Source organism: Cupriavidus sp. CuC1 (assembly GCF_044627735.1).
In the GTDB taxonomy this organism is placed as follows: domain Bacteria; phylum Pseudomonadota; class Gammaproteobacteria; order Burkholderiales; family Burkholderiaceae; genus Cupriavidus; species Cupriavidus ulmosensis.
Genome location: NZ_JBIUHC010000031.1, coordinates 1 through 56,023, shown reverse-complemented (window position 1 = coordinate 56,023; position 56,023 = coordinate 1). Strand labels below are relative to the sequence as shown.

Here is a 56,023-nt window from a genome sequence, read left to right as displayed (position 1 = left end):
TCGCGTTCAAATTGGTGTCGGAAAGCCCCATTCCTCGCATCCGTTCGATGAGTAGCCGGGCTGGTGTAGAAACGATCACTTGGCGGGAAACGAGCGCCGTGCGCCGATGTCTATATAATACGTCCGTAAAGCGCACGTAGCGACTGCCCTCAACCGGCGGCAGCGATGCTACGGTGGTCGGATCGAACGCTAGCGACCACCGGTGCACCGGTGGAGAAACCTTATTCAGGAGGACAGATGGTGCGAAGTACGGATTCCAAGCAGAGCCAAGCCAGGAAGGGTCGGCGACCGCCCGAACTCCAACGCGCAGAACAGCAGCGAGCGCAGGAAACACGGACAGCAATCCTGAATGCAGCACTTTCCGAATTTGCATCGAAGGGATTCGGGGCTGCAAGCATTCGCAGCATCGCAGACCGAATCGGATTGCAGCATCCGCTGATCACTTACCACTACCGAACCAAGGACATCCTCTGGGAGGCGGTAGCCGAACATGTGTTCGATCGTATCAGCCACGAGTGGGAGGGATATCTGGAGGATGCTCCACCAGTCAGGGCCGCAGAGCGGGTGAGGCTGTTGTACCGTGCCCTATTCGAATTTACGGTGAATTTCCCTGAGTTTCATCGCTTTATGCTTCAGGAGTTCCTTGAGTATAGTCCGCGGCTTCAATGGCTCGCGGATACGATACTTCGGCCGCTGATTGATCGAGTGCTGCCGCAAATCCGAGAAGCGCAGGAGGAAGGCGTTCTGCCTAGAGTCGAGCCTATCATCCTCCATTATTTGATGATCAGCCTGACATCGACACTTTCCACTTTTGGCTCGGAAATGCTGGCGACCAACAAGCTTTCCGCATCCGACCCGGCCGTCGTCGACTCTTATTGGAGCACGGTTGAGGAACTGCTGTTTGGAATACGGGCCGGCGACAAGCCAAACCCGGGCGACACTGAAAGGAAACTTCCTCGTCAAACGCCCCAGCCAAACGACACGCGCCCCATGATCAAGGGGGTAGTCCGCAACTGAAACGAGCAGCACTTCACGCCGACCTTCAATTGCGATAAGCGCAAGCATAGTGCTGATATCGGCACTGCACCGGATCCAGCCGATGACGCTGGCGAAGGGCAGCACGAGAAGAGGCGACGACGTCGGGCGACCGTCCCCGTTGCGGCATCGGGCTCGGTCTCGCCTCACCGATGTCTCCAGCAAAGTTCGATGGTGCAAGGCCTGGCTTGCTACGACGGCCGATCAAGCCTCTACTCTAATGATCCAGGGCGTGCGAAGACGGGGGGCATCATGCGCTGCGCGACTTGTGGCTTCGATAATCTCGCGCTGGGAAACTTCTGCGAGGAGTGCGGCGGCAAGCTTGTACGAAGGTGCCCAAGCTGCGGCGAGGAAGTCAGCCTCATTGCAAAGTTCTGCCGCGCTTGTGGCGTTTCCCTGAACGACTTCGTTTCAGGGACGCTTGAGATACCTAGCGCCGAAGGCCTGGCTCCTGTTCACTACACGCCGCCCCATCTGGCAGAGCGGATCCTGGCTGAATTGGCGGCCATGGAAGCCAGGGGCGGGACGTTCGGTGAGCGCAAGACCATCACCGCGCTGTTCGCCGATATGGCTGGCTCCACAGCGTTGATCCAGGACCTGGACCCCGAGGAGGCGCGCCGCCTGATTGACCCCGTGGTGGCGCTGATGATGGAGGCCGTGCACCACTATGAGGGCTATGTCGCCAAGTTCCTGGGCGACGGTATCCTGGCTCTGTTCGGCGCCCCCATTGCCCACGAGGACCATGCGCTGCGAGCCCTTTACGCGGCGCTGCGCATGCAGGAGGCGATGCGCCGCCACAGTGACCGGGTTCGCCTGGACCGGGGCGTTCCGCTGGAGATCCGGGTCGGCATTCACTCCGGCGAGGTCGTTGTGCGCTCGATCCGCAAAGATGACCTGCACACCGACTACGATCCGGTAGGCCACACTATCCACATTGCGTCACGGATGGAAGGTATGGCCAGGCCAGCGTCCATCCTGATGAGTGCGGCCACCCACAAGCTGGCAGAGGGATACTTCGACTTCAAGGCCCTGGGGACCACACAGGTCAAGGGTGTCCGCGAACCTCTCGATGTGTATGAGGTACAGGGTCTCGGCGCCTTGCGCACACGGCTCCAAGTGGCAGCGCATCGCGGACTGGCAAAATTTGTGGGCCGCCAGGATGAGATGCAGCAACTGCAAAGCGCCGTGGCCCTAGCCAAGGAGGGACACGGACAAGTTGTCGGCGTGCAGGGAGAAGCTGGGGTAGGAAAATCCCGGCTATTCCACGAGTTCAAGGCGCGGTCACGTCAAGGCTGCCTCTTGCTAGAGACTTTCTCGGTTTCGCACGGCAAGGCCTTTGCCTATCTACCGTTGATTGAGCTCCTGAAAAACTATTTTCAGATTGCCTCGGAAGATAGTGACCGCAGTTGTCGCGAAAAAGTCGTGGGGAGACTGCTTACGTTGGAGCGTTCGCTGGAAGACCACCTGCCATACCTGCTCTACCTATTTGGCATCACTGAACCCGGTTCAGCGCTATCAAACATGGACACGACGATTCGGCGCAAGCGAACGTTTGATGCGATAGCAAACCTGCTGATCCGGGAAAGCCTCAATCAGCCGCTACTGCTTATTTTCGAAGACCTTCAATGGTTAGATAGCGAAACCACTGCGTTCCTCGACGTTTTCGTCGATTACGTGCCAGATGCGAGGATCGTCTTGCTGGTCAATTACCGACCGGAGCATACCCATGACTGGGCCGCCAAGCGCTACTACACGCAACTGCACCTGGAGCCATTGGGGCCAGCTGAGGCCCAAGGCTTGCTAACCGCCCTGCTTGGGGATGACCACAGCCTCGTTTCGCTTAAGCGGCTCATCCTTGAGAAGACCGAAGGCAACCCGTTCTTCATGGAAGAAGTCGTCCAGACCCTTTTTGAGGAAGGCGCCCTGCTCGGCCACCCTGGCTGTTACCGCGTCGAGGAAGCTCCCGCTCTTTTGCACATCCCAACGACTGTACAGGGGGTACTCGCAGCCCGCATCGACCGACTCCCCTTCGGGCACAAGGAACTGTTGCAAACACTAGCCGTGGTCGGGAAGGATTTCCCCTTGACGCTGGTTCAGCACATCACCGCACTCGCGCAAGACAAGCTGCGCCCGCTTCTGTCGGACCTGCAAGCAGCGGATTTCATCTACGAGCGCCCCGCCTACCCAGAGATCGAGTATGCATTCAAGCACGCCTTGACCCAGGAAGTCGCTGGCAATTCGCTGCTTTCCGAGCGTCGCTGCGCGCTGCACGAACGCACTGCACAAGCCATCGAAAAGCTATTCCAAAGTCGCTTGAAGGACTATTGCAGCGAGCTCGCCCACCACTACAGCCACAGCGGCAACATCCCAAAGGCTGTCGAATATCTACACTGCGCTGGCCAGCAAGCCCTGCAGCGTTCTGCCCTGACGGAGGCGATCCGCCAGCTATCCACAGCCATCGAGCTGCTAAAGCAATCGCCCGACAGCCCGGAGGGCGCGCGCCAGGAGCTTACGCTGCGACTGACTCTCGGCCCGGCCTTGGCGGCCGCGCGAGGCCAGGCCTCCCCAGAGGTGGAATCCAACTACAAGCGTGCGCTGGCAATGTGCGAACTGGAAGGGCAAACCCAATACATCTTCTCCGCTCTATTGGGCCTGTGGACGTTCTATCAGTTGCGCGCACAGTACGAGACAGCGAAATCGCTCGGGAAACGCCTGCTTGGCCTGGCCTTGAAGACCCGCAAGCCTGAGCATTTCGCAGAGGCGCATCGCGCTCTAGGCGCCACCGCTTTCCGTCTTGGCATGCTAGACGAGGCTCGCGCTCATATGGAGCAGGTGTTGATAATGCAGCGCCCAGACCAGACCCAGTACGACTTTCTCCTGGGTTACGGGCGTGACCCGGCTGTTCACGCCATGGCCGCGCTTGGATGGAACCTGTGGTACCTCGGCAAGCCGGACCTGGCCCTCTCGCATAGCCATAAGGCCGTTGCACTGGCCCGAACGCGCCCTGACGCCTACAACCTTGCCCTCTGCCTGATCTTCGCGGCCGAAGTCCATCAGTGTCGGGGCGAGTTCGAACTGACTCGCGAGTACGCCGAAGCCGCCATCGCGGTCTCGGATGAGCAAGGGCTTCCGTTCTATCAGGGATTGGGAGCAGTCCTGCAAGGCTGGGCGTTGGCCGAGGGGGGACGTCATGAAGATGGGATTGCCCGGATACACCATGGCCTGCGAGCATGTGAGACGACCGGTGCGGCGCTCGGAAGGCCAGGTCTGCTTGCCCTGCTGGCCGATGCTTATGCAAAAGCGGGTCAAGTCGTCGCCGGACTTGACCGGGTGGCCGAGGCACTCGTGCTGGCCGAAGAAACTGGGGAGCAAGTCGACGAAGCCAAGCTGCATAGGCTCAGGGGCGAATTGCTGCTCCGGCGAGCAAAAGATAGGCCCTCTACACTAGCGAGCCAAAACGAGGCTGAAGCGTGCTTTCACAAGGCGATTGCGGTGGCCCGTGCGCAGGGTGCCAGATCGTTGGAACTGCAAGCAACACTGAGCCTGGCAAGGCTATGGAGCCAACAAGGAAAGCTGGACGCAGCGCGCAATACGCTGGCTGATATCCATGGCAGCTTCATCGAGGGCTTCGACCTCGCCGACTGGAAGCAGGCCAAAGCCCTGCTCGATGATCTCGCCCGACAGTCGGACGCCAAGGCTACCTGAACGATCAGCCGTTCGCGTAGACGACCTTTGCCTTGCGTGCCTGGTTCTGCAGGCGGCTCAGTACATGCTGGACGGCGGAGATGGCGCTCTTTACGTCGGCCACCAGGCCGGGACTGCGAGGACCAAGTTCGCGCTCGATCAGATCGCGTTCCATTTGATCCGTCATCTTGATGTCGCTTTGCGTGTTCATGGCTTTCTTTCCTAGGGATTACCCTTATCGGGTTTTCCCTACTATAGCAAAGAAAATGACGCAACGCAGCATTAGGTGACAGTACGTATGCAGGAAGGCAACACTTCCGGGGGCAAGCGTCGAGCGACTTTGCTTGCGCGACGCGCCGAGACCCGCCGGCGCAAGACGTCCATGGCTGCAGTGCTAGCGCAGGCGTCGTCGATAGACGAGCGCCCCTTCAGCCTTTTGCCAAAACCTCCCGAATGGCACTCTCAAACGCTTCGACCGGCTGCCCGCCGCTTACCAGGTATTGGCCATTGAAGATAATCGAAGGCACGGAACGGATGCCCATGTCCTGGTAATGCTTCTCCATCTCGCGGACATCCGTCGCATACGAGTCGCCGGAAAGTACAGTGCGTGCCTTTTCGGGATCGAGGCCGGCCGCAGCCGCTGCCTCGATAAGGACCTCATGATTGCTGGCATCCTTGGACTCGGTGAAGTACGCGCGGAACAGCGCCATCTTCAACGGCAGCTGACGCCCCTCCAGGCTTGCCCAATGCAATAGCCGATGCGCGTCGAACGTGTTGTACACGCGGGTACGAGAGCCAAACTCAAAGCCGACGTCGGCGCCACGCTGCCGGATCATGGCCTGGCTCTGCACGATTTGCGCTTCGGTGCGGCCATACTTGCGCGCCATGTACTCCTGGATCGATTCGCCTCCCGGCCCCATGTCTGGATTGAGCTCAAATGGGCGCAGCGTGATATCTGCCGAAACCTCATCGCCAAGCTGCGCCAGCGCCTGTTGCAGTGAACTCAGCCCAACGGCGCACCACGGGCACGCGACGTCGGAGACAAAATCGATTTTCAGCGTTTTTTGCATGGTGTTTTCTCGGTATCAGTCCATCATTGCGCGACAGGGTAACTGCAATTCCCATGGGGTGCCGGACCTCACTCCCAGCAGGGTTTTCCCGAAAGGCAGCCTGGATCGGACACAATTAGACACCCGTCCGTGGCCCGCCGACCACAACGCACAGGTGCAGATCGGGAAACGTGCACCGCATCCACTCCTCAAGCGCCACGCCACGCGGTAATATCTACCCAACAGGTCATCGGCGCACGATGATCCATTCCCAGAGAAGGATTAAAGCGCATCATGGAAGAAGGCTCGGCAGCTCCACTTGAGATCGCCCCTTCCCTCCCCCTTGCCCCGAGTGACGTTCACGGCGCTCCGGAGGACTTCCTCGCCAGCGCCAGCGCCAACCTCGGCGCCAACGTGCAGCAGCTCTTCCTGAACCGTGAGGCCAGCCAGCTGGAGTTCCAGCGGCGCGTGCTCGCCCAGGCCGAGAATCAAGACATCCCGTTGCTGGAGCGATTGCGCTTCCTCTGTATTTTCAGCAGCAACCTGGACGAGTTCTTCGAAATCCGCGTTGCCGGCCTGAAGGAGAAGATCAAGCTGCAGGCGCCGGCGACCACCGGCCCGGACGGACTGGACGTGCGGCAGATCTACGCGCTTGTCAGCGCCCGCACCCACAAGCTGGTCGCGGAACAGTACCGCCTGTTCAACGAAGTGCTGGTCCCGGACCTGGACCGCCAGGGGATCCGCTTCCTGCGCCGGCCGCACTGGACGCAGGAACAGGGCGAGTGGATCCGCAGCTATTTCTTCCGTGAACTGATGCCGGTGCTCACCCCCATTGGCCTGGACCCGGCGCATCCGTTTCCGCGCGTGCTCAACAAGAGCCTGAACTTCGCCGTGGAGCTCGAAGGCAAGGATGCCTTTGGCCGGGAGGCGAACGCGGCCATCGTGCAGGCGCCCCGGGCCCTGCCCCGCGTGATCCTGCTGCCAAAGGAGATTTCCGGCTGCGAACACGGCTTCGTGTTCCTGTCTTCCATCCTGCATGCCCACGTCTGCGAGCTGTTTCCCGGCATGCGCGTGCGCGGCTGCTATCAGTTCCGCGTCACCCGCAACAGTGAACTGTTCGTCGACGAGGAAGAAATCAAGAACCTGCGCGATGCGTTGCAGGGCGAGCTGCCGCAGCGGCATTTTGGCGATGCGGTGCGGCTCGAGGTCGCGGACAACTGCTCCGAGGAGATGACCCGCTTCCTGCAGAACCAGTTCGGCCTGGAGGATGCCGAGGTGTTCTCGGTGAATGGCCCGGTCAACCTGGTGCGCTTGCTGCCGGTCCCGGACAGCGTGGACCGCGACGACCTGAAGTACCCGCCGTGCCGGCCCGGCCTGCCCAAGGCGCTGCAGGACCAGCCCGACATGTTCCGCGCCATCCGCGACGGCGATATCCTGCTGCACCATCCCTACCAGTCGTTTTCGCTCGTGGTGGATTTCATCCGCCAGGCCGCGGAAGACCCGGAGGTGATGGCCATCAAGCAGACGGTGTACCGCGCCGGCAACGACTCGGCACTGCTGGAAGCGCTGATCGGCGCCGCGCGCAGGGGCAAGGAGGTCAGCGTGGTGGTGGAGCTGCTGGCCCGCTTCGACGAGCAGGCCAATATCAACTGGGCAGCCCAGCTTGAAGAAGCCGGCGCGCATGTGGTGTACGGCGTGGTTGGCTACAAGGCCCACGCCAAGATGGCCATGGTGGTGCGGCGCGAAGGGAAGAAACTCAGGCGCTACGCGCATATCGGCACCGGCAACTATCACTCGCAGACGGCCAGGAGCTTCACGGACTTCGGCCTGTTTACCTGCAAGGAAGCCATCGTCGACGATGTAGCCAACGTGTTCTCCCAACTGACCGGGCTTGGCCACCCCGGCACTCTGGCGCACTTCTGGCAATCACCGTTCACCATGCACACGGCGCTGCTCGAAGCCATCCGCCGCGAAGGCAAGCACGCCAAGGCTGGCCGCAAGGGATTGATCATCGCCAAGATGAACGCCTTGCTGGAGCCAAAGATCATCCAGGCCCTGTACCAGGCATCCTGCGACGGCGCCCGGATCGAACTGATCGTGCGCGGGGCCTGCGCATTGCGTCCCGGCGTTCCGGGCCTGTCCGAGAATATCCGGGTGCGCTCCGTGCTTGGCCAGTTCCTGGAACATGCGCGGATCTTCTACTTCTACAACGACAAGGCCGAAGACGTGCGGCTATCGAGCGCCGACTGGATGGACCGCGACTTCTTCCGGCGCATCGAGGTGTGCTTCCCCGTGCTGGACAAAGCCCTCAAGGATCGCGTGATCGAGGAAGGCCTGAAGGTCTACCTCAAGGACAACCGCGACACCTGGGAAATGGACGCGGACGGCAACTACCGGCGCAAGCGGGGTCGCCAGCCGGTATCTGCACAGAGCAAGCTGATCGCCGCGCTGTCGTGAGGCCTCTGCCGGGACGGCCGGCCATGCCATAAACTCTGGCCTCAGCCTCCCCCAAGGCACCCGAGACCGGATCCCCGACGCCCATGCCAAGCTCCCCCGCTGCCCGCCTGGCGGCCAGTACCGCTGCCAGCCTGCGTTTCGACCTGACCACCATGCGCCTGTTCATCGCCACCGCGGAGCTGGGTGGCATCACGCGTGGCGCGGAGCAACTGTGCCTGGTGCCGGCCGCCGCGTCACGGCGCATTCGCGAGCTGGAGGCGCAGCTCGGCCTGCCGCTGTTCGAGCGCCGCCCGCATGGCATGGCGCTGACCGATGCGGGCCGCGCGATGCTGGCGCATGCGCGCAGCCTGATCCATGCCGTTGGCCGGATGCAGGACGACGCCGCCGCGTTCCTGCACGGCGACCGGGGAGTGATCCGGATCGCCGCCTGTACATCGGCCGTGGTGCAGTTCCTGCCCGCCGACCTTGGCCGCTGCCATGCGGCGTGGCCGGACATCAAGGTGGACCTGCAGGAGCTCAACAGCGTGGGTGTGATCCAGGCGGTCAAGCGCGGGCTGGCGGACGTCGGCGTCTTCGAGAGCACGGTCGGGCCAATCGCGTTGCCCACGCTGCCCTATCGCGAGGACCGGCTGGTGCTGGTGGCGCACCACGCGCATGCGCTCGCTGGCCTGCGCAAGGTGACCATCGATGACCTGCTGGCCCATGAAGTGATCGGCCTGACCGAAGGCGCCTCCATCTCCATCACGCTCGGCCGGCTGGCAGTGGCGGCCAGCCGGCCCTTGCGCATGCGCGTTCGCGTGGGCAGTTTCGACAGCATGATCGCAATGATCGCCGGACAGATCGGCATCGGCATCATGCCGGCGTCGGTGGCCGCGATGTTCGCGCGCGGCAAGGCATTCCGGCACCTCGCCATCGACGAGACATGGGCATGCCGGCGCTTCGTGCTGTGCCACCAGCCGCAGACGGAGCTATCCTCCGCCGCCCGGGCCCTGATACCGCTGCTGGCGGGGGTGGATTCACCAAATGTGAACGCAGGAACGCCGAAAGGTTGATGGCCGGCGGTGCCTGGTGCCGGCATAGTGCGGGGCAGGAATCACGATAAGCGCGCCCATGACGGCGCGCGACGGCCAGGAGACTCCCCATGCAAACACCTCGCGCGCGGTTGCGCGCCCTCTGCGCAGTGTCCCTGCTCGGGCTCTGCGCGCAAGCCTTCGCCGCCTACCCCGACAAGCCTGTCCGCGTGAATGTCGGCGCCCCGCCGGGCGGCGGCACCGATGTGGTGGCGCGCCTGTTCGCGGACAAGATGAGCGGCCCCATGGGGCAACCCATGCTGGTCGACAACCGCCCCGGCGCGGCCAACACCATCGCCGCGGACCTCACCGCCAAGGCGCCGGCCGATGGCTACACGCTGCTGGCCGCGACCAATTCGCCGCAGGTGATCGCGCCCCAGCTGATGCGGCTGAACTTCGACCCGCTCAAGGACCTGACGCCGATCGGCCTGGCCCTGGTGGTCCCGCACGTGCTGCTGGTAGCGCCGCAGGTCAATGTCGACAGCGTGGCGTCCCTGGTCGCGCAGATCAAGGCGCAGCCCGGCAAGTTCAGCTACGCCAGCTCGGGCATTGGCAGCGTGCAGCACATGGCTGCGGAACTGTTCATGAAGGCCACTGGCACGCAGATGGTCCACGTACCGTACAAAGGCAGTTCGCAGGCCCATGTGGACCTGATGGCGGGCCAGGTGCAGATCATGCTGGATACATCGTCCTCGGCCATGCCGCATATCCGCTCGGGCAGGCTGCGCGCGCTGGCTGTGACCACGCCCAAGCGGGCGTCCGCGCTGCCGGATGTGCCAACGCTGCAGGAGCTCGGCATCAAGGGCGCGGACATGAGCACGTGGTACGCGTTCTACGCGCCACGCCAGACCCCCGCGCCCGCGCTGGAACGCCTGACCCGGGAATTCAATGCCGCCCTGCAACTGCCCGAGGTACAGGGCAAGCTGCGCGGCCTTGGCGGCGATCCCGGCACGCTCTCGCGCGAGCAGTTCATCCAGCTGCAGAGAGCGGACTATGACCGCTTCGGCAAGCTGATCCGAGACCAGAACATCAAGATGGATTAAGTGAATCAAGCCATGGCCACGCTGCCCCGTATTGCACTGTTTATTGGCGACCCCGCCGGCATCGGCCCCGAGATCGTCGCGCGCCTGCTGGCCGACCCGCAACTGCCCGCGCGGGCCAGCGTGGCGCTGATCGCCAGCCGCGCCGCGCTGGCGGCCGGCGCACACGCGGCCGGCGTTGCACTGCCGCAAGCGTCCTACTGGCTGGAGATCATCGACTGGCCCGGCACGGGCGCCACGTTCACGCCCGGCCAGGCCACTCGCGAGAATGGCGCCTTCATGCTGGAGGGCCTGACCCTGGGCGCGCGCATGGTGAGCGAAGGCCGCGCGGATGCGCTGTGCTTTGGCCCGCTCAACAAGGGTGCGATGCGCCTGGGCGGCATGCACGAAGAAGACGAGATGCGCTGGTTTGCCAAGTTGCTGGACTACCAGGGCCGCTGCGGCGAATTCAACGTGCTCGACAAACTCTGGACGGCACGCGTGACCTCCCACGTGCCGCTCAAGGAAGTGTCGTCATTGCTGACGCCCGCCGGCATCGACGGCGCGATCCGCATGCTGACCGATGCCTTGAAGGCCGCTGGCAATTCCGCGCCGCGCATCGGCGTTTGCGGGTTGAACCCGCATAACGGCGACAACGGCAACTATGGCAGCGAGGAGGGCGACATCATCGCCCCCGGCATCGAGCAGGCGCGCACCGCCGGCTATCCCGCCGAAGGCCCCTATCCCGCCGACACCATCTTTGTGCGGGCCCGCAACGGCCACCTGGACGGCATCGTCACCATGTACCACGACCAGGGGCAGATCGCGACCAAGCTGTTGGGGTTCGAGGTAGGCGTCACCGTGGAGGGCGGCCTGCCCATCCCCGTGACCACGCCGGCTCATGGCACCGCCTACGACATCGTCGGCCTCGGCAATGCCAACGGCGCCGCCATGTCCAATGCCTTTGACCTGGCATGCCGGATGGGCGCGAGCCACCGGGCGGGCCGGGGGGCGTAGAAAAGTGGCGGCGCGGCGCAATGTGCTGCGCCGCATCGATACGCATGGCACCTGGCCTGGACAACTGCAAACAATTGTCTCGCCCCCCGGTGCCATCATTTGCCCGAGGTCGGCCACCCGCCTGGCTTTGCGGCAAGTGCGAGCCCAGCCCCCCTACTATTGAGTGATATCGCGCCGACTGTGATCTTGCGCATACTCGCACCTTCCTGAACCACTCGCCCCCAACAGGGCGCGCAGCGAGGTGCCTGTGTTAATCATCATTTACTGCAGCTACGCAATCGCGTTCATCTTCGCGCTATGGCGAGGGGCACGCTGGGTGGAAAAACACCACCCGGCGTTCCGCGACGACCGTGCTGCAAGACCAGGCACGGACGCACCCGACGAGGTCCTGGAGAAAGACCTGCCGGCGAACCAGCGCCGCCGTCACGGAACGCGGGCCGCCGGGCACGGCCGCGTGCCCCAGCGTCCGGGCGCAGGCGCCGCTGCCTGCATGGTGTTGTAGACGCACCGGCTCGATCTGAAACCGAATGTCCTGTCTCACGAGACCACACCACCCCGGCCGAAGGCCCCGGATAAGAACCTGCCGCCCTGCCTCGCTACAGTTCGCGCGAAGCTGCCAACGCCGGCGTTTCCGCCACCCTGCTTCCGATCACGCGACATGCTTCCAATAGCGGTTCGACGTATGCCTTTATGGGATCGGGATCTTGCCGAAAACGCAGGGTGCTAACGCTCACGGCCGCAATCGGCTGTCCTCGGTGGCCCAGTATGGGAGCGCCGAAACAATAGATGCCTGCCTCGTTCTCCTCATCATCCACCGACCAACCCTGGCTTCGAAACGTCTCCAGCTGCGCTTTCAATGCGTCCAGACTGGTCACCGTGTTGGCGGTGTAGCGATGCAGGGATAAATTTTGCAGCAAGCCCTGGCGACCAACGTTGTCCAGCATCGACATATATGCCTTTCCGACCGCCGTCGAATGCATCGAGACGGCCGTGCCAATGCGCGATGCCATGCGAACCGCGCTAGTGCTTTCGAGTTTCTCGATATAGATCATGGTGACACCGTCAGGTACCGCCAGGTGCACTGTTTCGCCGGTGATATCGCGCAAGGTCTTCAGGGCATCGACTGCCGCCAGGCGCAGGTCGGAGCGTGACCAGCTCCGGCTGGCCAGTTGCATCAGCCGCGGCCCAAGCGCGAGCGTGCCGTCGCGACCGCTCTCGCAGAGCATGCCTTCCGCTACCAGGGCAGCCACGATCCGGTGGACGGTCGGGCGGGGATAACCGCTCAATCTGGCCAGTGCGGCGATGGTCATGGGCTCGTCGGCATCAGCCACGTACTGCAATACCAGCATGAACTTCGAGAAAGCAGCCGTGCCGGCCACCTTGGTGGTCGAATCGCTCTCGCGAGGCAAGGAATTCGGCATGGGAAGAACAGGAAGCCAGAGGTCCGAAGGATAGCCATTATCACCGATTTGATACCGGGCAAAGCATGCGAGAGGCTGCCCGTGGCTACCAGGCAGCTGCCTTCGCGCTCACCGATGTGACGTCCCAGGTGGCTCTTGCAACAGATCGCGAGCGGGCTGGCACCACCCGCGGCGTATCAACGTGCCGTTGGCCCGGTATCTTTGAATCGAGTCCATGCGGCAGCAAACGCAGCAGCACGCTCGCCCACGGTGCGGGCATCGAATCCTGGCTTGTAGAGCGCGGACCCAAGGCCGAAACCCGTGGCTCCAGCCGCGATATATGGCTCCATCGCTTGCGGCGTAATGCCACCTACCGGGAGGAACCGGGTTCCTTCGGGGAACACAGTGGACCACGCCCTTAGCACTGCAGGCGTCATGGCCTCGGCCGGAAAAAGCTTCAATGCGTCGGCGCCATTCTTCAATGCCGCGAACCCCTCCGTCGGTGTCGCAACGCCTGGCGCACAAGCCATGCCCGCAGCCTTGGCCGCGCGCACGATCTCGGCGTCGCTGTGCGGCATGACCACCAGGCGTCCACCAGCCCTGCCGATCACCCCTACCTGGTCAGCTTGGGTCACGGTACCGGCACCAACCAGAATATCGGGACCCAACGCCTGCGCGAGGCGGCGAATGCTCTCAATCGGCTCGGGCGAGTTAAGCGGCACCTCGATGATCGTGAAGCCATTCGCGACGAGGACCTGACCGATCGGAACGACTTCATCGGGCGTGACACCCCGCAGGATCGCGACAAGGGGAAATCGATCGAGAAATGGTTGCATTATGGTGCGCTACCCGTTGTTGACGCTAGATGTGAGCTAGATGTGCACTGTGCCGATGAGTCCTGCCTCGCTTGCGATGCACCAGAGCCCGGCCGGCGCCGCCCCATCTATCTCGGGAACGTCGTGGATGCCAAAGCCCGCCAGTGCCCTACGATAGCGAGCACCCAATCGGGCCTCACCAATCATCGCGATGCGCGGCGTTGACATGGCCAGGGCGCAGCGTAACTCGTCGCCGATCAGCAAGCCGGACAGATAGTCAAGACTGGCAGATCCCGGCAACGCGCCGAGCAGCACACGTGCGCGCGCCGAGAACAAGAGAGGAGCGATGCCATCCTTGCTTTCCCGTGCTGAAGCCACACCGTCGTCGAATGCGGCTTCGTCTGACAATGTCCTGGCAGCGCCTTCCCGCGCAAATCGCCCGAGTATCGAATGATCGCGCAGTATCGCGAACAGCTCACCGGTCATGAAGGTCTGAAATCCGGCAATGCAACCGTCGGACAAATCGACCCACTTGCTATGTGTACCGGGGAGTAGCAACCGAACGCCGTCACGTAGTGCCGGGCGCAATGCCAATGCACCGAAAATCTGCGTCTCTTCCCCGCGCATGACCTCAGGTCGTGGTCCGTCAATCGAGATACCGGGCACGATATGCATCGAGCCGCCATCCTCTAAGGGGATCTCCAGCAAGCCGGCTGCCATTTGAGCCGGGCCAGCGGCCCCTTCACAGTAGGGCGCTTCTCGCCAGCCTTGCGTGCTGCCGACCATCCCGGATGCGATCGCGGGCAAGCCCGGTGCAGCCCGCCGCCAGTCTCCCGCGACCTGTTCGAAGGCATCGGGAAAGCCGCCTGGCGGGACGTGCATGACACCCAGCGGGGCCGCGCGTTGCTCGAGCACGATCCCTTGATCGCCGAGCAAGAAAGCGCGCAGGGATGACGTGCCCCAATCCAGCGCGATCACCCGTGCTGCATCGATCGCGTTCATGACCGCACCGCCAGGAAAAAAAACAGCGTGGCATCGCGATCCACCTCTTGGCGTTCATGGATTACGTCACTCATTATTCCTTCCCTTTGCAAAATGGATCGGACATCCGGCGTCCCGCACCGCGTTGCACGCTCAGGCAGCCAGGTAGCCGCCGTCGACCGGCAGGATGACCCCTGTAATGAAGGCGGACGCGGGAGCGCAAAGGAAGGCCACAGCGTCTGCGATGTCCTCGGGCTGGCCCCAGCGACCCAGCGGCGTGCGCTGCAATATGGAGCCGCTGCGCGCCTGGTCTTCCTGCAGCGCCTGAGTAAGCGGCGTGGCGATCCATCCTGGCGCGACGGCGTTCACACGAATGCCGTCAGAAGCATAGGCCAATGCAAGCGACTTTGTCAGCTGCGCAATGCCCCCCTTGCTGGCGGCATATCCCGGGACCAATGCGCCCCCGAAGAAGCTGAGCATCGAAGCCGTATTCACGATGACGCCGCGCCGCGCAGCCAACAAGGGACGGGCGCCGCTGCAAATACGCATCGTGCCGGTCAGATTCACCGCGACAACCTGCTCAAACACCGCCACGTCATGCTCCGCGCCGCGACGAATAATGCCGGCACAATTCACCAGGATGTCCAACGTGGCCAGTTTCCGGAATAGTGCAGCAACATCGGCGTCGTTGCTCACGTCCGCGAGGGTGACGTCAACGCGGGCGTCTAGCGAGCCGTCACCTTGATCGATACCAACTGCTGTAACGCTGGCACCGAGCGAAGCAAGGACATTGGCCACTGCGGCACCAATGCCCTGGGTCGCACCGGTGACAAGGGCATGCTTGCCCTTGAAGAGGTCAGGCTGAAAAGTCATGATGATCCGAACGAAAGCTGTGGCGGGCAGCAGTCAACCCAGCGCCCTGCCGCTGTTTGAAAAGTCACTGGTGCAGGCCGATCTTGCCGATCAGGGATTTGAAGTAAGCGTTGTCCTTCGCGATCGCGGCCCTGAACTCGTCCTGGTCCGCATAGGAAAAGCCCAGGTTCTGCTTATCCATCATGTCCCTGAGCGCGGGCTCCCGGACGGTCTTGGCGATCGATTCGCGAAGCACGCTCACCACTTCTGGCGGTGTGTTAAGCGGCACGGCAACGCCGCGCCAGGTGCCAATGGACAAGTCCACCTTGCTTTCCTTCAACGTCGGCACGGCCTCAAAGCCCTTCACTCGCTTGTCGGACATGACCGCCAGCGTCTTCAGCTTGCCAGCGGCTACATAGGGATAGACTTCAGCGGGACTCACTGTCACCGCGTCGATATGGCCACCCAGCAAGGCGAGGACCGCGGGATTCCCGCCCTGGAAAGGAATGTGATTGAACCTGGTGCCGGTCTTGTCTTCAAGCGCGGCTGCGGCGAGGTGCCAGATCGATCCATTGCCGGCATTCCCGACCCGGATCGCGCCCGGATCCTTTCGGGCAGCATCGAGGAACGCCTCCACGGTCGTGTAGGGTGAATCGCTGCGCACGGTGATTGCTGAAGGGTCGGCGTTCAGTCGCGCAACCGGCGTGAGGTTTTCGTATGTGAGCTTGGTCAGCCCAAGGTGCGGAACAATCGTGATGTCGGCCGTCAGAAGGGACAGCTTGTAGCCATCGGGCTTCGCGTTGGCCACCTCCGCCCAGCCGATCGCCCCGCTTGCGCCAGGCTTGTTCACCACAATCACGTTCTGCGGCAGGTGTTTTCGCGAAGATTCCACAAACGCTCGTGCCAACGCATCCGTTCCGCCACCCGCCTGGAAGGGCACCACCAACTCGATAGCGTGAGTGGGATAGGCAGTGCTCTGCGCGTGAGCCAGGGTGGCAGCGCTGCCCAGCAGCGCCACTCCCAAGTGAAGTCCACAATAGAAGCGAAAGGCGATTTTTTTCACAGGACTTGTCTCCATTGCTCTTTTAGGATGATCTTGGTTTGCTGCGATACCAGTCGGACCCGCATACCCCGATAGCGCGGCAGCCTCGGCGCCGATGCCGGCCGCGCCGCCAGTGATGACGATCACGCTTTCCTGAAAATCGTAGTGCGCACGAGATTGCTTCATCGCTACCGAATGAATTGCTCGACGTAGTCGGCCCCCAGGCCGATCGCCTCAAAGTGCTTTCGACACAATTCGATCTTGGTGAACACGTCTTCGTAGCCCATGCCTTTCCCCCATGGATCCGTGTAGTACATGACCCCGTTGACTTGGAAGTACGTGATCATCTCTTCCACGTCGGGTGGCACGTACAGCGTGTGCGTCTCGCCCGGCGGCTCAAAGACATAGCTGCCTTCCGTCGCTTCCCAGTCGTGCTCGAGATATTTCCAACGGCCCTTGAGAACGAACCCGTGGACAGCCTGCGGATGACGATGGCGGCTTAGGACCCCGGACTTGCGCACGCGCAGCAGGTTCATCCAATAGCCTTGGCTCGCATTCAGGCACAGCGGACGAAACCAGACGTTTTCCGCCTGCGGCACCCACAGGCGCTCGTCAGCGGGGATGGCGTGCGGCACGACGATTTCAGGCCGCGCATCCCTCGGGTTGGGAAATTGGTATGGAGTAAGCGGTTCAGTGTCAGGTGTATCGAGTGGCATGCCGTTGTCCATATTGTGGATATCATGACTACAATATGGACAGATTTTAGAAGACGGACTTCGATCCGGAAAAGGAGGGTTTTCCCTCGCCGGTTACGAATGCGTGCATTCGTTGCGAGTCCTGCCCCACAAGCCGCCGATAGCCTGAAATGGCGCACGCGAGCCAATCCGGCTCGCCAGGACACGCTGCGCCCGTATCTCGTCCTTGAAAAACCCGGATTACTGTATATATTTACAGTAACTGTATGGATGAACAGTATCTACGGGAGCCGATCATGGAACACCTGGTCCGGGTACAGAACGAATACGACAGGCAGGTCCTGGCCTGGCTGCGCGAACGCGTAGGCGACGCGGCGGTGCAAGCCGCGGCGCAGCGGCTGGCGGGAGACCGCAAGCCATACCTGTCAACGATCTGCCGCAGCCTGAATGTCACGCCACCGGCCCGCCGCACCCTGTGCGCCCAGTCGAGCCGGGCCAGCCGGGAGGTTGGAGACCGCTACCTTGCGTCGATCCGTGCGCTCCTGGCGCGGTCGGCACCGGCGGCGCAGCGGCATTCGCAGCAGCAACCCGTGCCGACCCAACCCTCGCAATACCAGAATCCGCATTAGTCCCGCGGCGTGTGCCCGCGCCGCGCCGGCCCGGGCAGCGCGCTGCTGCCCGCTCGGACCGCCGTGTGGCCGCCATCGGCCATGACCAGCGCGCCGGTGATAGCGCTCGCCTTGTCCGGGGCGAGATACAGGATGACTTCGGCAATCTCCCCCGGCTGCGCCGCGCGCCAGCAAGCTGGACTTGCCAAGTTCGATGAGGAACTCGCGGCCGTTGGGCATCTGCTCATCAAGGAGGATGCCGGTGACGATCTCGCCAGGCCCCACCGCGTTGACGCGAATCCCGTATTCGCCGGCTTCGGCGGCCAGCACGCGCGTGCGCTGCGCCACCGCGCCCTTGGACGCGGCGCAAGCGGCAATGGTGGGCAGCGCCACCCCGCAGGCATACAAGCCCACATTCACGATCGTGCCGTGCCTGGCCGGAATCATCACGCGTAGCGCCCGGCAGGCGCCGTTGTCTTGCCGGATTCTATTGAATGCTAGCTCGTTCCTGCGGGTTGCGCCGGAACCGTCCCTCAACGCTCGCTGTCGAGAAACGCCATCTGCTCCTCGCCGTAGCGGGTGCCGGCCACTGCCTGCTGCGGCACGGCTTGCTCGATCAGCGCCATGTCCGCCGCGGATAACGTCAGCCTTAGCGCACCCAGCGCGCCGTCGAGCTGCGCCAGCGTGCGCGAGCCGATCAGCGGCACCAGTTGCAGGCCCAGCTCGCGGCCCTTGGCCAGCGCCCACGCAATCGCCACCTGCACACTGGTGGCGCCCAGCCCTTGCGCCACCTGGCCGAGCGCGGCCACCAACTGCTGGTTGCGGTTCAGGTTTTCTCCGCTGAAGCGCGGCAGGTGGCTACGAAAATCGGCCGGCCCCTTGGGCTTGGAGCCGCCTAGCAGCCCACGCGACAGCACGCCATAGGCGGTCACTCCGATGCCGAGCGTCTTTAGCAGCGGAAAAATCCTGGCTTCCGGGCCGCGGCTTAGCAGCGAGTACTCGATTTGCAGGTCGCTGATGGGATGCACCTTGTGGGCGCGCGCGATGATCTCCGGGCCGACCTCGGACAAGCCGATATGACGCACATAGCCCGCCTTGACCAGGTCGGCGACCGCGCCGATGGTGTCTTCCACGGGCACTGCGGGATCGTGCCGGGCGAGGCGGTAGATATCGATGTGGTCGGTACCTAGGCGCTGCAGGCTGTAGGCGGCGAAGTTCTTCACCGCCACGGGACGGCCGTCCATGCCGAGCCAGCCGTGGTCGGGCGCGCGCAGCGCGCCGTACTTGACCGAGATCAGCGCCTGGTCGCGCCGGCCTTTCAGCGCCCGGCCGATCAGCATCTCGTTATGGCCCGCGCCGTAGAAATCCCCGGTATCCAGCAGGTTGATGCCGGCATCCAGCGCCGCATGGATGGTCGAGATGCTCTGTGACTCGTCGCTGGCGCCGTAGAAATCGGACATGCCCATGCAGCCAAGGCCGAGGGCGGAAACCTGTTGCGGGCCCTGCGTGCCGAGGGCGGTGAAAGCCATGTCTTGGGATTGGGTCATTTCGAGCTCCTTCGATCGGTTAAGCGATGGAGTGAGTTTATTGTGCGGATAAAGGCGAATAAACTATCATTTCTGTAAATTACTGTTCCCGATAAAAAGAACAATCTGTTACGCCACCGCCCTCACCACGATGAGTATCGACCGTTTCAAATCCATGGAAGTCTTCGTCCGGGTGGTGGAGCTGGCCAGCTTCTCCCGCGCCGCCACGGCGCTGCACCTGCCCAAGGGGCGCGTCACCACCATCATCCAGGACCTGGAAACGCATCTTGGCGCGCGCCTCCTGCATCGCACCACGCGGCGCCTGAGCCTGACCGACGACGGCATGCTTTACCACCAGCGGGCCGTTGCCATGCTGCAGGAAATGAATGAACTGGAAGCCGCACTGGGCCATGCGGTGGTGACGCCGGCGGGACGCCTGCGCGTGGACGTGTCGGCCGCCACCGGCCGCCACGTGATCGCGCCTGCGCTGCCGGACTTCTTCCGCCGCTACCCGCAGGTGGTGCTGGAGCTTGGCAGCTCGGACCGCCCGGTGGACCTGATTGCCGAGGGCGTGGATTGCGTGATTCGCGGCGGTCTGGTGCATGACGAAAGCCTGGTCGCGCGGCACCTGGGCGCGATGGCGGTGGTGACCTGCGCCGCCCCGGACTACCTGCAGCGCCACGGCACGCCAGCCACGCTGGCAGACCTTGAGCAGCATCGCTTCGTGAACTTCTTCTCGGCCAAGACCGGGCGCGTGTTTCCCTTCGACTTCCGGCGCGGGGACGAGGCTTATGAAATCACCCGGCCGCACTGGGTGGCCGCGAACGATACCGACACGTACATTGCCGCCGCCGTGGCCGGCATGGGCCTGATGCAAAGCCCGGCCAACCGCGTGCTGCGCGAGCACCTGGCCAGTGGTCGCCTGGTACCGGTGCTGCCGCACTGGAATGCGGGGACATTGCCGATCGTGGCGCTGTATCCGCGCAACCGGCACCTGACGGCAAAGGTTCGGGTTTTCATCGAATGGGCGGCGGAACGCTTCCGTGACGAGATCGATCTGCCGCCGCTCTGAGGCAGCCCTGAGGCAGTCCGCACCCTCAATGCCGGCTCTGCGCGCGCTCGGCCACCACGTCCTTTGCTGCCAGCGCCGCGTTGACGGCGCGCGGAAACCCCGCATAGGCCGCGAGATGGATGATGGCCTCCACCATCTGCTCCTGCGTGCCGCCCACGTTCAGCAAGCCGTGCATATGCACCTTGAGCTGCGGCGTGGCCGAGCCCAGCGCCGTCAGCGCGGCCACCGTCACCAGTTCGCGAGAGACCAGGTCAAGCCCGGGTCGGGTGTAGATATCGCCAAAGGCAAACTCGATGATGTAGCGGCCGAGGTCGGGCGCTATGTCCTTGAGCGACGCCAGCACGCGCTCGCCCGCTTCTCCATCGATCTCGCGCAGGCTGGCAAGGCCCGTATCGAAGCGCGAACCGGCGGGCACGAGCGCCGGCGCCTGAGTGTCGGCATTGACGCTAACACCTTCTTTCGCGAAGACCGCCTTGCAGGCGGCCACACCGTTGAGCGCCGCCGGAAACCCGGCATACACCACGAGATGGTTCATCAGCTCCACCAGTTCATCCGGCGTGCAGCCGGCGTGCAATGCGCCCGCCAGATGGAAATTGAGTTGCGGCTCCAGCCCGCCCATCGCCGCAAGCGCGGCGACGGTCACGAGCTGCCTTTGCCGCAGGTCGAGCCCGGGGCGCGGATAAATCTCGCCGTACACGAAGCCGATCGCCAGGCTCGCCAGGTCGGGGGCGATGTCCCGCAGTGCATCGAGGATGGAGGGCTCGGTCGTTTGTTCGATGGCGGCGAGCTGGGCGCGGCCGAGCGCCATGGTTTGCGTGTTCATGCGGCTTCCTTTTATGCGTTGGGTTGACAGTGAGGCAAGCTTAGCCAGCACGCTCGCATGCCGCCAATGCCTTCGGCGTGATACCTTTGGCGTATCACAAGACAACCCGGCCTCCCGATGCAGACCCGCCTGGAACTCTGGCAGTTGCAGTACTTTGTCGCCGTTGCGGATGAACTGAGCTTTCGCCGCGCGGCAGAACGATTGTCGATCACGCAGCCGCCGCTGACGCGGCAAATCCAGGCGCTGGAGGAAACCATCGGCGCGCGCCTGTTCGAGCGAGATCGCAATGGCGTGGCGCTGACCCCGGCGGGCAGCCGCCTGCTGCCCGAGGCGCGCGAGCTGCTGGCCAGCGCCGATGCCCTGCTCGCCCGGGCCCGGCAGCGCGCCACGCGCAACAGCGGGCTGCGCCTGGGCATCACCACCGTGTTCGATGCCGCCCTGTTCACCTGGCTCGCGCCGGCATTGCAGGCGCAGGCGCCGGAGGTCCGGCTGCTGCAAAAACGCCAGATCTCGCAGCAGTCCATCGCCGACCTGCGCCGCGGCGCCCTGGACGCAGCGCTGATCGGCCTGCCGTCGGCCACCGGCGAGCTGGTGGTGGAGCGCCTGTTCGACGATCCGCTGGTGGCGGCGTTGCCGGCCACCCACCGGCTGGCCAGGCGCAAGCGCCTTTCACTGCTGGAGTTGCAAGACGATCCGCTGTTCTGGTCCCAGCGCAAGCTCAACCCTGCCTATTTCGACCACTACGAGGCCGTCTTCCGCGCGCTCGGCTTTGCGCCGCCGCGCGTGCCGGAGCCGGCGGACCACCATGTGCTGCTGGGCCTGATCGCCGACGGCCAGGGCGTGGCGCTGGTGCCGTCCTCCCTGCAAGCGATGGAGCGAGCCGGTGTGGTCTACAAGGAACTCAAGGAGCAGGCGGACCTGCGCATCGGCGTGGCGGTGGTCTATGCGGCAGGCAATCCTGCCCCGGCACTGCCCATGCTTCTGGAAACCCTGCGCGCCCGCTATCGCCCGGCGCCGTCCCCAGGCCGCAAGCGCCGCTGAACGGCAGGCCACGCCCCAATCTTTCCCGGCCCGCCGACCCTGCTGGCCTCAGGGCTTCCTTGACTTATCAATCCTTATATATGATAGTTATCTGAAATTTGTTCTCGTTTCAAGAACAAATTTCAACCAAAGGATTGCCGTGGATCTGGCCGAACTTGAGATTTTCCGGGCCGTTGCGCTTGAAGAAAGCGTCACGCGGGCCGCCAAGACCCTGGACCGCGTGCAGTCGAATGTCACCACGCGCGTCAAGCAGCTCGAAGAGGAGCTCGGCGTCGTCCTGTTCCTGCGCGACAGCAAGCGCATGACCCTGACGCCGGAAGGCCAGCGCTTCCTGGGCTACACCGAGCGGCTGCTGGCGCTGGCCGAGGAGGCCCGCCAATCCATGCGCAGCGAGGTGCCCTCGGGCACGCTGCGCGTGGGCAGCATGGAAAGCTCGGCCGCCAGCCGGCTGCCCCGCCCGCTGGCGCGCTATCACGGCAAATGGCCGGATGTGCGGATCGAGATCCAGACCGGCACCACGCAAGCCCTGATCGACGCACTGCTGGCGCATCGCATCGACTGCGCCGTGGTGGCCCATCCATCCGAAGGCGCGCCGGACACGCTGGACATGGACGTGCTCGGCCCGGGCCTGGAAGGCACGTTCCTGTTCTCCGAAGAACTGCTGCTGGTGCTGCCGCACAGCCATCCGCCGGTGCGCACGCCGCAGGACATCAAGCTGCGCAGCCTGGCTACGTTCTCGCGCGGCTGTACGTACCGCCTGTGCGCCGAGGCCTGGCTCGCCAGCGGCGAGGGCCCCCGGCTGACGCTGAACGTGCTGGAACTGGCGTCTTACCACGCGATCCTGGCCTGCGTGACGGCGGGCTCGGCCGTGGCCATCCTGCCAAGGTCGCTGCTGGCGCTGCACCCCGATGCCGCAGGCCTGCAAGCCGTGCCAGTGCGTACCGCGCACACCTTGCTGGTGCGCCGTTCGGGTTTTGCCACCTCGGCATACGAGGCGTTTTTGACGGAGCTGCAGCATGGCTAGGACCCGCAACGTCACAGCAGCGCCGCAGTCTTTGGGCAATGCCATGGCGCCCTGGATGCCATCGCTGGCCGCCGCGCTGGTGCTGGCGGTGGGCATGGGCTTCGGACGCTTCGCGTTCACCGGCATGTATCCGCTGATGGTGCGCGACGGCCTGCTGAGCGTCAGCGCCGGCTCGCTGGCCGCGTCCGCCAACTATGCGGGCTATCTCGTGGGCGCCCTCGCGGTCACCCGCATGTCGCAGCGCGTTGCGCCGCGCTTTTGCCGCATCGCCCTTTTCGGCACCGCCTTGTGCCTGGTGGCGCTGGCAGTGCCGGCCGCCCCCTGGTTCTTTATCGGCGTGCGCTTCCTGGCGGGCGTGCTCAGTGCCATCGCACTGATCTGCGCGTCCGTGTGGCTGTTCCAGGTGGTCGGCCATCCGCATGGCGCGCCACTGTTGTTCTCGGGGGTTGGTGCCGGCATCCTGCTGTCCGCCGAACTGATCGCCGCCGGCAACCTGGCGGGCTGGCACAGCCCTTTGCTGTGGATCGCGATAGGCGGCGGCGCCGCCGTGCTTAGCCTGCTGGCATGGCCGTATCTTGGGGGCCGCGTGCAAGCACACCAGCCGCATGGCGTTGCCAGTGCCACGGGCGAGGCCAATGCCAGCGGCCCGGGGCCCTGGCCGCTGGTGGCCAGCTACGGGCTGGCGGGATTCGGCTACATCGTCACGGCAACCTACCTGCCGCTCTTTGTGCGCGACGCGCTCGGCCACATCGATCCCATCCATATCTGGGCCGCCTTCGGCCTTGGCGCGGCACCTTCGTGTTTTCTCTGGCATGCGCTGCACGGCCGCCTCGGCACGCGGCGCGCGCTTGCGCTCAACCTGCTGGTGCAGGCGGTGGGCGTGATCCTGCCCGCGCTCAGCCACGCGGCCGTGGCCTACCTGGCTAGCGCGCTGCTGGTGGGCGGCACCTTCGTGGGCACCGTGACCATCGCCATGCCCGCCGCAAAGCGCGTGGCACACCGCGTGACATTCAACCTGCTTGCCATCATGACCGCCGCCTATGGCGTAGGCCAGATCGCCGGCCCGCTGGTATCCGATGCGCTGATGGCGCACAGCCATAGCTTCAGCGGCCCGCTTGCCGCCGCCGCTGTCGCGTTGCTGGCCTCTGCCGCCTTGTGCTTCCTGTGAAGGCCATCGCATGCCCGGCGCGCGGCACAGAACCCACCCCTCAACGAGGAAACCGTCAATGACCAACCCCATCCACGCCACGCAACCGCGTACGCTGCTCTCCCGGCTCGGCCTAGCCGCCCCGATCATCCAGGCCCCAATGGCAGGCGTCGGCACGCCGGCGCTTGCCGCGGCCGTGTCGAATGCCGGCGGCCTGGGCTCGCTCGGCGTCGGCGCCATGGACGCCGACGGCGCTCGCAAGACCATCCGCGAGACCCGCGCGCTGACGGACAAGCCCTTCAACATCAACCTGTTCTGCCATGCTCCCGCCGTCGCAAACCCGGCGCGCGAGGCGCAATGGCTGGCCTACCTGGCGCCGAGCTTCGCCGAATTCGGCGCCACGCCGCCCGCCGCCCTGCGCGAGATCTACACCAGCTTTGTCGCCGACGATGCCATGTTCGCGATGCTGCTGGAAGAGCGGCCCGCGGTAGTGAGCTTCCATTTCGGCTTGCCGGCGCAGGCCCGGATCGACGCGCTGCACGCAGCCGGCATCTTCCTGATGGCCACGGCCACCAGCCTGGACGAAGCGCGGCAGATCGCCGATGCCGGCGTCGATGCCATCGTGGCCCAGGGCGTGGAAGCCGGCGGCCACCGCGGCACGTTCAAGCCGCAGGGGCATGACGAAGGCCTCGGCACCCTGGCGCTGGTACGGCTGCTGGTCCGCAACACCAGCGTGCCCGTGATCGCCGCCGGCGGCATCATGGACGGCGCCGGCATTGCCGCGGCGCTGGCGCTGGGCGCGCAGGCCGCGCAGCTCGGCACCGCCTTCGTCGCCTGCCCGGAGACCGTGGCCGACGCGCCCTACCGCGCCGCACTGCTGGCGGACCAGCCGGCCAGCACCACGCTGACCCGCGCCATTTCCGGCCGGGCCGCGCGCGGCTTCGTCAACCGGCTGACCGAGCTGGGCGAGGCGGCGGACCGCCCGGCGATCCCCGATTACCCCATCACCTATGACGCCGGCAAGGCGCTGCATGCGGCGGCCAAGGCGCGCGGCAATGCGGACTACGCCGCGCAATGGGCCGGGCAAGCCGCGCCACTGGCGCGCGCCCTGCCGGCAGCGCAACTCGTGGCGACACTGCGCGAGGAGCTGGTGCAGACGATTGCGGCGCTGAGCGGGGCGGGGTTCGGCACTGACTGAGCGGGCCTATCGACGTTGGCTATCGGCGCTGGCTTTCGGCGCCAGCGCGCCCCTAGCGATGGCTGCCGGCGCGCCGGCAGGCGGTGGATCGCCCGCCCCGGGGCGCGGCCGCGCCTTGCTGAGCGGCTTCGCCACGCAATTGAGCAACCCCAAGACGGCGGTGGTCTACGCCAGCGTGGTTGCCGCGCTATTGCCCGCCCAGGTGCCGGCGCCGCTACTGCTGGCGCTGCCGCTGATGGTCTTTGCCATCGAGACGGGCTGGTACGCCATCGTGGCGATCGCGCTGTCGTCGGCGGGGCCGCGCGCCTTCTACCTGCGCTTCAAGCTGTGGCTGGATCGCGCGGCCGGCGGCGTGATGGCGCTGCTCGGCATCCGGCTGATCACGTCGCTGCGGCAGTAACACCGGCAACGACATCCTACGACGCAGGATCTGCCATGCTCGCCGGAAACAGTAGCCTGAAGACCGTGGTTCCCCCGACTTCGGATTCCACCTCAACGTGCCCATGGTGCAAGTCCATGATGGACTTCACGATGGCCAGGCCTATGCCCGCCGACTCTCCCGAGTTGGTACGGGCGGGATCGCCGCGAAAGAAGCGATCGAACAGCCTGGGCAGGTGTTCCGGCGCGATGCCGGCCCCGGGGTTGCGCACTTCGATACTGCTGCCTGCGGGACCTGTGCGCGCCGCCATCACCACCGTTTGCCCGGCGGGCGTGTAGCGGATGGCATTGGCCACCAGGTTGCTGACCGCGCGCCGCAGCAGCAGCGGATCGGCCAGCACGGCGCCCCCGCCATCCACCGCGATCGCCACCCCGCTCGCCTCCGCCAGTCCCTCGAAATAGTCGGATAGCGCGCCCAGCTCGCGCGCCAGGTCCAGGCGCGCCGGATTGACCGCCACGCGGGCGTTCTCAGCCCGCGCGAGGAACAACATGTTCTCGATCATGCGGGCGAGCCGTTCGTATTCCTCGATATTGGACGCCAGCAGCGCCTGGTATTCGTCGGCGCTGCGCTCGCTCGACAGCGCTACCTGGCTCTGCCCGAGCAGGTTGCCGATGGGCGTGCGGAAGTCGTGCGCCAGGTCCGCGGAAAACTGGGAAAGACGTTCGAACCCATCGCGCAACCGGTCCATCATCTGTTGCAGGGCCGCAGCCAGTTCCGCCAGTTCGGGCGGCAGCTGCGCCGGGTCGATCGGCAGTTCGAGCCGCCGCACCGTGACCGACGATGCCCCGGCGGCGATGCGCCGCAGCGGCGCCATGCCGGCGCGTAGCACCAGGTAGCCAAACCCGGCCACGCCCAGCGTGCCCAGCAGTCCCGTCAGCAGCAGTTTCGCGCGGTATGCGCGCAGCAACGTGGTGCGGGAGATGGCGGTCTGGTAGAGCGTGAAGGTCAGCGTTTGCGGGGTGGTGGTGGAGGTGGAAGTGGAGGTGGCGCCCGCGCCGGGCCCGATGGGGACCAACACCTGCACGCCGTGCACCGGGTAGCCCTGCTGCGTGGTCCAGGCGCGGATCGCTTCGAATCCGAGCTGCGCATCGGGTGCCACCGGCGCCACCGGCTGCACGGCGGGCAGCCCTTCTCCGGCATTGGCGGCAAGCAGCACGGCGCCGCCGGGGGCGCGCACCACCAGCGCATACTCGTCGTTGCCGGACACCACGCCGGCCACTTCCCGCCAGTCGCTGTTGGGCTGGGCACCCTGCTCCATCAGCTCGGTGCGCGCGCGCGCCGCCTTGCGCAGCAGTTCCGCATCGTCGCGCTCTATCACCTGCGTGGCCAGCGCGCCGTACAGGTAAGCGCCCGCGCCGCCGAACACGATCGCGGCAACCAGGCCAAAGGCGAGCGCCAGGCGGGCAGTGAGCGAGAGCCTGCGCATCAGGTTTCCCGGCACTCCAGCACATAGCCCATGCCGCGCACGGTGTGGATCAGCTTAGGCTGGAAATCGTCGTCCATCTTGGCGCGCAGGCGGCGCACCGCCACATCCACCACATTGGTATCGCTATCGAAATTCATGTCCCAGACATGGGAGGCGATCTGTGTGCGGCTCAGCACCTCGGTGTGCCGGCGCGCCAGGAAATGCAGCAGGGAAAACTCGCGCGGCGTCAGCTCGATGCGCCGGCCGGCGCGCGTCACGCGGTGGCGGATCAGGTCGATCTCCAGGTCTTCGATCTCGATGCGGTCGGCCTCGCGCACCGGGCCGCGCCGCAGCAAGGTGCGCACCCGCGCCAGCAGCTCGACAAAGGCGAAGGGCTTGGCGAGATAGTCGTCGCCGCCCAGCTCCAGCCCGCGCACACGGTCCTCCACTTCATCGCGCGCGGTCAGGAACAGCACCGGCGTGTCCTTGTGCTCGCGCAGCTGCTTGAGCACATCCCAGCCGTTCATGCCGGGCAGCATCACGTCGAGGATGACCAGGTCGTACGCCGCGTCCAGCGCCTGGTGCAGGCCATCGGCGCCGGTCACCGCCAGGTCGACCACGAAGGACGATTCGGTCAGCCCCTTGCGCAGGTACTCGCCAGTCTTGGGTTCGTCCTCCACCACCAGAATTCTCATGTCTGCCCTCGCCTAGCCAGTGCCGGCAAGGCGCGCTCCGGGCGCCCTGCATGCTCGGATGATAGCCGTTGGCGCGGCGCGCCTGAATGACAAATCTGTAATCGATTCGACGGCGTTACCGGCGGCCCTGGCGTCCTGGAATGCGGCCATCGATCACTGCGGCCAACGTAAAAAAGCGGCCCTAGCGGCACTAGGGGCACTAGCGGTGCATGACGGGAATGTAATGAGATGGTCAGGTCGAGGTCACCGTGCAAAACCAATACTGGTTTCAGCCTTTCATTATCTCGATGAAAGCGCGACGGCCCCAGCGACACCGGGGCATTCCAACTGAAAGAGGTAACGCATCATGAAAGCCATCGTTCGCACTGTCTTGCTGTCCTGCGCCCTGGCAGCGCCGGCCCTGTCCTTCGCGCAAAGCGAGCAGGCACCCCTCACCCGCGCCGAAGTCCGCGCCGATCTGATCCGGCTGGAACAGGCCGGCTACCAGCCGAGCCGTGGCGACGACGCGACCTATCCCAAGGACATTCAAGCGGCCGAAGCCAAGGTGGCAGCGGAAGATGCCGCAGCAGCGAAGGGGGCCGCGGCAAGCACGCCGCCGCAGGCTGAAGGCCAGTCTCAGGCCAGCGCCAGCATGCAACCGCGGATCGATGCCGTGCGCAGCCCCTTCTACTACGGCGCATGACGCATCAACGCCGCTGCACGCTACCCGTTCCGGGCGTGAATCGCGCATCTGCAACGCGGCATTCGCCATGCGAAACACAAGTGGCAGCGGCGTCAAAGCTTGCTACGGCCATGTATTGCCATACCGGTGCTCTCGCACCGCGTCGCAAGTCCGGCTTCAAACTCTTCTGCCCCCCCTATCGAAACCGGCTGCTTGTGCGGCCGCGCCACAAGCGCCTGTCCAATGCCGCCCCTACCCAACAATCGACAATACGGACTTCCCAATTTGCTGCCGTTGCTCGATCCGCATGCGCCCCCCCGCCTGCGATGAGGTGGGCGACGCAGCGAGGTGCGTTTATGAATCTGCCTGCGGCAGTAAAATGCGGACTACTAAATGGCTTTGGAGTGCCATCAAATGCGCATGCTCTCGGTTCTGACTTGTGCTTTGTTCTCGATGTCAGCCGTGGCTGGCGGACTGGAGGTCGGTGAGCCGGTCCCGGCTTTCGATATCAAGCTCACCAACGGTCACCACGTCACGCCGGCCGTTGCGGCTGGCCGAGTTACGATCATCAACTTCTGGGCGACCTGGTGCGCGCCATGCCGTAAAGAAATGCCGGCGCTTGAGGAGTTCTATCGAAAATATCACGCGCAAGGCGTGGATGTGATTGCCGTGAGCATCGACAAGGCCAGCGACCAGGCAGAAGCACAGACGGTGATGAAGTCCTACACCTTCCCGCTGGCCTTCGTCGGCGACGCCGACGTAAAGGGCTTCGGGCGCCTGTGGCGCATCCCGGTGACATTCGTGGTCGACCAGCACGGCATTCTGCGCAGGGACGGCTGGCATGCAGAGCCCACCGTCGACCTGGAATTGCTGGAGAAGCAGGTCGTACCGCTGCTCAGGCCGTAGGCCGTCGGATCGCCGGCCGGGCCCCGTGGCCCCGGCCGGCCTGGCAGGATCAGCAGGATCAGAAGACGTAGCGGGTGCCGATCGTCCCCGTCCAGCGCGGGGCGAGTTGCAGCCCGTTGACACGCTGGTAGATCGGCAACTGGATAAAGGCGTAGAGCTTGACCTGCTTGCTCAGGCTCACCGTGGCGCCCGGGCTCAGGTACACCAGCGTGCCGCCGCTGTTCGCCGTGTCCGCATTGTCGCCAAGGTCGCGCTTGGCCACCCGCGTGTTGACCTGCAACTGGGGAGTGACGGCCTCGAAGTGCACGTATCGCACCCCGGCGTTCACCGATAGGGACATACCCGGCTTGTACTGCTCCCGATAATCAAGCGGCAGCTGCACCATCGCCTGGGCGAAACCGTCGAAATCCTGGCTGATCGGGCTGTAGTAGTAGACACCCGCCATCAGGTCGGTGGTGCCGGTGCCGAATTGCAGGCCGCGGTCGAGCGGGGTGCCGGCCGATGGCCCCGAATTGAAATTCTGGTGGAACCCGCCGGTTGGCAGCTTGACGCCGAGCTGAAGGCCAAAGTTCTTGGTCTCCAGAAGCCCCTGGTAGCGGCCGATCACGCGGACATCGCCCAGCCCGTTGCCGGACGAGCCCGACACATCGGTGTCTCCAGGCGAGATTGTGGAGTGGGTCCGGCTCACATAGGGCACCTGGACGTTGACGCCCCAGTCCGAGTTGAAGCTGTAGTCAATGCCGAGCGTGGTGTAGCGGTTGATTGTGCCTTGCTCGAGCTCACGGTCGTTCGGGATGGGATAGGCCGCGCGGTTAACCGCGCCCGTGCCCGATCGCAACTGGGATTGGTTCAGGTAGTCATAGCGCAGGTCGAGGCGCAGACCGGAGTCGGAATAGAACCCCTGGCTGTCCCAATCAGAACTCAGGGTGCAGCCGCAGCTTGCGCACGCGAACGCAAATGCGGGACATAGCAAGGCGGCACCTGCGGTGCCGGCGCGAAGGATCGGATTCATGGTGTTCTGGGCAATACGGGGGCGAACCGGTAATTCGCCCGTGGCATGGGCGCGCGCTGTGTGGAGCGCGCGGGTGGTCAGGCAAAGCCACTCATGCCAAGGGCGGCGCTCGGGCCGTCGCGCGAAGAACTCCCGGGGGCCGATAAGCATTCCGCTGTAACACTGGCCGCGCGAAGCCAAGCTGTCTGAGGTGAGGCAGAAAGGCAAACGGTACGTGCGGTATCGCATTGGTGTTGCCGAGATCCGCGCAGACCAGGCAGCACAGGGAATCGCTGAGGCTCTCGTGGCCGCCGGGGGCGTCCTTATTCGGGGACGTTTGATCGTCTATGGAGACGACGGGGATCCCGCCTGCACTGCAGATCGTGTGATCGATCACTCCCTCGGCGGATTGCCCGTGGGCCATCATCGGCCATGGCGTGTGCAGCGCCATGCCGAGCAACGCGAGCCACAAGACAATCCGATGTGCGAATGACATTTGGTGCCGAGAAAATGGGTGGCTGATTATAGGGACGCGCGGCTGCCAAGGCCGCCCCTTTCAGTTTCATTCGGTTCGATACGGGTGGGACACAGCGTCGCACCTAGCGACGCCGGGGCCGGTATGTGCGCCCGCCGGTAACTCAAATCTCCCGTGGCCTTTGTCATTTTGAGTCTACGCCGGGATTTCTCTGCACTTTGTACGCTACGCCACTATCCCAACGCGCTCGGGATGGCGCCCGCCGGCCCTTATCAGAATTTATACTTGCCCCGCGTGCAGCGCGCGACCGCTGCCCGGGCAGAACATCATCGTGTTGACGGCGCGCGCATCTGCCAAGTGCTGAAGTCGCTCACCGACACGAGAAGCAACCCGCCGGCGCGAGGTTTCCCAAGGCATTGGGCCAGGAGCAACATGATGAAGTAGGATCAGTGCGGGGCACGTGTATTTGAGCGAGTACAATCGGCGCGCTCGCGCTTGGGCGGAGTGACAATCCCAAACAAAAACCCCAGATAGCCTTGGCCGGCGTCAAAAAAGTGAACTTCAAGTCCCCCAATCTTTTCGTGGCCAGCAGCGTCGCGCTTGCTGTTGCCATCGCCGCCATCGGAGGCTGTGCGCTCTTTGAAATGCGTCAGGACGCGTTTGCACGCGCACAAGAGGGGGCCGCCAATCTCTCGCTGATCCTGGAGCACGATATCGCCCGCAATCTGGAAATCTATGAGCTGTCGATGCACTCGGTGATCGACGGCGTCAAGGATCCCGAGATTCTCCGGTTGCCTCCCGCCATCCGCCAGCTAGTGTTGTTTGACCGCTCCACGACCGCAACGGACGTGGGCTCCCTGCTGGTGACGGACGAGCAAGGCCAACTCGTGCTCGACTCCCGCTCGACCCCTGCGCGTCCCGTCAATCTCGCTGACCGGGATTACTTCAAGGTGCATCGCGATTCGGCCACTGCAGGGCTGTATCTCAGCCAGCCGTTCCAGCCTCGCATGACGGACGGTGGCCAGTCGATCGGCCTTAGCCGAAGGTTGTCGCACGCCGACGGCAGCTTTGCCGGCATCGTCGTCGGCACGCTGCGCATCCACTATTTCAGGCGGCTCTTCGAGGGGACGAAGCTTGGCCCGGGGGGCACCATCACGCTGCTGCGGGACGATGGCATCGTTCTCATGCGCCGCCCGGACAACCCAGGCACCATTGGGCAGAGCATTGCCAGCAGCCCGTCCTTCGCTCCGCTTACTCAAGCCTCGCAAGGATCCTATGTCGGCATTGCCGCACTGGATGGCACTGAACGGCTATATGACTTCCGCCACATTACCGGCTTCCCGCTGATGGTTGTCGTTGGCCTGTCGACTGACGACGTTTACGCGGAATGGCGCAAAAGGGCGTGGCTGCTTGGCGGGCTGATCCTCGCCCTCGACATCATGCTCATCGCCCTCTCGGTGCTGATTGCCCAGCAGTTCAGACGCCGGCTGGCGATGGAAGAACATCTGCGGCTCATGGTCAACACGGACGGCCTGACCGGTGTCGGCAGCCGGCGCGCCCTGGATGAAGCCGCCGACATCGAATGGCGCCGGGCATGGCGCAACCAGCAAACCTTGTCCCTGCTCATGATCGATGTCGATCATTTCAAGAGCTTCAACGACCGCTACGGGCACGCGGGCGGCGACGACGCGCTGGCCGCGGTCGCCCGCTGCATTGCCGACAATATCCGCAGGCCTGGCGACTATGCCGCCCGCTATGGCGGCGAGGAATTCGCCGTGCTGCTGCCCAACACAGGCGTGGAAGGTGCCATCGCCGTGGCCGAGAAGATTCGCTCGGCAGTCGAGAGCTTGGCGATCCCAAATGCGGGGAGCGCCAACCAGGTACTCACAGTCAGCATCGGTGTGGCTATCGCAGAGGGCCGCGCACGTTTCGCAAGCCTGCGGGTCTTCTTCAATGCAAGTGACGAAGCGCTATACGAGGCGAAGGCGTCCGGGCGCAACCGGGTGGCCATCGCCGCGGACGAAGGGCAAAGGAGCCAGGCCCAAAGCGTGGCCCAGGCGGGCTAGAGGCAACCCGCCCCTTCAGTGCGCTTGTTGCAGCCGGCGCAGCAAGCGCCGCCCGGCATCGACCACGCCCGGATCGGCTGTCATCTGGTACCGCACGATCATGCCTTCCACGCAAAGCATCGCCTCTTCAGCGATGGCCTCGGGCTCCGGCAGGCCAAGCCGCCTGGCCAGCGAACCGATAAAGGCCGCCAGCTCCGCCTTGTGTGCCACGGATTGCGCCACCTGGGTGCCCTCGCCGGAGGCGCCCGCCTCCGCCACCGCATTGATAAACGCGCAGCCACGAAAATCCCCGCCGGTGAACCAGTCGGCCAGCGCGTCCGCGATCACCTCCAAGCCAGGGCCGGCGGTGAAACGCGCTTCCACGTCCTGCTCGAACCAGCCCATCCAGCTCTCGTGGCGCCGGTCGAGGAAGGCCGCGATCAACTCGTTCTTGGACGCGAAATGCCGGTACAAGGACATCTTGGCCACGCCGGACTCGGCGATGATCTTGTCGATGCCGGTCGCGCGCAGCCCATCCTGGTAGAACAGGCGGGCCGCGGTATCCAGGATGCGCTCGCGGGCGGAAGGCGTGGCCATGGCTGAAGTGTTCCTTGCTGCGAAAAGTGGGGGGATTATCCCTGATCGGGCCGAGTGGCTTAAAGGCCTAGATCGCTCAGGCTGGCGTGATCGTCCGGCCGGCGCCCCAGGGGCCAGAAGAATTTGCGGTCGGCCTCCTTGATCGGTGCATCGTTGATGCACGCAAAGCGGCGCTGCATCAGGCCGGCCTCGTTGAACTCCCAGTTCTCGTTGCCGTAGGAGCGATACCAGTTACCCGAATCGTCATGCCACTCGTACGCGAACCGCACCGCGATGCGGTTGTCTTCGAAGGCCCACAGTTCCTTGATCAGGCGATAGTCCAGCTCCTTTTGCCACTTGCGCGCCAGAAAGCCGACGATGGCCTCGCGCCCGTTCACGAACTCCGCGCGGTTGCGCCAGGCGCTGTCGACGGTGTAGGCCAGCGCCACGCGCTCGGGGTCGCGGCTGTTCCAGCCATCTTCGGCGCCGCGCACCTTCTGGATGGCGGTTTCACGGGTGAACGGGGGCACGGGCGGACGGATTTCGGGGTTGGACGACATCGACTTCTCCTGGCTGCGACAGAACGGGATTCAAAAGGGTGGCCTGTAGCGCGTTTGGCAAACAGCAAATGATACAGACCTGTCTGCATTATTTTCGTAGACAGATCTGTCTGTCAAGGCGAAATTTGCAGGTATGAAAAAGCCGGCAATCTGCCGGCCTGGAATCCCTCAACAGCGCCCAGCAAGCGCTCAGCGCGGGCGCCGCATGCGGAACAGCGCCTCGGGCCCGATCTCGAAGTAGTCGGCCGGGCCGCCGCCGCGCAGGATCGGCCGGGCTGCGGCTGTGTCATAGATGCCGTCCTTCAGGAGCGCCTTGTCCACATGCACGCCGACCACCTCGCCCAGCACCAGCCAGGTCGGCACCTTGTGGCCATCGACGCCTTCGAGCTGGACCAGCTGGGTGAGCTTGCATTCGAACGAGACCGGGCTTTGCGCCACGCGCGGCACCGCGACCCTGCGCGAGGCCACCGGGGTGAGCCCGGCTAGCTCGAACTCGTCGACCTCCGGCGGCACGGCCGCGCAGCTCGCGTTCATGGCGTCGGCCAGCGGCCGCGTGGCCAGGTTCCAGCAGAACTCACGGGTCTGCTCGATATTGCGCACGCTGTCCTTGTAGCCAATGCTGGAAAAACCCACGATGGGCGGCGTGTAGTTGAAGGCGTTGAAGAAGCTATAGGGCGCGAGATTGACTATCCCGTCGCTGCCGCGCGAGGAGATCCAGCCGATCGGGCGCGGCCCGACGATGGCGTTGAAGGGATCATGCGGCAGGCCATGCCCGTTGGCGGGCTCGTAGAAATAGGGTTCGGCGGACACGTTGCAGACACTCGGCAAGAGAGCGTTGAAGACCGGGGGCGGCTGCTTATTGCAAGCGTTTTTGCGCGCTTGCCGCCCCCTCCATACGGAGTCGTCGGGTAGGCACACAGCCGGCCCGGACAAGCTGTTTGCGATGCTACCAGTTGTCACCCGGACGCGTTCGCCGCCCCGTTATCGCGTACCCGAACCAGCGGCGGATTCGTCATAGGATTCCTGCGCCAGCAGCACCAGGTCGGCGATGGCCTTGCCGCCCGCCGAGATGTGCGCGCGCATCGCCGCGGCAGCCGCGTCCCCGTTGCCGTCGAGCACGGCTGCCACGATCACGCCGTGTTCCTGGAAGGAACCCGGCACGCGAGCAGGATTGATCAGCCCGCGATGGCGCCAGTAGATCGACAGGCGCCGGCGCAGCATGCGGATCTGATCAGCCAGGTATGGGTTGGCGCAGGCGTGGTAGAGCACATCGTGGAAGTCGCGATTGGATGCCACATAGCCAGGGTGGTCGCCCGCCTCCACATAGGCCCGCCCGTGCTCGAATGCCGACGCCAGCGCCGCCCTGCCGGGCTCGCTGATGCGCTGCGTGGCCAGCCGTGCCACCACGCCCTCCATCTCAGCCAGCGTTTCGAACATCGCCACCAGCTCGGCCACGCTCGCCTTGTGCACGAAGATCCCGGCGCGCGGGGCAATCGTCACCAGCCCTTGGGCCGCCAGCGTCAGCAAGGCTTCGCGCACCGGCGTGCGGGAACTGTCGAACTGCTCCGCCAGCGCGCGCTCGTCCAGCTGCGAACCCGGCTTCAGCTTGCCGGCGTGGATCTCTTCCTCAATGGCCTCCCGGATCCTGTCCTGGAGCGATTGCACGGGTAAACCTCGATTTGACGACTCTTTGGGCATATCTAAAATCAATTTCAATATATCTAAACATCAATCTTATATGCAAAAACAAGGCGAACCCCGGCTCAGCATCGATAAAAACGTCGCAACGATCACTTTCGAGCGGCCCGAGATGGCTAATCGGCTCAGTCCGCATGATTTGCAGGTACTGCGCGAGCATATCAACTCTGTCAACGCGATGGAGGACGTTTTGGTGCTGCGCTTCACCGGCGCCGGCAAGTACTTCTGCAGCGGCTACGACATCAGCTCGCTCGGCAACGCGGATACCGCGGGGGCGCCGGAGTTTGGCGAACTGATCGACCTGATCGAAGCCGCGCGCCCCATCACCATCGCGGCGGTCAACGGCGGCGTGTATGGCGGCGCCACGGACCTCTGCCTGGCCTGCGACTTCCGCGTGGGCGTGCCTCACTGCGACATGTTCATGCCGGCAGCAAGGCTCGGGCTGCATTTCTACCGGGGCGGGCTGGAACGCTATGTGAGCCGGCTGGGCGTGGATACGGCCAAGCGGCTTTTCCTGACGGCCGCCCGGCTCGATGCCGACGAGATGCTGAAGGTGGGCTTCCTGACCGAGATCGTCACCGCCGACGCGCTGGCGCCGCGGGTGGAAGCGCTTAGCGCCACGCTCGCGGGCATGGCGCCGATTGCCCTGCTGGGCATGAAACAAGCGCTGAACCAGATCGCGCGCGGCGCGCTGGACACGGCCGCGCTGGAACGCGAGATCGCGCGAGCCGGAGCATCGGCGGATCTGCGCGAAGGCGCCGCGGCGTGGCGCGAGAAACGCCCTGCGGTATTCACCGGCAGGTAAGTACGGCAGAGCCGGCGCGGCAGCACATAGAACGCAAAAACAAAACCTGGAGACAACGATGATCAAGCGGCACCCAACCCTGCTGTTCCTGCTCGCGTCAGCATCCACGCTGGCCGGCCCCGCGCTGGCGACGGACGCCTTCCCGATCAAGCCGATCCGCGTGGTGATCGGCTTCCCCGCCGGCGGCGGCGCCGACAATGTCGCGCGGCTGTATGGCGACGCGCTGTCGAAGGAACTCGGGCAGCCCGTCATCGTGGACAACAAGCCCGGCGCCGGCACCACCATTGCCGCCGACACCGTGGCCAAGGCGCCGGCCGATGGCTACACGCTGTATATCGCCACCGCCAGCGTGATGGGCAGCGACAAGGTGCTCTACAAGAACATCCGCTACGAGCCCACGGACTTTGCGCCCATTACGCGGCTGACCGTCTCGCCGCTGCTGCTCGCGGCCAACAAGGAATCCGGCATCACCAGCGTCGCCAGCCTGCTGGCAAAAGCCCGCCAGCATCCCGGCGCGCTCAATTACTCGTCCTCCGGCAACGGCGTGATCACGCACCTGGCTGGTGTGCAGTTCACCAAGCTGGCCGACGTGCAGCTCACCCACGTGCCCTACAAGGGAGGCGCGCCGTCCGCGCAGGCGGTGGCCGCCGGCGACGCGCAGCTCACCTTTGCCACGCCGGCTTCCGTGCAGGCCATGATCGATACCGGCAAGGTGGTCGGCATTGCTGTCACCTCCGCCAAGCGCTCGTCGGTGCTGCCGAACTATCCGACCATCGCCGAAGCCGGCATCAAGGGCTACGACGTAACCAACTGGTATGGGCTGTTTGCCCCGGCGCAAACGCCACCGGCCGTGATCGAGAAGCTCTTTGCCGCATCGGCCAAGGCCCTCGCCAGGCCGGACCTGCGGGCCCGGCTGGCGAGCCGCGGCGAGGAAGTCTCGCCGTCGGCGTCGCCCGCGGAATTCAAGCAGTTTGCGCAACGTGAAGGCAAGACGGTCACGGAGCTGACCCTGAGCAGCGGCGCCAAGATCGACTGAGCCACGGCGCGCGCTGCCCTCTCACCCGCTGTATCCGGGCTCGCCCGGTCCCGAATGATTTAGAGGATTTCCATGAATCGCATTGCCGCAGACCTCCCGCTCGCGGGCCTTACCGTGGTGGACCTGACCCGTGTGCTCGCCGGCCCCTACTGCACCATGATGCTGGCCGACCTTGGCGCGCGCGTGATCAAGATCGAGAACCCCGAAGGCGGTGACGACTCCCGGCACGTGGGCCCCTTCGTGGATGGGGAGTCGGCGTACTTCGCCTCCGTCAACCGCAACAAGGAATCCATCGCGCTGGACCTGAAATCCCCGCGCGACCGCGAAGTGCTGGCGGCGATGATCGCGGGCGCGGACGTGCTGGTGGAGAACTTCCGCGCCGGCGTGATGGAAAAGCTCGGCTTTACCTGGGAGGCCCTGCACGCGGCCAACCCGCGCCTGGTCTATGCGTCGATCTCCGGCTTTGGCCAGACCGGCCCTTACCGAGACCGGCCCGCCTACGACATGGTGGTGCAGGCCATGGGCGGGCTGATGAGCGTGACCGGCCAGACCGGCGGCGCCCCGGTGCGGGTCGGCGTGTCCATCGGCGACCTGGGCGCCGGGCTGTACGCCGCCATCGGCATCCAGTCCGCGCTGCTCAAGCGCAGCCGCACCGGGCTGGGCGAGCGCGTCGATATCGGCATGCTCGACTGCCAGGTCGCGCTGCTGGAGAACGCCATCGCGCGGCACTCCGCCACGGGCGCGGTGCCAGCGCCGCTGGGCACGCGCCATCCCTCCATCACGCCGTTCGATATGTTCAAGACCGCCGACGGCTTTATCGTCATCGCGGCGGGCAACGACACCCTGTTCCAGAAACTCTGCGCCGCGCTCGGCCAGCCGGACCTGGCAGCCGACCCGCGCTTTGCCACCGTGGTGGCGCGCAACCAGCATCACGCCGAGCTCAAGGCAAGCCTGGAAGCGCGCCTGGCCGACGCGGACAGTGCCGCGTGGTCAGACACGCTGGAGCGTGCGGGCGTGCCGCACGGCCCGCTGCAAAGCGTGGCCGACATCGTCGAGGACCCGCACGTGCAAGCGCGCGGCATGCTGCTGCAAGCCAGCATCGGCGAGGGCCGCCCGATCACCCTGGCCGGCAATCCGATCAAGATCGGCAACCAGGCAGGCGCGAGCAGCTTCCAGCGCTCCCCAAGGCTGGACGAGCATCGCGCGCGGCTGCTGGAGGAGTTCGGCCAGCACGCCAGTGTTGGCTAACGTTGACTGAAGCAGGCCCAAGCATGCCGCCGGCAGGCAAGACCGGTTAAGCTTGCCCCACCGCAACCACGCCGCTTGCCATGACCAAGCCGACTACGGAGCAGAGCGGACCCGACGCGGCGCTGGCCGCTGAGCCGCATACCGGGCTGGAAGCCGGACTGACGGCGGCCATCGCGCAGCTGAACCAGGGCAACATCGACGCGGCCGCCGGTTATGCGGCCACGCTGATGGGGCGCTATCCGGCGCATCCCGCCGTTTGCCAGCTGAGCGCGCAGATTGCCCTGCAGCGCGGCGATGCCGCGTTGGCGCGGCGCCATATCGCGCAGGGACTCGCACTGCGCCCGGACCACCTGCCCTCGCTCCTGATAGCCGGCCGGGCGGCGCTGGCCGATGGCGCGCCGGCAGAGGCGCTGCCGCATCTGCTGCGCGCCTGCGCGCTCAGCGGCAATGCCTTGGAGCCAAGCTATCTCGCCTGCGTCGCCAGGTTGCGCAGCGGCACACCCGATGCCGTGGCGGAACTGGGCCTGCTGATCCAGCGAGCACCGGGTTTTGCACCGGCGTGGATCGAACTGGCGCAGACGATGCGCGAAGGCGGCGAACAGCAAGCCGCGCTGGCGGCGCTGGACCGCGCCATTGCGCTGGACGGCAACATCGCGCGCGCGCATTTCCAGCGGGGCAAAGTGCTGCATGCGCTCGGGCGCAAGGCCGAGGCCGCCGGCGCCTTCGGCGGGGCCGTGGCGCTGGAGCCGCGCAGCCGGGAGGCGCGCCTGAACCTGGCCATCGCGCAGCAGGAGCTGCGCGACCTGCCCGCCGCGCAAGCCACGCTGGAAGCCCTGCTCGGCGCGCATCCGCAGGACTACGACGGCTGGATCCAGCTCGGACTGGTGCGGCAAGACCGGCGCGACCTGCGGGGCGCGCAGGCCGCCTTGCGCAGTGCGCTGGCCTGCCGTCCGGACGCCGCGCCGGCGGCGGTCAACCTCGGCATCGTGCTGCAGGAAGACGGCCAGCCCGACGCGGCCCTTGCCGCCTATGCCCACGCCTACCGCGTTGCGCCAGACACCTTCGGCCGCATCGCGCAAGCGCTGTGCTCGGGACCGCACGGCCGGCTATGGGCCGACCTCGGCGCCCTGCGCGCCCTGCTGGCCAGCCGCGGCAGCCTCGGCAGCCTCGGCAGCAATCAGGACTGACCACCCCGCTCGCGCGGCGCGCGAAAGCGCTTGCGATACACGCCGGGCGTGGTCAGCACCTCCGCCGCCAGCTTCTCGTAGCGTCCGGCCCCCTCTGCGTCGATCGTGCCGAAGGACAGCTCGAACTCCGTTCGCGGCACCGGGCAGCACTGCGCAACTGGCGTGCCTTTGGCCAGGACGCCGTCGAACTCCGCATCGGTCCATAGCGCCGGGAAATTGATGCCCACGTCATGGAAGCGGTCCGCGTCGACCAGCCCGCTCAGCGTGCGGAACGGCAGATCCCAGCGGTTGGCCGGATGCATCGCCAGCAGCGACCAGCCCGGCGGCAGCTCGATGGTCCAGAAGCTGTTGAATTTCAGGGCAACGGTATCCGAATGCAGTAGCGTGCCGCCCAGTTGCTCCGGCACGTGAAAGCTCAGCGGCGCGCGCGGATGGCCGTCGATGCCCGGCTCTGGCAAGTCCCAATCCCAGGAGAACACGCCCCGCTCCACGCGCACATCGCATGGCAGCAGGATCACAAAGCCGTGGGTCATGGCATCGATGAACGGCGGGCATTGCTTGATGGTGCGGATGTCCCGGCCGTGCAGGGGCGAGAACGCCTTGGGGCGCATCGCCCGCACCCAGTCCGGCAGCGCCTGCTGGGCAGGCTGCGGGCGCGGCAGGCATTCCTGCAACAGCGGATCGCAACGAAAAGTTACTTGCATGGCGTAGCCAGGTGGAGGCGGTTGATGGGCCGGAGCGGCCATGCAGTGTAGGGGCGAAGAGACGAATACGTCTAGTTGCCGCGCCCGCCGGCGGAACCCTTACCAAATGTCCGGGCAGTCGTGACAAATCGGGCGGCGTTCACACAATCGCCGCTCTGGTAGTTGCCTTCCTGCCCGCGCCCAGCCACAATCCGCGCTTTTCCAAACGCCCCGCCAGCCGCCAGCGCAACCCGTCACTCATATTCATTTCCCAATGTCAGCCATGTTCGCGCCGTTATGAACGAATGCTGCCCCTCCCTTAGTCTTGCGCCATGTCGGACCAGCAGCGCCAGCACGGAGTGGCGAGCAACCGGCCGACAGCGGCGTACCGGGCTACATGCAGTGCCGAGCGCGACACAAATATGTGCGCAGCGGCCCGCATGACGGCCTCGGCAACGACAACGAAAAAGCGAGACAGCCTGGGTATGAGCGACGTAGCCGCCGCCCCAGCGCACCACAAAGGAGACACTCCGCCATGCTTGAACAGCCGTTCCCCGGCCGTGCCACCGCTCCCGGCACCGACGCGATCGAGGCCAAGGCCATCGACGCCATCGAATCCATCGAAGTCAATGGCTTCCTAGACCGGTACTTCCAGATCAGCGCGCGCGGCAGCACCGGGCGCCGCGAGGCGCTGGCCGGCGTCACCACCTTCATGGCCATGGTGTATTCCGTGTTCGTGGTGCCGGGCATGCTCGGCAAGGCGGGCTTCGATACCAGCGCCGTGTTCGTCGCAACCTGCCTGACCGCGGCCTTCGGCTCCTTGCTGATGGGCATGTGGGCCAAGCTGCCCATCGCCATTGGCTGCGCGATCTCGCTGACCGCCTTCACCGCTTTCGGGCTGGTGCTCGGGCAGGGGCTCTCCCCCGCCGTGGCGCTGGGCGCGATCTTCCTGATGGGCGTGGTCTTCACCGCGATTTCCGTGACCGGCGTGCGCTCCTGGATCCTGCGCAACCTGCCTGCGGGCGTGGCGCACGGCACAGGCATCGGCATCGGCCTGTTCCTGCTGCTGATTGCCTCCAACGAAGTGGGCCTGGTGATCAAGAACCCGGGCGCCGGCCTGCCGGTCGCGCTGGGCAAGATCACGGCCTTCCCGGTGGTGATGTCGGTCCTCGGCCTGGCCGCGATCTTCGGCCTGGAACGGCGCCGGGTGCCGGGCGGCATCCTGCTGGTGATCGTCGCCATCTCCGCGCTGGGGCTGGCTCTCGATCCCGCCGTGAAGTTCTCTGGCGTGTTTGCGCTGCCCGCGCTGAGCGCGCCGGGCCATGCCTCGCTGATCGGTGCGATGGACATCAAGGGCGCGCTGTCGCTGACGGTGCTGCCCAGCGTGCTGGCACTGGTGATGACGGCCGTGTTCGACGCCACCGGCACCATTCGCGCCGTCGCAGGTCAAGCCGGCCAGCTCGATGCGAAAGGCCAGATCCCCAACGGCGGCCGTGCCCTGACCACGGACTCGCTCAGCTCGATCTTCTCGGCCTTCTTCGGTGGCGCGCCCGCCGCGGCATACATCGAATCGAGCGTTGGCGTGGCGGCCGGCGCCAAGACCGGCCTGGCCGCGGTGGTAGTAGGCCTGCTCTTCCTGGCAGTGATCTTCTTCTCGCCGCTGGCCGGGCTGGTGCCTTCGTACGCGACGGCACCTGCCCTGATGTACGTGGGCCTCCTGATGCTGAGCAGCGTCAGCAAGCTGCACATGGACGATATGGTCGACGCCATGGCCGGCCTGGTCTGCGCGGTCTTTATCGTGCTGACCTGCAATATCGTCACCGGCATCATGCTGGGCTTCTGCACCCTGGTGATCGGCCGCATCGTGGCCGGTGAATACCGCAAGCTGAACGTGGGCACCGTGGCGATTGCGCTGGCGCTGGCCGTGTTCTACGGCGGCGGCTGGGCGATCTGAAGCTTGACGGCCGCGGCACTGCCCGCGGCCAAGGATGCACCGCGCGGGCTGACAGGCCGCGCGGTGCATCCACGCTAGCGGGTACTGAAAGCCAGCGCAACGATGACACTGGCTTTTTTGCGAAGCGGGCAATCACCCGTCCCGCTTCTTTTTTTGGCCTCAGGCTGCTGCGCGCCGTTGCGGCCTTGATGCTGGCACCGCGCTCGCCACCCCCTGCAGCCCCTGCTCCAGGTCGGCAATCAAATCCTCCGACGCTTCCAGCCCGACATGCAGGCGGATCACCGGCTCGGCGCCACGCCAGTACGAGTGTTCCGCCAGGCGCTCCGGCGCGGCCACCTGCACCAGGCTTTCATAGCCGCCCCACGAAGCCCCCAGCCCGAACAAGCTTAGCGCATCCACCAGCTTGCGCGCCGCCGCCACGTCGGCGGCGGGCAGCGCGAACGAGACCAGCCCGTTGGCGCCCGAGAAATCCCGCAGCCACAGCGCGTGGCCCGGATCCGAGGGCAAGGCCGGATAGAACACCCGCCCTACCGCCTCATGCGCTTCCAGGAACTGCGCCACCGCCAAGGCATTGCGCTGGTGCTGGGCCAGCCGCACGGCCAGCGTGCGGATGCCGCGCAGCGCCAGGTAGGCATCGTCCGCGCTGATAGCCAGGCCGAAGCCATCGTAGGCGTCGGCAATGCGGCGCGCCAGCGCCTCGTCCTTGACCACCACCGCGCCCTGCATCAGGTCGGAATGGCCGCTGATGTACTTGGTCGATGCCAGGATCGATACGTCCACGCCGAGCGCCAGCGGCTGCAGCACGTGGCCGGAAGCCCACGTATTGTCAGTGGCCACCACCACGCCATGGCGGTGCGCGATCTGCGCAAGGCGCGGCAGGTCCAGCACCTCGTACAACAGAGAGCTGGGCGACTCCAGGTAGAGCAAGCGCGTGTTCGGGCGGATCAGCGCTTGCACATCGTCCCGGCTGGGCGAAAAGTAGCTGACCTCGATGCCCAGGCGGCGCAACAGCGTTTGCTCCAGCCTGCGCACCGGCGCGTAGACGCTGTCCACCACCAGCGCATGGTCTCCCGGCGACAGCAGCCCCAGGAAGGTCAGCGAGATCGCTGCCAGCCCCGAGGGCGCCAGGAAGGTGCGGTTGCCGCCTTCGAGCCCGGCAATCGCGTCTTCCAGCGCGCGGTGCGTATCCATGCCCTGGCGGCCATAGGAGCTGACACGCTCGCCGCGCGCATGGCGCGCGCGGACATCGTCATAGGCGTCCGAGTTCTCGAAGCGCACGGTGCTGGTGCGCACCACCGGCACATTGACCGGGCCGTGGCCCTGGACAAAGGGCGGCGTGCCGGCGTGGATCAGTTGGGTATCGCGATGATGGCTCATGGTTCCTGGATAGGGTGATTGGCTTGGGCCGCGCTCAAACGGCGAAGCGCAGCTTGTCGAAGGAGAAGACGAAGGGATCGGCCTGCGCGCGCGGTGCCGCGCCCAGCGAGCGGTTGAGGAAGGCGCGCGTGCGCTCGCTCTGCGGCGCGCTGAAGATGCGGCGGGCCGGGCCATGCTCGACAATCCGCCCGCCCTCGGTGAAATAAACCTCGTCGCTGATCTCCTCGGCAAAGCGCATCTCATGCGTCACCAGCAGGCAGGTCAGCCCCTCCTCGACCAGGTCGCCGATCACGGTCAGCACCTCGCCCACCGTCTCCGGGTCCAGCGCGGAGGTCACCTCGTCGAACAGGATCAGCTCGGGCTCCATCGCCAGCGCGCGGGCAATCGCCACGCGCTGCTGCTGGCCCCCGGAGAGCTCGCCCGGATACGCGCCCGCCTTGTCGGCCAGACGAACCTTGCGCAACAGCTCGATGGCGGTGGCCTCCGCCTGGGCGCGGCCACGGCCCAGTACGCGCAACGGCGCGATGGTGAGGTTCTGCAGCACCGTCAGGTGCGGAAACAGGTTGTACTGCTGGAAGACAAAGCCCACGCGCTTGCGCAGCGCAATGCGCTCGGCCTCGCTGCGCAGCTCGCGCACCGAGACGCCGCCAACAGTGACCGTGCCTTGCTGCGGCTCCAGCAGGCCGGTGATGCAGCGCAGGATGGTGGACTTGCCCGAGCCGGACGGGCCGATGATGGACACCGCCTGCCCGCGCCGCACTTCCAGGTCGATGCCCTTGAGCACCGGGTTGCCGCCGAAGGCAAGGTGCACATCCTTGAGCGCTACCAGCGGCGCGGCCGCCGTGGGGACCGCGGACAATACGGGTCCGCCGCTATGTTCAGGCAACAGCATATTTTTGTTCCAGGAAACGGGTGAAGCGCGAAATCGGGTAGCACCAGGCAAAGAACATCGCCAGCACGGTGAAATAGATCAGCACCGTAAACGCGGTCTGGTTGACGGTATTGCTGGCGATCTGCGCGGTATCGAGCAAGTCGTGCACGCCCACCAGCGAGGCCAGCGCGGTGCCCATGGTCAGCGTCGCGTACAGGTTCATCCACGGCGGCAGCATGCGCCGCACGCACTGCGCAACGATGATCAGCCGCAGGATCTGCCAGCGCGAGAACGCCATCGAGCTGGCCGCCTCCCACTGCGTGAGCGGGATCGACTGCACGGCTCCGCGCAGCACCTCGGCCACATTGGCACTAGCCGGCAGCGCCAGCCCAACCACCACCTTGAACCAGTCGGGGAATGGCACGATATGGCTGCCGATATTCACCTCGAACGGGAAGACGTAGGTGGAGAAATAGATCAGCACCAGCCACGGCGCATTGCGGAACACCTGCACATACAGATGCGCCGGGCGCGACAGCAACGCCACCGGCGACAACCGCAGCGCGCCGACCAGCAGCCCGCCGACCGTGCCCAGCACAATCGCCAGCAAGCTCACGCCAATATTGACCAGGAAGCCGCGCACCAGCGCCGGCGACCATTGCCAGGCGCTGGCCAGTGCCCGCGCCAGGTCCGGATGGCGGGTAGCGGCGAACGCCACCGCCACCAGCGGCAGGAGCCATAGCAGCCCCGAGTAACGGCCGGCACGCGACCAAGCCGGCGCCGCCGGGAAAGCGGGATCAGTAGAATCAGCGCTCGCCATAGCCGGGCATCCTCAGTCGAAGTTCCAGCCAGCTGCCCGCCTGGCTGACCACCCAGGTCAGCAGGCCGAAGAACAGCAGCAACAGCACCATCAGTTCCAGCACGTTGTCGCGCTGGGTCCAGATCATGATGGAGGCGTAGGTGATATCGCCCACCGCAATCGCGGACGCCACCGCCGTGGCCTTGACCAGCTCCACGGAGTTGTTGACCAGGGCCGGCAGGGCGAAGCGCACCGCCAGCGGCAACTGCACGCGCCACAGCAATGTGCGGCGATCGAAGCCGAGCGACGCCGCCGCTTCCAGCGTGACCTTGGGCACGGCCTCGATGCCGGCGCGCAAGGCTTCGGCATGAAACACGCCCTTGTGCAGCGACAGCACCACCACCACCCAGAGGAACGGCGTGAGCGGATTGGTCCGCTGCGCGTCCTGCAAGGCATGGGTGATCAGCATGTTCAAGACCAGGAAGGCGCAATACAGCTGCACCAGCGTGGGCGTGTTGCGCGTGACTTCCACAAAGGCGCGCGTGGCACCGGCCAGCACCGGGCTGCGCGAGGTCAGCAACGCCGCCATCCCCACCCCCGCAACCAGGCTGCCGGAGAGCGTGCATAGCACCAGCTGGATGGTCACCCAGGCACCATGCACGAATGCGCTGCGGTCATAGGCATCGGCGAGGAACGCATAGTTCAAGCCGATGCGGTGCGCCGCATCGATCCACCAGGCAATCGCTGCTTCCATCAGGAACGGCCGCCCTTGAACTTGTCGTGCAGCTCGGTGAGCGCCGGCGACGGCGGCAGGATGCCAGCCTTCTTCTCGGTGGCAACCAGCCAGCCGCTGCGGTGCCAGTTCTGCACGATGCGGTCGACCGCCTGGATGGTGTCCTGCTCGCCCTTGCGGGTCCAGATCACGGTCGGCGCCGGGTTCAGTTCCGGCAGCACGATGCGGTAGTTCTGCCATTCCGGGTTGCCGCGCACCAGCGGCTGCAGCAGCGTGTTGTCGTGCACGGCGCCAGCGCAGTTGTCGCCGCGCAGCGCCAGCAGCGATTCCGCCGAGCCCTTGAAGCCCTTCGGGATGGCGCCGTATTCCACCTGCACCGGCCGCGTATAGCTGCTGCCCTGCGAGATGCACACCGTCTTGCCCTTCAAGTCTTCCCAGCGGCGGATATCGCTTTGCTTGGGCACGATCACGGCGCCGCCCACGCGGTAGTAAGGCGTGGGCACGTGGCCCAGTTGCTCGCCGCGCTCGGCGTTGTATTCCATCGCCGCGATCAGCACGTCGACCTTGCCCTGCTGCAGGAACTGCACGCGGTTGGACGGCTGCACCTGCACCGTTTCCAGCTCCACATTGAGTTGCCTGGCCAGGTCCTGCGCCAGGTCCGCGTTGAAGCCGACGGGCTTCTGCGTGGCGGGATCGATCGAGCCAAAGGCGCTGCCGGACAGCATGATGCCGACCACGATCTTGCCACGCTGGCGGATCTTGTCGAGCGTGGCGTCGGCCTGCGCGGCGCCGGCAAAGAAGGTACCGGCCAGCATGGCGGCAGCGAAGACGAGAGGACGCGGGGAGCGCAGCGAAAGAGTGCGGGTCATGGTGTGTTCGAGTTCTTATTGGCTAAGTCGCGGTTTGTGTGATGCAGTCGACAAACTGTACGCAAGCGCCGACGGGCAGGGAACGAATAAAAGAGCCGATCGTTATGCGATCTCCGTTGCCCCGCGGCAGCACAGCGTGGCCGCATATCCATGCGCGGAAAGATTCGTTGGCGGCGTGGGCCACGCTTTCTAAGCTTTGCGCTCGATTCGCCTCCGGCAACACCGTCATGCAACGTCGCACCCTGCTCCGCACCCTCCTCTGCCTGCCCGTCGCCGCCGCCGCGGCTGCCATCGCGGGCGTACCCTTTTACAGCCATGCCACGGAGGCCACGCAGACCCAGACCTTCCCCGCGCGTCCCGTGCGCATCGTGGTGCCGGTGGCACCCGGTGGCAGCGCCGACAAGCTCGCGCGCACGCTGGCCCTCAAGCTCAGCGAGAAATGGGGCCAGCCCGTGGTGGTGGAAAACGTAGTGGGCGCCAGCGGCACCATGGGCGCCGCGCAGGTGGCGCGGGCCAGGCCGGACGGCTACACCTTGCTGCTGGGCGGCGAAGGCGTGACGCTGAACGCCTCGCTGTTCAAGACGCTGCCGTACGATACGAGCCACGCGTTTCGCGGTGTCAGCAAGGCTGTGGTGAATCCGCAGATCCTGGTCGCCAGGCCGGATCTTGGCGTGCGCAACCTGCAGGACTACATCGCGCTGGCACGCAAGAAGCCTGGCGAGGTCACGCTTGGCCTGCCGGGCAATGGCGGCATTGCCCACGTGGCCCATGAAATGCTATCTCGCCAGACCGGCATCAAGGTCAACTACATTCCCTACGCCGGGGGCGCGCCCGCCACGGTGGACCTGCTTGGCGGGCACATCGACGCCACGCTGATCACGCTCGCGGCGGTGACCGATTACGTGCGCTCCGGCCGGCTGACCGCGCTGGCGGTTACCACGCCTTATCGCTCGAAGGCGCTGCCGCAGGTGCCGACCATGGCGGAGGCTGGCGCTACCGGTTTTGCCGTAGAGAGTTGGCAGGGGCTGATTGCGCCTGCGGCTACGCCGACGGTCGTGGTGGATCGCATTAGTCGCGATGTAGCGGCTGTGCTCAATGTGCCGGCCACGCGTAGCCAGCTGGAGGATGCTGGCTATGTGGTGGTGGGGTCTTCGGCGCAGGAGCTGGATGCTACGTTGTCGCGGGATTTGCCGAAGTATGCTTTGGTCATTGCGGCTTCGGGGATATCGTTGCGGTGAGGGGCTTTGGGTTGGGTTGGCTCAACTGCAACTGCAACTGCAACTGCAACTGCAACTGCAACTGCAACTGCTTAACGTCAAGGTCAAAAGCAACTGCAGTTTCACCACCCCTGCGGGGCGGCGACCTACTTTTTTGTCTTGCCGCTTGCCAAAAAAGTAGGCAAAAAAGCGCGCCGGATGGGGCGACACCCCCTCGGGATTTCACGAAAAGAGCGGCCGGGACCCAAACTCGCATCGCCTTGAGGATACTCAGACATGGGTCCCTCTTTTCCGCTCTTTTCGTGAAATCCCGAGGCGCCCCATACGGCCTTGGCACACCTTGACGGCTCGCTTCGCATCGCGCTTGGGTGTTCCCCGCCTGGGGGCGCTTCACACGGCTACACAGAACCTGGATTTGGCGGTTGCGCTGTTGCTTGCGAATCCGTTCGCTTCCCGCTGGTTGGCTCCCCTCTCCCACTTGTGGGAGAGGGGCCGGGGGAGAGGGCGGGCGCTCGCCGAAGCGATGCCCTTGCGCCTACTGCTGCCTGTAATCCACCAGCCGAACCGGCAAGTCCCCATCGCGCTTGAGCTGATCCACCAGGCCGATTTCCCAGTTCAGGTAGGCGTGCATCTCTGACTTCCGGCGGCCTTCGTCCTCGTAAGCGTAGGCGCTGTACCACGCGTCTTCGTCACCGGTAAGCACTCTCGCTGCCGCGGCAGCGCCGGCCTCGGCGGATTCCGCTGGCAAGCCGAGTGCTTGCCAGCGTGCGTTGCCGCCTAGCAGTGCGCGCACGTCGCGCTGGCTGGTGCGACGCAATTCTGCAGCGACGGATTGCGCCAGCACGCCATCGGAAGACGTCACCACGATGATGTCGTCGGCACCCGCATGCTCCAGCGCCAGCGATACCTTCTCCGGCGTAGCGAACCATGCACCGGGCACATGTGCGCGTCGGAATGCCAGGCTGCTATCCACGTCCACCACCGTGACCCCGCCCTGCGTTTGCTGCGCTTTGAGCGATGCGGCTTCGATCCACGGCGCTTCCACTTCGGAGGCGCGCAGCACGCGCACGGGCTCCGGGCCGGATTCGCGCGGTGCCAGCGGTGCCGGACGGAACAGATAGACCTCGTGGCCGCTGAACTGGGCCAGCCAGGCTGCCGTGATCTGTGCGCGCACGCCGTCCCAGTCAGCCAGCACGATGCGGGCACGGCGGATGCCGGCGTAGGCGTCGGTGGCTTGCACCAGCTGGCCGCCGGGGGCGCTGCGCCAGCCCGGCAGGTGGCCTGCGGCGTATTCCTCGGGCGAGCGGACATCGAAGCGGTACAGCGTGCGTTCGCTCGCCTGCTGCGCGAAGGCGGCTAGCTGCGCCGCATCGATATGTTGCACGCCGGCGCGCTGCGCCACGCGGGCAGCGCGTTCACTCGCGGCGGCCTGGGAGGTTTCGCCGGGCTGCGGCGCGAAATGGGTCTGGCCGTGGTCGAGCTGGTAGCCGGCCAGCAGCCATGCCATGGTCCCGTCCTTGAGCGACACCACGCGATTGGGAATGCCGGCGTTGATCAGCGTCTGCGCGCCCACGATGCTGCGCGTACGGCCGGCGCAATTGACCACCACCAGCGTCTCGGGATCGGGTGCGATCTCGCCGATGCGGTAGACCAGCTCCGCGCCCGGGCAGTCTAGCGCGCCGGGAATGCTCATGTTCTGGAACTCGGTGAAGGGGCGGCTGTCCACCACCACCACGTTGTCGCCGCGCTCCTGGTGCAGCTTGAGCGCCTCGGCGGTGATCCACGGGGTCTGCAGCTCGTGCTCGATCACTTCGCCGAAGGCTTTGCTGGGCACGTTGGTGCCGCTGAAGATTTCATAGCCGGCGGCCTGCCAAGCACGCGTGCCGCCTTCCAGCACGGATACGTTGGTATAGCCAACGCGCAGCAGCTTGGCGGCGGCAGCGTGGGCGATATCCTCAACCAGATCCGTCACCACGATGCGCGTGGTGCGGCGCGGCACCAGCCGGTCGATCGTGGTCTCGAGCCGGCCCAGCGGCGCGGGCGCGGCGAACAGCAGGTGCTCGCGCGCGAAGGCGCCCTCCTCCCGCGCGTCCAGCACGGCCAGTTCCTCCCCCTCGGCAATGGCGCGCTTGAGCGCGGCCGGGCTCACCAGCGGATGGCGAATCAGCGCCGGTGCGGCAAAGGTCCGGTAGCTGTATTGCGTGCCACCCTCGGGCGCGGGGTCGAACTTTACGCGCTCGGTCAGGCGAGCCAGCGTGAGGCCGTAGAAGTGCAGGTGCAGGCCAGGTGTGTCGCCGATCAGCTCGATGGTGTGCACATCGGTGGGCGACAGCGTAATGGCATTGCCCGCCTGTACGTCGAGCTGGCGCAGCGGCTCCAGCGTGTCGAGCCCGGGCTTGCTGCCCTGGCTGCGGTGAAAGATCACGTTGCGCTCAACACCGCGCACGCCGGCAATCACCGCCCAGGTGGTGTGGTCGTGCGGGGGCTGCGCCTTGCCCGGCAGGCCGGCGGAGGCGAACAAGGCGAAGCGGCCGTCCGGGTCTTCCGCCAGCCGGTAGATCGCGGCGGGCCGGGCCGCATCCACGGGGAAATGCGCCGGCGGGAACAGATGCGCCTGGCCGGCCAGCGCCACCAGTTCGTCGGCGATCGCGGCCAGCGGCGTCTTGTCGGCGGCGTGCCCGCCTGCGATCTCGCGAGCACGGGCGATGAAGGCGGCCACCGCTGCGGCGCGGGCGCCGCTCACGTGGCTGGCAGCGGCGGGGTCGGCGTCGGCCAAGGTCTGGGACAGGTCGGTAATGGTCATGGCGAGAAGCTCTTGAAAATTCTGGGCAAGTTGGAGCCTAAAAGAAGTTGCGCCGGGCGCTAACGAATCAGATCGCAGATCGTTATGCCGTGCCTGGCGCGGGCATCATGCCGCAGCCGCCACGGGCTTCCGCTCGCGGGCAAAGGCCACCAGCCGCTCCACGCCCTGCGCGCATTCCTCGGCACCGGCCACCAGCGCAATGCGGACATGGCCCGCGCCGGGGTTGTGGTCATTCACCGTGCGCGCCAGGAAGGTCCCCGGGACCACGGCAAGGTTCTGCTCGGCCAGCAGCTCGCGCGTGAAGGCCACGTCGTCCAGCCCGCTGGCGCGGATGTCGAGCCAGGCAAAGAAGCCCGCCTGCGGCTGCAGCAGGCGGGCTACCTGCTGCAGCCGTGGAATGGCAAAAGCAAATTTCTCACGGTACAAGCGGCGGTTTTCCACCACGTGCGCCTCGTCCTGCCAGGCCGCGATGCTGGCGCCCTGCACTGCCGGGCTCAGCACGCCGCCGGAATAGCTGCGGTACAGGCGCAGGCACTCCAGCACATCGGCGTCGCCTGCCACAAAGCCGGAGCGCAGGCCGGGCGCGTTGGAGCGCTTGGACAAGCTGGCCACGGCCAGGATGCGCTGGCGGTCCCGGCCGAGCGCGCGGGCCGCGGCCAGCACGCCCAGCGGCGGCGCGTCCTCATCGAAGTACAGCTCGGAGTAGCACTCGTCGGACACGATATGAAAATCGTGCCGCTCGGCCAGCGCCAGCACGTGCTCCCAGTCGGGCAGCGCGTACACGCGGCCGGAAGGGTTGTCCGGCGAGCACAGGTAGGCCAGCCGCACGCGCGGCCAGATGTGCGCGGGCACCGCATCGAACGCGGCGGCCAGCCCTTGCGCGGGGTCGATGTCGAGGTAATACGGCTCGGCCCCGGCCAGTAGCGCCGCGCCTTCATAGACCTGGTAGCCGGGATTGCTGACCAGCACCACCGGCGCGCCATCCTGCGGCCGGTTGGCGCGCAGCACCGCTTGCGCCAGGCTGAACAACGCATCCTTGGCGCCGTTGACGGGCACGATCTCGCGCGCCGGGTCGAGGCCGTCCACGCCGTGGCGGCGCGCGATCCAGGCGGCGATGGACTCGCGCAGCGCGTCGCTGCCAGCGACCTTGGGATAGCGGCCGATGCTGCCAGCGTGTTCGGCCAGCGCCTCCACGACCAGGCGCGGTGTGGCATGTTGCGGCTCGCCCCAGCTGAAGCTGATCGGCGGCAGGCTGGTACGCAGCGGCGTTTGCGCCGCCAGCGCCTGCAGTTTCTCCGTGGGATAGGGTTGCAGGCGTTCGTGCAGTGGTTGGCTCATGCTGGTTCTCTCATTGGGGTGCGGCGCCTTAGCGATTGCCCGCGCCTTCTGGCTTGTCGTTGCGCGCGATCGTGCTGTCCTGGCTGCCGTTGACATAGCGCTCCCAGGCGGCCACATCGCGCGCGATGCGTCCGCGCGCCTCGGCGCTGCCAAGGAAGATCGCGCGGTTGCCCGGCTTGGCCGTGAACGCCCTCACCTCGGGCTCGGCCTGCGCGCGCGCCAGCGCCTGGCTGATGGCCTGGATGCGCGCCGGCGGCGTGCGGGGCGACACGAAGATGCCGCTCCAGCCGCCGAAATCCGGCTCGCGCACGCCCAACTCCGCCGTGCTCGGCACATTGGGCAGCGCTGCCAGCCGGTGCGAGCCGATCACCAGCAGCGGCTGCAAGCGGCCGTTCCTGACCTGCGGCTCGGCCAGCGCATAGTCGACCATGCCCACTTGCACATGGCCGGCGAGCAGGTCGGAATACAGCGGGCCGGTGCCCTTGTAAGGCACGTGCAGCAGGTTCAGCCCGAAATGCTTGCTGATCTGCTCCACCGACAAATGCGAGATGGAACCCGGCCCCGACGAGCCAAAGGCAATCGGCTCGCCCGATGTACGCGCCCTGGCCTGCAAGGCCTGGAAGGAGCGGATGCCAAGCTCGCCGTTGACGAAGATCACGCCCTGCGACTCCAGCGTGACTGCCACCGGGGCCAGGTCGCGCAAGGGCTTGAGCTCAAGGTGCTTGTTCTGCACGGTGTTGCCGACAATCACCACGTTGTTGGCCTGCAGCAGCGTGTAGCCATCGGCCGCACCGCGCGCCACCGCCTCCGCACCGATCGAGCCCGTCGCGCCCGGCTTGTTCTCGATCACCACCGGCTGGCCGGTGACCTTGCTGAGCGCGCGCGCCAGCACGCGGCCATACAGGTCCGCGCTGCCGCCGGCCGGCCAGGGGATCACGTAGCGGATGGGCTTTGACGGCCATGCGTCGGTCGCCGGGTCTGCGGCGGCAACCGCAGGGCCGGCGGCCAGCGTGGAGAGCAGGAGCGCTGAGAGTGCAAAAAAGGGCTTGCGGAGCATGGTGATTCCCTGGCGGGTGCCGTATGAACTAGCGACCCACTCTAGGAGCCGGCCCCGGGCCACGGCAACGAATCTTTCCGCCGTTGGTAATGCAATGCGTGATGCGCGGCCGCAGGCCTTATGCCGCCTTGTGCCGCCTTGTGCCGCCTTGTGCCGCCTTGTGCCGGAGCAAAACCGAATATGCATCGGCGATATTGTTAGTTCTTCTACGGCCCGGCACTCCGTAGAGTGGAGCACGGCCGCCACCTGCCACGGCATCGCACTCATAAGAGGATTTCCCCCATGACGACCCAAACCAGCCAAACCAGCCAGCAAAACCAGCGTAATGCGGCCATTGCCGCCACCCTCGCCGAGGTCAGCGCACTGACGGCGCACAACGAAGTGGATCGCGCCACGCTCGGGCAGGTAACCACCGCCCTGCAGAAACTGGCCGACCAGAAAGACCTGTTCGGCTTTGCCGACTTCCCGCCGCCGAGCGACGGCACTACCACCTCCACCCGCTACCGCCTGAGCGAGGAAGGCCAGTTGCCGGCGCTCTATCTCAACTCGATCGTGCCGGGGAAGAAGACCATCCCGCACAACCATGACACGTGGGCCGTGATCGTGGCGGTGCAAGGCGATGAGCTCAACCGCGTCTACCGACGCACCGACGACGGCAGCAACCCCGAACACGCCAGCATCGAACTGGAGCGCGAACTGGTGGTTCGCCCGGGCACGCCGATCAGCTTCCTGCCGCAGGACATCCACAGCATCCACGTGGTGGGCGACGCCCCCACGCTGCACTTCCACCTCTATGGCCGGCCGCTCGAAACGCTGACTGGACGCATCGGCGTGGAGCTGGAAACCGGGCGCATCGTCAACTACAACGCCACCCAGTTGAACCGCAGCGAAAAAGCCGCAGCCTGACATTGCGACCAAGACGACGGCCCCAATCCCTTGTTCACGCGGAGCACTCCATGACCCAATCCATCGACGCCGTCACCTTGCGCGGCTGGCTTAACGACGGCCAGCCCCTGGCGCTGTTCGACGTGCGCGAGCACGGCCAATATGGCGAGGGCCATCCCTTCTTCGCCGTGCCCCTGCCCTACAGCCGGCTGGAGCTTGATGTTGCCCGCCTGGCGCCACGCCTGGCCGAGCGCATCGTGCTGTTCGACGACGGCGACGGCGTGGCCGAGCGGGCAGCACAGCGGCTGGCTGACCTGGGCTACGGCAATCTCACGCTGCTGGCGGAGGGCGCTGCGGCGTGGGCCGCGGCCGGCTATACCTTGTTCAGGGGCGTCAACGTGCCATCGAAGACGTTTGGCGAACTGGTCGAGCACCAGCAGCACACGCCGCGCCTGAGCGCTGCCGAGCTAGTGGCGCGCCGCGACAGCGGCGAACCGCTGGTGCTGGTGGATGGCCGCACCTTCGAAGAGCACCAGAAGATGACCATCCCCGGCGCGCACAGCCTGCCCAACGGCGAGCTGGCCCTGCGCCTGGCAGCACTGGTGCCGGATGCGCAGACCACCGTGGTGGTGCACTGCGCCGGCCGCACGCGCAGCATCATCGGCGCGCAGACGCTGCACAACCTTGGCCTGCCCAATCCCGTGCTGGCGCTGGAGAACGGCACGCAGGGCTGGTACCTGGCCGGCCATGCGCTCGAGCACGGCAGCCAGCGCCGCTACCCGCCGGCCCCGGCAGCCAGCGAGCTGGCCGAGGCGCGCGCGCGTTCGGCGCGGCTGCTGCAGCGCGCCGGCCTGCCCGCGCTGTCGGCCGCGCAGGCGCAGCAGTGGCTTGACGACGACAGCCGCACCACCTACTTGCTGGATATCCGCACCGCCGAGGAGTTCGCGCAAGGATCGATCGACGGCGCGCGGCATGCGCCCGGTGGCCAGCTGGTGCAGACCACCGACCAGTACATCGGCGTGCGCGGCAGCCGCGTGATCGTGTTCGACGACGATGGCGTGCGCGCACCGGTGATAGCTAAACATGACGACATAAGTATTGCAGCATGTATGATTGCGTGGTTACTCTAATGGAGAGGCAGCCATGCGCAGACTC

The 56,023-nt window shown here is 65.6% G+C and carries 50 protein-coding genes and 2 pseudogenes; 24 read left to right on the top strand and 28 right to left on the bottom strand.

What is annotated here, in order from left to right; all coding sequences use genetic code 11:
- Positions 1–237 precede the first annotated feature (237 nt).
- Both ACGLHR_RS15840 and ACGLHR_RS15835 read left to right on the top strand, forming a co-directional pair.
- On the top strand, positions 238–1,017 hold the full coding sequence (locus tag ACGLHR_RS15840; RefSeq protein WP_318237816.1) for a TetR/AcrR family transcriptional regulator: 780 nt from the start codon (positions 238–240) through the stop codon (positions 1,015–1,017).
- Positions 1,018–1,287: 270 nt separating this feature from the next.
- The gene (locus ACGLHR_RS15835) at positions 1,288–4,740 is read left to right on the top strand and encodes an adenylate/guanylate cyclase domain-containing protein (RefSeq protein ID WP_400095082.1); all 3,453 of its coding nucleotides are present in this window, start codon (positions 1,288–1,290) and stop codon (positions 4,738–4,740) included.
- Positions 4,741–4,744: 4 nt separating this feature from the next.
- Here ACGLHR_RS15835 and ACGLHR_RS15830 read toward each other — a convergent pair whose 3' ends face one another.
- Positions 4,745–4,930 carry a hypothetical protein gene (locus ACGLHR_RS15830; protein ID WP_400095057.1) on the bottom strand — a complete coding sequence of 62 codons (186 nt, stop codon included), beginning with the start codon at positions 4,928–4,930 and terminating at the stop codon, positions 4,745–4,747.
- A gap of 217 nt (positions 4,931–5,147) precedes the next feature.
- Positions 5,148–5,789: a DsbA family oxidoreductase gene (locus ACGLHR_RS15825; protein WP_400095055.1), complete on the bottom strand. Its 642-nt coding sequence runs from the start codon at positions 5,787–5,789 to the stop codon at positions 5,148–5,150.
- 273 nt (positions 5,790–6,062) lie between these two features.
- Between ACGLHR_RS15825 and ppk1 the strand changes: the two genes are divergently transcribed.
- The 4 genes from ppk1 (at position 6,063) to ACGLHR_RS15805 (ending at position 11,331) form a co-directional block, all read left to right on the top strand.
- On the top strand, positions 6,063–8,225 hold the full coding sequence (gene ppk1, locus ACGLHR_RS15820; RefSeq protein ID WP_318237819.1) for a polyphosphate kinase 1: 2,163 nt from the start codon (positions 6,063–6,065) through the stop codon (positions 8,223–8,225).
- A gap of 83 nt (positions 8,226–8,308) precedes the next feature.
- Positions 8,309–9,277 (top strand): LysR family transcriptional regulator, encoded by a 969-nt coding sequence (locus ACGLHR_RS15815; protein ID WP_400095053.1) that lies wholly within the window; start codon positions 8,309–8,311, stop codon positions 9,275–9,277.
- A gap of 89 nt (positions 9,278–9,366) precedes the next feature.
- On the top strand, positions 9,367–10,338 hold the full coding sequence (locus tag ACGLHR_RS15810) for a Bug family tripartite tricarboxylate transporter substrate binding protein (RefSeq protein WP_400095051.1): 972 nt from the start codon (positions 9,367–9,369) through the stop codon (positions 10,336–10,338).
- Positions 10,339–11,331 (top strand): 4-hydroxythreonine-4-phosphate dehydrogenase PdxA, encoded by a 993-nt coding sequence (locus ACGLHR_RS15805; protein ID WP_400095049.1) that lies wholly within the window; start codon positions 10,339–10,341, stop codon positions 11,329–11,331. It abuts the gene before it with no gap.
- 596 nt (positions 11,332–11,927) lie between these two features.
- Here ACGLHR_RS15805 and ACGLHR_RS15800 read toward each other — a convergent pair.
- The 6 genes from ACGLHR_RS15800 to ACGLHR_RS15775 all read right to left on the bottom strand — a co-directional run bounded on the left by ACGLHR_RS15800 (position 11,928) and on the right by ACGLHR_RS15775 (position 17,137).
- Positions 11,928–12,752 carry an IclR family transcriptional regulator gene (locus ACGLHR_RS15800; protein WP_400095047.1) on the bottom strand — a complete coding sequence of 275 codons (825 nt, stop codon included), beginning with the start codon at positions 12,750–12,752 and terminating at the stop codon, positions 11,928–11,930.
- A gap of 176 nt (positions 12,753–12,928) precedes the next feature.
- A complete protein-coding gene (locus ACGLHR_RS15795; protein WP_400095045.1) occupies positions 12,929–13,567 on the bottom strand; it encodes a 2-dehydro-3-deoxy-6-phosphogalactonate aldolase in 639 nt (212 codons plus the stop codon).
- Positions 13,568–13,603: 36 nt separating this feature from the next.
- Entirely contained in the window at positions 13,604–14,548 is a 945-nt protein-coding gene (locus ACGLHR_RS15790; protein WP_400095044.1) for a 2-dehydro-3-deoxygalactonokinase, read from the bottom strand.
- A 132-nt stretch (positions 14,549–14,680) separates the two neighbouring features.
- Positions 14,681–15,400, bottom strand: a complete 720-nt coding sequence (locus ACGLHR_RS15785; protein WP_400095042.1) for an SDR family NAD(P)-dependent oxidoreductase — start codon at positions 15,398–15,400, stop codon at positions 14,681–14,683.
- Between the two features lie 64 nt (positions 15,401–15,464).
- Positions 15,465–16,607 carry a Bug family tripartite tricarboxylate transporter substrate binding protein gene (locus tag ACGLHR_RS15780; RefSeq protein WP_400095040.1) on the bottom strand — a complete coding sequence of 381 codons (1,143 nt, stop codon included), beginning with the start codon at positions 16,605–16,607 and terminating at the stop codon, positions 15,465–15,467.
- A 2-nt stretch (positions 16,608–16,609) separates the two neighbouring features.
- Positions 16,610–17,137, bottom strand: coding sequence for a 2,4'-dihydroxyacetophenone dioxygenase family protein (locus ACGLHR_RS15775; protein WP_400095038.1), 528 nt, complete (start codon positions 17,135–17,137; stop codon positions 16,610–16,612).
- 275 nt (positions 17,138–17,412) lie between these two features.
- Between ACGLHR_RS15775 and ACGLHR_RS15770 the strand changes: the two genes are divergently transcribed.
- Positions 17,413–17,745 (top strand): hypothetical protein, encoded by a 333-nt coding sequence (locus ACGLHR_RS15770; protein WP_400095036.1) that lies wholly within the window; start codon positions 17,413–17,415, stop codon positions 17,743–17,745.
- Here ACGLHR_RS15770 and ACGLHR_RS15765 read toward each other — a convergent pair.
- Both ACGLHR_RS15765 and ACGLHR_RS15760 read right to left on the bottom strand, forming a co-directional pair.
- Positions 17,742–18,171 (bottom strand): annotated as a pseudogene (locus ACGLHR_RS15765) (SDR family oxidoreductase). The gene ACGLHR_RS15770 and the pseudogene ACGLHR_RS15765 overlap by 4 nt on opposite strands.
- Before the next feature lie 86 nt (positions 18,172–18,257).
- Entirely contained in the window at positions 18,258–19,253 is a 996-nt protein-coding gene (locus ACGLHR_RS15760) for an aldo/keto reductase (protein WP_400095081.1), read from the bottom strand.
- Between the two features lie 172 nt (positions 19,254–19,425).
- Here ACGLHR_RS15760 and ACGLHR_RS15755 point away from each other — a divergent pair, with 172 nt between their 5' ends.
- Positions 19,426–20,322 (top strand): LysR family transcriptional regulator, encoded by an 897-nt coding sequence (locus tag ACGLHR_RS15755; RefSeq protein WP_400095034.1) that lies wholly within the window; start codon positions 19,426–19,428, stop codon positions 20,320–20,322.
- Between the two features lie 25 nt (positions 20,323–20,347).
- Here the strand turns inward: ACGLHR_RS15755 and ACGLHR_RS15750 are convergent, their stop codons facing one another.
- Entirely contained in the window at positions 20,348–21,145 is a 798-nt protein-coding gene (locus ACGLHR_RS15750) for a carboxymuconolactone decarboxylase family protein (protein ID WP_400095032.1), read from the bottom strand.
- A 117-nt stretch (positions 21,146–21,262) separates the two neighbouring features.
- Here ACGLHR_RS15750 and ACGLHR_RS15745 point away from each other — a divergent pair, with 117 nt between their 5' ends.
- The 5 genes from ACGLHR_RS15745 (at position 21,263) to ACGLHR_RS15725 (ending at position 25,955) form a co-directional block, all read left to right on the top strand.
- Entirely contained in the window at positions 21,263–22,186 is a 924-nt protein-coding gene (locus tag ACGLHR_RS15745; protein ID WP_400095031.1) for a LysR family transcriptional regulator, read from the top strand.
- A 139-nt stretch (positions 22,187–22,325) separates the two neighbouring features.
- Complete coding sequence (locus ACGLHR_RS15740) at positions 22,326–23,210, top strand: LysR family transcriptional regulator (RefSeq protein ID WP_400095029.1); 885 nt, start codon at positions 22,326–22,328, stop codon at positions 23,208–23,210.
- Positions 23,203–24,378, top strand: coding sequence for a YbfB/YjiJ family MFS transporter (locus ACGLHR_RS15735; protein ID WP_400095027.1), 1,176 nt, complete (start codon positions 23,203–23,205; stop codon positions 24,376–24,378). Before ACGLHR_RS15740 ends, ACGLHR_RS15735 begins: the two co-directional genes overlap by 8 nt.
- A gap of 58 nt (positions 24,379–24,436) precedes the next feature.
- Positions 24,437–25,555: an NAD(P)H-dependent flavin oxidoreductase gene (locus tag ACGLHR_RS15730; RefSeq protein ID WP_400095025.1), complete on the top strand. Its 1,119-nt coding sequence runs from the start codon at positions 24,437–24,439 to the stop codon at positions 25,553–25,555.
- 58 nt (positions 25,556–25,613) lie between these two features.
- Positions 25,614–25,955, top strand: a complete 342-nt coding sequence (locus ACGLHR_RS15725) for a LysE family transporter (protein ID WP_400095023.1) — start codon at positions 25,614–25,616, stop codon at positions 25,953–25,955.
- Between the two features lie 16 nt (positions 25,956–25,971).
- Here ACGLHR_RS15725 and ACGLHR_RS15720 read toward each other — a convergent pair whose 3' ends face one another.
- The gene (locus tag ACGLHR_RS15720; protein WP_400095021.1) at positions 25,972–27,420 is read right to left on the bottom strand and encodes a heavy metal sensor histidine kinase; all 1,449 of its coding nucleotides are present in this window, start codon (positions 27,418–27,420) and stop codon (positions 25,972–25,974) included.
- A complete protein-coding gene (locus tag ACGLHR_RS15715) occupies positions 27,420–28,094 on the bottom strand; it encodes a heavy metal response regulator transcription factor (protein WP_400095019.1) in 675 nt (224 codons plus the stop codon). The genes ACGLHR_RS15720 and ACGLHR_RS15715 overlap by 1 nt, the downstream gene beginning before the upstream one ends.
- Positions 28,095–28,440: 346 nt before the next feature.
- On the opposite strand from ACGLHR_RS15715, the gene ACGLHR_RS15710 reads away from it, so the two are divergent.
- Positions 28,441–28,776: a DUF4148 domain-containing protein gene (locus tag ACGLHR_RS15710; RefSeq protein ID WP_400095018.1), complete on the top strand. Its 336-nt coding sequence runs from the start codon at positions 28,441–28,443 to the stop codon at positions 28,774–28,776.
- Positions 28,777–29,169: 393 nt separating this feature from the next.
- Positions 29,170–29,661, top strand: coding sequence for a TlpA family protein disulfide reductase (locus ACGLHR_RS15705; RefSeq protein WP_400095016.1), 492 nt, complete (start codon positions 29,170–29,172; stop codon positions 29,659–29,661).
- Between the two features lie 58 nt (positions 29,662–29,719).
- On the opposite strand, the gene ACGLHR_RS15700 is transcribed toward ACGLHR_RS15705, so the two are convergent.
- Complete coding sequence (locus ACGLHR_RS15700) at positions 29,720–30,673, bottom strand: TonB-dependent receptor (RefSeq protein WP_400095014.1); 954 nt, start codon at positions 30,671–30,673, stop codon at positions 29,720–29,722.
- Between the two features lie 91 nt (positions 30,674–30,764).
- Entirely contained in the window at positions 30,765–31,148 is a 384-nt protein-coding gene (locus tag ACGLHR_RS15695; RefSeq protein ID WP_400095012.1) for a DUF2946 family protein, read from the bottom strand.
- 515 nt (positions 31,149–31,663) lie between these two features.
- On the opposite strand from ACGLHR_RS15695, the gene ACGLHR_RS15690 reads away from it, so the two are divergent.
- Positions 31,664–33,193, top strand: coding sequence for a diguanylate cyclase (locus ACGLHR_RS15690; RefSeq protein WP_400095010.1), 1,530 nt, complete (start codon positions 31,664–31,666; stop codon positions 33,191–33,193).
- Between the two features lie 15 nt (positions 33,194–33,208).
- Here the strand turns inward: ACGLHR_RS15690 and ACGLHR_RS15685 are convergent, their stop codons facing one another.
- The 4 genes from ACGLHR_RS15685 to ACGLHR_RS15670 all read right to left on the bottom strand — a co-directional run bounded on the left by ACGLHR_RS15685 (position 33,209) and on the right by ACGLHR_RS15670 (position 35,973).
- Positions 33,209–33,769, bottom strand: a complete 561-nt coding sequence (locus tag ACGLHR_RS15685) for a TetR/AcrR family transcriptional regulator (RefSeq protein WP_400095008.1) — start codon at positions 33,767–33,769, stop codon at positions 33,209–33,211.
- A 59-nt stretch (positions 33,770–33,828) separates the two neighbouring features.
- The gene (locus ACGLHR_RS15680) at positions 33,829–34,308 is read right to left on the bottom strand and encodes a DUF1348 family protein (protein ID WP_400095006.1); all 480 of its coding nucleotides are present in this window, start codon (positions 34,306–34,308) and stop codon (positions 33,829–33,831) included.
- Between the two features lie 189 nt (positions 34,309–34,497).
- The gene (locus tag ACGLHR_RS15675) at positions 34,498–35,118 is read right to left on the bottom strand and encodes a flavin reductase family protein (RefSeq protein WP_318235965.1); all 621 of its coding nucleotides are present in this window, start codon (positions 35,116–35,118) and stop codon (positions 34,498–34,500) included.
- 171 nt (positions 35,119–35,289) lie between these two features.
- Positions 35,290–35,973: a GntR family transcriptional regulator gene (locus ACGLHR_RS15670; RefSeq protein ID WP_400095004.1), complete on the bottom strand. Its 684-nt coding sequence runs from the start codon at positions 35,971–35,973 to the stop codon at positions 35,290–35,292.
- Positions 35,974–36,046: 73 nt separating this feature from the next.
- Between ACGLHR_RS15670 and ACGLHR_RS15665 the strand changes: the two genes are divergently transcribed.
- The 4 genes from ACGLHR_RS15665 to ACGLHR_RS15650 all read left to right on the top strand — a co-directional run bounded on the left by ACGLHR_RS15665 (position 36,047) and on the right by ACGLHR_RS15650 (position 40,282).
- Complete coding sequence (locus ACGLHR_RS15665) at positions 36,047–36,811, top strand: enoyl-CoA hydratase/isomerase family protein (RefSeq protein WP_400095079.1); 765 nt, start codon at positions 36,047–36,049, stop codon at positions 36,809–36,811.
- Positions 36,812–36,869: 58 nt separating this feature from the next.
- Positions 36,870–37,847 (top strand): Bug family tripartite tricarboxylate transporter substrate binding protein, encoded by a 978-nt coding sequence (locus ACGLHR_RS15660; protein ID WP_400095002.1) that lies wholly within the window; start codon positions 36,870–36,872, stop codon positions 37,845–37,847.
- Between the two features lie 72 nt (positions 37,848–37,919).
- On the top strand, positions 37,920–39,095 hold the full coding sequence (locus tag ACGLHR_RS15655; protein WP_400095001.1) for a CaiB/BaiF CoA transferase family protein: 1,176 nt from the start codon (positions 37,920–37,922) through the stop codon (positions 39,093–39,095).
- An 80-nt stretch (positions 39,096–39,175) separates the two neighbouring features.
- Positions 39,176–40,282 (top strand): tetratricopeptide repeat protein, encoded by a 1,107-nt coding sequence (locus tag ACGLHR_RS15650; RefSeq protein WP_400094999.1) that lies wholly within the window; start codon positions 39,176–39,178, stop codon positions 40,280–40,282.
- On the opposite strand, the gene ACGLHR_RS15645 is transcribed toward ACGLHR_RS15650, so the two are convergent.
- Positions 40,273–40,986 (bottom strand): hypothetical protein, encoded by a 714-nt coding sequence (locus tag ACGLHR_RS15645; protein ID WP_400094997.1) that lies wholly within the window; start codon positions 40,984–40,986, stop codon positions 40,273–40,275. The two genes, ACGLHR_RS15650 and ACGLHR_RS15645, sit on opposite strands and share 10 nt — an antisense overlap.
- A gap of 514 nt (positions 40,987–41,500) precedes the next feature.
- Between ACGLHR_RS15645 and ACGLHR_RS15640 the strand changes: the two genes are divergently transcribed.
- Positions 41,501–42,919, top strand: coding sequence for an NCS2 family permease (locus tag ACGLHR_RS15640; RefSeq protein WP_400094995.1), 1,419 nt, complete (start codon positions 41,501–41,503; stop codon positions 42,917–42,919).
- A 159-nt stretch (positions 42,920–43,078) separates the two neighbouring features.
- On the opposite strand, the gene metC is transcribed toward ACGLHR_RS15640, so the two are convergent.
- From metC to ACGLHR_RS15615, 5 genes are read right to left on the bottom strand one after another with little or no spacing between them, the layout of a single operon-like run.
- Entirely contained in the window at positions 43,079–44,296 is a 1,218-nt protein-coding gene (metC, locus tag ACGLHR_RS15635; RefSeq protein WP_400094993.1) for a cystathionine beta-lyase, read from the bottom strand.
- A gap of 34 nt (positions 44,297–44,330) precedes the next feature.
- Entirely contained in the window at positions 44,331–45,188 is an 858-nt protein-coding gene (locus tag ACGLHR_RS15630; protein ID WP_400094991.1) for an amino acid ABC transporter ATP-binding protein, read from the bottom strand.
- Positions 45,175–45,987, bottom strand: coding sequence for an amino acid ABC transporter permease (locus tag ACGLHR_RS15625; protein WP_400094989.1), 813 nt, complete (start codon positions 45,985–45,987; stop codon positions 45,175–45,177). Before ACGLHR_RS15625 ends, ACGLHR_RS15630 begins: the two co-directional genes overlap by 14 nt.
- Positions 45,974–46,720, bottom strand: coding sequence for an amino acid ABC transporter permease (locus ACGLHR_RS15620; protein WP_400094987.1), 747 nt, complete (start codon positions 46,718–46,720; stop codon positions 45,974–45,976). The genes ACGLHR_RS15625 and ACGLHR_RS15620 overlap by 14 nt, the downstream gene beginning before the upstream one ends.
- Entirely contained in the window at positions 46,720–47,568 is an 849-nt protein-coding gene (locus tag ACGLHR_RS15615) for a transporter substrate-binding domain-containing protein (RefSeq protein WP_400094985.1), read from the bottom strand. Before ACGLHR_RS15615 ends, ACGLHR_RS15620 begins: the two co-directional genes overlap by 1 nt.
- Before the next feature lie 227 nt (positions 47,569–47,795).
- Here ACGLHR_RS15615 and ACGLHR_RS15610 point away from each other — a divergent pair, with 227 nt between their 5' ends.
- Positions 47,796–48,806: a tripartite tricarboxylate transporter substrate binding protein gene (locus ACGLHR_RS15610; RefSeq protein ID WP_400094983.1), complete on the top strand. Its 1,011-nt coding sequence runs from the start codon at positions 47,796–47,798 to the stop codon at positions 48,804–48,806.
- Positions 48,807–49,320: 514 nt separating this feature from the next.
- On the opposite strand, the gene ACGLHR_RS15605 is transcribed toward ACGLHR_RS15610, so the two are convergent.
- From ACGLHR_RS15605 to ACGLHR_RS15595, 3 genes are all read right to left on the bottom strand, one after another.
- Positions 49,321–51,588, bottom strand: a complete 2,268-nt coding sequence (locus tag ACGLHR_RS15605) for a rhodanese-like domain-containing protein (RefSeq protein ID WP_400094981.1) — start codon at positions 51,586–51,588, stop codon at positions 49,321–49,323.
- A gap of 105 nt (positions 51,589–51,693) precedes the next feature.
- A complete protein-coding gene (gene dapC / locus ACGLHR_RS15600; protein ID WP_400094979.1) occupies positions 51,694–52,926 on the bottom strand; it encodes a succinyldiaminopimelate transaminase in 1,233 nt (410 codons plus the stop codon).
- A 28-nt stretch (positions 52,927–52,954) separates the two neighbouring features.
- Positions 52,955–53,983: a tripartite tricarboxylate transporter substrate binding protein gene (locus tag ACGLHR_RS15595; RefSeq protein ID WP_400094977.1), complete on the bottom strand. Its 1,029-nt coding sequence runs from the start codon at positions 53,981–53,983 to the stop codon at positions 52,955–52,957.
- 282 nt (positions 53,984–54,265) lie between these two features.
- Between ACGLHR_RS15595 and ACGLHR_RS15590 the strand changes: the two genes are divergently transcribed.
- On the top strand, positions 54,266–54,889 hold the full coding sequence (locus tag ACGLHR_RS15590; RefSeq protein WP_400094975.1) for a cysteine dioxygenase: 624 nt from the start codon (positions 54,266–54,268) through the stop codon (positions 54,887–54,889).
- A 50-nt stretch (positions 54,890–54,939) separates the two neighbouring features.
- Positions 54,940–55,947 (top strand): annotated as a pseudogene (locus ACGLHR_RS15585) (rhodanese-like domain-containing protein); the annotation flags it as partial.
- Positions 55,948–56,023: the final 76 nt, after the last annotated feature.

Excerpts from the sequence above, each read along its gene's own strand:
- ACGLHR_RS15840 (WP_318237816.1), top strand. The coding sequence starts at position 238 with ATGGTGCGAAGTACGGATTCCAAGCAGAGCCAAGCCAGGAAGGGTCGG.
- ACGLHR_RS15835 (WP_400095082.1), top strand. The coding sequence starts at position 1,288 with ATGCGCTGCGCGACTTGTGGCTTCGATAATCTCGCGCTGGGAAACTTC.
- ACGLHR_RS15830 (WP_400095057.1), bottom strand. The coding sequence starts at position 4,930 with ATGAACACGCAAAGCGACATCAAGATGACGGATCAAATGGAACGCGAT.
- ACGLHR_RS15825 (WP_400095055.1), bottom strand. The coding sequence starts at position 5,789 with ATGCAAAAAACGCTGAAAATCGATTTTGTCTCCGACGTCGCGTGCCCG.
- ppk1 (WP_318237819.1), top strand. The coding sequence starts at position 6,063 with ATGGAAGAAGGCTCGGCAGCTCCACTTGAGATCGCCCCTTCCCTCCCC.
- ACGLHR_RS15815 (WP_400095053.1), top strand. The coding sequence starts at position 8,309 with ATGCCAAGCTCCCCCGCTGCCCGCCTGGCGGCCAGTACCGCTGCCAGC.
- ACGLHR_RS15810 (WP_400095051.1), top strand. The coding sequence starts at position 9,367 with ATGCAAACACCTCGCGCGCGGTTGCGCGCCCTCTGCGCAGTGTCCCTG.
- ACGLHR_RS15800 (WP_400095047.1), bottom strand. The coding sequence starts at position 12,752 with ATGCCGAATTCCTTGCCTCGCGAGAGCGATTCGACCACCAAGGTGGCC.
- ACGLHR_RS15795 (WP_400095045.1), bottom strand. The coding sequence starts at position 13,567 with ATGCAACCATTTCTCGATCGATTTCCCCTTGTCGCGATCCTGCGGGGT.
- ACGLHR_RS15790 (WP_400095044.1), bottom strand. The coding sequence starts at position 14,548 with ATGAACGCGATCGATGCAGCACGGGTGATCGCGCTGGATTGGGGCACG.
- ACGLHR_RS15785 (WP_400095042.1), bottom strand. The coding sequence starts at position 15,400 with ATGACTTTTCAGCCTGACCTCTTCAAGGGCAAGCATGCCCTTGTCACC.
- ACGLHR_RS15780 (WP_400095040.1), bottom strand. The coding sequence starts at position 16,607 with ATGAAGCAATCTCGTGCGCACTACGATTTTCAGGAAAGCGTGATCGTC.
- ACGLHR_RS15775 (WP_400095038.1), bottom strand. The coding sequence starts at position 17,137 with ATGCCACTCGATACACCTGACACTGAACCGCTTACTCCATACCAATTT.
- ACGLHR_RS15770 (WP_400095036.1), top strand. The coding sequence starts at position 17,413 with ATGGAACACCTGGTCCGGGTACAGAACGAATACGACAGGCAGGTCCTG.
- ACGLHR_RS15760 (WP_400095081.1), bottom strand. The coding sequence starts at position 19,253 with ATGGCTTTCACCGCCCTCGGCACGCAGGGCCCGCAACAGGTTTCCGCC.
- ACGLHR_RS15755 (WP_400095034.1), top strand. The coding sequence starts at position 19,426 with ATGGAAGTCTTCGTCCGGGTGGTGGAGCTGGCCAGCTTCTCCCGCGCC.
- ACGLHR_RS15750 (WP_400095032.1), bottom strand. The coding sequence starts at position 21,145 with ATGAACACGCAAACCATGGCGCTCGGCCGCGCCCAGCTCGCCGCCATC.
- ACGLHR_RS15745 (WP_400095031.1), top strand. The coding sequence starts at position 21,263 with ATGCAGACCCGCCTGGAACTCTGGCAGTTGCAGTACTTTGTCGCCGTT.
- ACGLHR_RS15735 (WP_400095027.1), top strand. The coding sequence starts at position 23,203 with ATGGCTAGGACCCGCAACGTCACAGCAGCGCCGCAGTCTTTGGGCAAT.
- ACGLHR_RS15730 (WP_400095025.1), top strand. The coding sequence starts at position 24,437 with ATGACCAACCCCATCCACGCCACGCAACCGCGTACGCTGCTCTCCCGG.
- ACGLHR_RS15725 (WP_400095023.1), top strand. The coding sequence starts at position 25,614 with ATGGCTGCCGGCGCGCCGGCAGGCGGTGGATCGCCCGCCCCGGGGCGC.
- ACGLHR_RS15720 (WP_400095021.1), bottom strand. The coding sequence starts at position 27,420 with ATGCGCAGGCTCTCGCTCACTGCCCGCCTGGCGCTCGCCTTTGGCCTG.
- ACGLHR_RS15715 (WP_400095019.1), bottom strand. The coding sequence starts at position 28,094 with ATGAGAATTCTGGTGGTGGAGGACGAACCCAAGACTGGCGAGTACCTG.
- ACGLHR_RS15710 (WP_400095018.1), top strand. The coding sequence starts at position 28,441 with ATGAAAGCCATCGTTCGCACTGTCTTGCTGTCCTGCGCCCTGGCAGCG.
- ACGLHR_RS15705 (WP_400095016.1), top strand. The coding sequence starts at position 29,170 with ATGCGCATGCTCTCGGTTCTGACTTGTGCTTTGTTCTCGATGTCAGCC.
- ACGLHR_RS15700 (WP_400095014.1), bottom strand. The coding sequence starts at position 30,673 with ATGAATCCGATCCTTCGCGCCGGCACCGCAGGTGCCGCCTTGCTATGT.
- ACGLHR_RS15695 (WP_400095012.1), bottom strand. The coding sequence starts at position 31,148 with ATGTCATTCGCACATCGGATTGTCTTGTGGCTCGCGTTGCTCGGCATG.
- ACGLHR_RS15685 (WP_400095008.1), bottom strand. The coding sequence starts at position 33,769 with ATGGCCACGCCTTCCGCCCGCGAGCGCATCCTGGATACCGCGGCCCGC.
- ACGLHR_RS15680 (WP_400095006.1), bottom strand. The coding sequence starts at position 34,308 with ATGTCGTCCAACCCCGAAATCCGTCCGCCCGTGCCCCCGTTCACCCGT.
- ACGLHR_RS15665 (WP_400095079.1), top strand. The coding sequence starts at position 36,047 with ATGCAAAAACAAGGCGAACCCCGGCTCAGCATCGATAAAAACGTCGCA.
- ACGLHR_RS15660 (WP_400095002.1), top strand. The coding sequence starts at position 36,870 with ATGATCAAGCGGCACCCAACCCTGCTGTTCCTGCTCGCGTCAGCATCC.
- ACGLHR_RS15655 (WP_400095001.1), top strand. The coding sequence starts at position 37,920 with ATGAATCGCATTGCCGCAGACCTCCCGCTCGCGGGCCTTACCGTGGTG.
- ACGLHR_RS15650 (WP_400094999.1), top strand. The coding sequence starts at position 39,176 with ATGACCAAGCCGACTACGGAGCAGAGCGGACCCGACGCGGCGCTGGCC.
- ACGLHR_RS15645 (WP_400094997.1), bottom strand. The coding sequence starts at position 40,986 with ATGCAAGTAACTTTTCGTTGCGATCCGCTGTTGCAGGAATGCCTGCCG.
- ACGLHR_RS15640 (WP_400094995.1), top strand. The coding sequence starts at position 41,501 with ATGCTTGAACAGCCGTTCCCCGGCCGTGCCACCGCTCCCGGCACCGAC.
- metC (WP_400094993.1), bottom strand. The coding sequence starts at position 44,296 with ATGAGCCATCATCGCGATACCCAACTGATCCACGCCGGCACGCCGCCC.
- ACGLHR_RS15630 (WP_400094991.1), bottom strand. The coding sequence starts at position 45,188 with ATGCTGTTGCCTGAACATAGCGGCGGACCCGTATTGTCCGCGGTCCCC.
- ACGLHR_RS15625 (WP_400094989.1), bottom strand. The coding sequence starts at position 45,987 with ATGGCGAGCGCTGATTCTACTGATCCCGCTTTCCCGGCGGCGCCGGCT.
- ACGLHR_RS15620 (WP_400094987.1), bottom strand. The coding sequence starts at position 46,720 with ATGGAAGCAGCGATTGCCTGGTGGATCGATGCGGCGCACCGCATCGGC.
- ACGLHR_RS15615 (WP_400094985.1), bottom strand. The coding sequence starts at position 47,568 with ATGACCCGCACTCTTTCGCTGCGCTCCCCGCGTCCTCTCGTCTTCGCT.
- ACGLHR_RS15610 (WP_400094983.1), top strand. The coding sequence starts at position 47,796 with ATGCAACGTCGCACCCTGCTCCGCACCCTCCTCTGCCTGCCCGTCGCC.
- ACGLHR_RS15605 (WP_400094981.1), bottom strand. The coding sequence starts at position 51,588 with ATGACCATTACCGACCTGTCCCAGACCTTGGCCGACGCCGACCCCGCC.
- dapC (WP_400094979.1), bottom strand. The coding sequence starts at position 52,926 with ATGAGCCAACCACTGCACGAACGCCTGCAACCCTATCCCACGGAGAAA.
- ACGLHR_RS15595 (WP_400094977.1), bottom strand. The coding sequence starts at position 53,983 with ATGCTCCGCAAGCCCTTTTTTGCACTCTCAGCGCTCCTGCTCTCCACG.
- ACGLHR_RS15590 (WP_400094975.1), top strand. The coding sequence starts at position 54,266 with ATGACGACCCAAACCAGCCAAACCAGCCAGCAAAACCAGCGTAATGCG.